The following is a 57,671-nucleotide window of genomic DNA, read 5'->3' on the forward strand; positions in this document are numbered from 1 at the left end:
TTAAGGGGGAACAATATGCTTAGCTATATAATAATTATTATAATTGCCTATCTTTTAGGAAATATATCAACGTCTTATATAGTTGCTAAAAGATTAACTGGGGTTGATATAAGAACTCAAGGATCTGGAAATGCAGGTTCTACAAATGTACTTAGAACCCTTGGTAAAAAGGCAGGAGCAATGACATTTTTAGGAGACGTATTAAAAGGTATCATGGCTGTAGTTATAGCTCAAATTATAGCTAAATTAGCAGGTATTGATGTAGTTACAGCTGGATATGTAGCTGTTGTAGGTGTAGTTTCTGGTCATAATTGGCCAGCATTTTTAGGCTTTAGAGGCGGTAAAGGTGTTGCAACTTCACTTGGAGCTATGATAGCAGTAAACCCTATAATTGCACTAATATGCTTTGGGATATTTTTACTGATAGTAGCAACTACAAAATACGTATCACTAGCATCTGTACTTGGTATATCTATATCTCCTATAATTATGATCTTTATTCAAAATAAAAAAGGTATATTCGTTACACTATTTTTAGCTATATCAGTTATATATACTCATAGAGAAAACTTAAAGAGATTAATAAAAGGTACAGAAAGAAAAATAGGTCAAAATAAACAATAAATTTTATAATGGTTAGGTGGTGTTTAAGATGGAAAAAATATGTGTACTAGGAGCTGGAAGCTGGGGAAGTGCGTTGGCACTGGTTCTAGCGAAAAAAGGCTATGAAGTAATCATGTGGACCTTAAATAAAGAGCAAGCCAATAAAATAAACAAAACTAAAGAAAATACAGATTATTTACCTGGAGTTTTATTTCCAAATAATATAACATTAACTACGGATTTGGAAAAAGCCGTATTAGATAGTAAAATAATAGTTTTAGCAGTTCCATCTCAGGCTATAAGAAGTGTGTCTAAGCAAATAAAACCTTTTGTAAAAGACAATCAGATACTTGTTGATGTAGCAAAAGGACTTGAAAAAGGAACTGGTCTTAGACTATCAGAGGTTTGTGAACAAGAGTTACCTAATAACCCATATGTAACATTATCTGGACCCTCTCATGCAGAAGAAGTTGCAAAAGATATACCAACAACAGTAGTAGTATCATCAAAAGATTTAGAAGTAGCTCAAACGGTACAAGATGTATTTATGAGTCCTAAATTTAGAGTTTATACTAATCCTGATATAGTTGGTGTAGAACTTGGAGGAGCTTTAAAAAATATTATAGCTTTCGGTGCTGGTATATGTGATGGACTAGGTTATGGAGACAATGCTAAAGCGGCACTAATGACTAGAGGAATTAGAGAAATCGGAAGACTTGGAAGTGCAATGGGAGCAAATGTTTCAACATTTGCAGGGCTTTCAGGTATTGGAGATTTAATAGTTACTTGTACTAGTATGCACAGTAGGAATAGACGAGCTGGGATACTTATAGGTCAAGGTAAAAGCTTAGATGAGACCCTTAAAGAAGTAAAAATGGTAGTTGAAGGTATAACTGCAACTGAAGTAGCATATGAAGTAGCAAAAGAGTTAAACATAGACATGCCTATAACTAATGCTATATATTCTGTATTACATAATGGATGTAGTACAAATGAAGTAGTAATAGAATTAATGATGAGAAATAAGACTCATGAAATGGAAGAAGTAGTAGATGATAAGCTAGGATTTTAATCCTAGCTTTTTTTATTATACAAAACAAAATTAAATTTTAGTAATAATAATTTAAAATCCTAAATATAATTTATTAAGAAACTATATGCAGGAGGGGAATTTAATGAACAACATATATGAAGACATAGCAAAAAGAACACAAGGTGATATATATATTGGTGTAGTAGGACCCGTGAGAACAGGTAAATCTACATTTATAAGAAAATTCATGGAAAAATTGGTATTACCAAACATAGAAAATGAATTTAAAAGAGAGAGAACACAAGATGAAATACCGCAAAGTGGATCAGGAAAAACAATAATGACAGTAGAACCAAAATTTGTTCCAGCTGATGGTGTAGAAATAAAAATAAGAGAAAATGTATCTCTAAAAGTTAGAATGGTTGATTGTGTAGGGTACATAGTAGATGGAGCTTTAGGCCATGAAGAGGAAGGCAAGCAAAGACTTGTTTCTACTCCTTGGTCACAAGAGGCTATGACATTTGAAAAAGCTGCAGAAATAGGAACTAAAAAGGTTATAAGAGACCACTCAACATTAGGAATAGTAGTTTTAACAGATGGATCTGTAACTGGAATAGATAGAAAAAATTATCTTTCAGCTGAAGAAAGAGTTATAAATGAATTAAAATCATTAAATAAACCATTTGCAATCGTATTAAATACATTAGATCCAGATAGCGAGCAAACAGAGATGTTAAGAGCTGAGTTAGAAGAAAAATATGACGCTCCTATAGTTCCGTTAAATGTTTTAGCTATGGACGAAGAAGATATTGAAAATGTGATGGAAACAGTGCTTTATGATTTCCCATTAAATGAAATAAGAATAAATTTACCACAATGGGTAGAAGGATTAGAAAGAAATCACTGGATAAAAAATAACATAATATCTACACTAAAACAAAGTGTAGAAGAAATAGGAAAAATAAGGGATATAGATAGCATTGTAGCAGGATTTTCTGAACTAGAATTTTTAGAAGATACAGAGGTAGATAATGTAGAACTTGGAGAAGGTGTTATAAGCATTGACTTAACTGCAAAACAAGGACTATTCTACAATGTATTAGAAGAAAAGAGTGGATTTAAAATAGAAGGAGATCATCAGTTACTAAATCTTGTTACTAAATTATCTAGAGTTAAAACTGAATATGATAAGGTAGAACTTGCTCTAGAAGAAGCTAAGGATAAAGGCTATGGTATGGTAGCTCCATCTTTAAATGATCTTACTTTAGAGATTCCTGAAATGACAAAACAAGGAAAACAATACGGTATAAAAATAAGAGCAAATGCTCCATCACTTCATATAATAAAGGCGGACATATCTACAGAAATTTGCCCTATAGCTGGAAATCAAAATCAAGGTGAAGAAATGCTTAAGTATTTACAAGATGAATTAGAACAAAACCCTAATGGTATATGGGAAGCAAATATGTTTGGAAAATCTTTACACGATTTAGTTAAAGAACAATTGCAAAGTAAACTATATACAATGCCAGAAGAAATAAGAGTTAAAATTCAAAAAACTCTACAAAAAATTATAAATGAAGGCAGCATGAATATAATAACAATTTTATTATAGAATAAAATAAGAAGAGTTAATTTTATACATTGTACAAAATTAACTCTTCTATTTTTTGAATTTAATATATTTAGAATATTCAGAAAATAAAAGAAGGATAATTAATTTTTTTGTTGAAATAATAGTTAATAGGTCTTAAATGTATTAAACATTTAACTCATATTTATTATTATATTATATTATATTTTATTTTTTATAGGAGGCGTTTTATGGAGGGAATTGTTAATTCAATTAATAATGTAATTTGGAGTAACTGGCTTATATACTTATGTTTAGGAGCCGGTATTTATTTTTCTTTTAGGACTCGTTTTTCTCAAGTTAGACACATAAAAGAAATGGTAACGTTACTCTTTAAGGGTGAAAAATCAGCAGAAGGAATATCTTCATTTCAAGCACTATGTACGGCATTAGCAGGTCGTATAGGTACAGGCAATATAGCAGGAGTTGCAACAGCAATAGCTATGGGAGGTCCAGGAGCGCTATTTTGGATGTGGGCAATAGCATTTTTAGGCGCAGGTTCAGCATTTGCAGAGTCTGCATTAGCTCAAATTTATAAAGAAGAACACGATGGACAATATCGTGGAGGACCAGCATATTATATTGAAAAAGGTCTAGGTAATACAAAATTTTCTAAATGGTATGGAATACTATTTGCAGTAGCTACAGTATTAGCAACAGGAGTATTCTTGCCTGGAGTTCAATCAAATTCTATAGCAGTAGCAGTAAATAATGCATTTGGAATAAGTCCTTCAATAATAGCAGCAGTTATAGTAGTATTATTATCTCTTATAATATTTGGAGGTATAAAGAGAATTGGTTCAGCTGCAGAATTAATAGTTCCGATTATGGGTGGAATATATATATTAATGTCAGTAGTAATAATAGTTGTTAATATACGTCATGTCCCAGATGTTTTAGCACTAATATTTAAATCAGCATTTGGAGCAGAACAAGCATTTGCAGGCATACTTGGTTCAACGATAGCATGGGGAGTAAAACGTGGAGTTTACTCAAATGAAGCAGGTCAAGGTACAGGACCACAAGCAGCAGCAGCGGCAGAAGTGAGTCATCCAGCTAAACAAGGTTTAGTTCAATCTTTTTCAGTATATGTAGATACATTATTTGTATGTTCAGCAACTGGATTTATGATATTGATGACAGACAGTTATAATGTAATGGGTAGTGGAGGGTCAATGATAGTTGAAAATCTACCAGGTGTAGAGATAGGACCTATTTATACTCAAACAGCAGTTAATAGTTTAATACCAGGCTTTGGAGCAGCATTTGTTGCAATAGCATTGTTCTTCTTTGCATTTACTACATTAATGGCATATTACTATATAGCTGAGGTAAATGTAACTTATATATGTAAAAAAATAAAGGGAAAGAACATAAATAAAATAGCTGTAAATTTATTAAGAATAGTTTTATTATTTATGACAGCATTTGGATGTATAAAAACGGCAGCCCTTGCATGGACACTAGGAGATATTGGAGTTGGGAGTATGGCATGGCTTAATATAGTTGCAATACTTCTTTTATCTAATACAGCAATAAAATGTTTTAAGGACTATGAAAGTCAATTAAAAGCAGGAATTCCAAGAGAACAAATTACGTTTGATCCTATTAAATTAGGAATAAAAAATGCTGATTTTTGGGTACAAAAAAATAAAAATAAGATCTAGTAAATGAAATGGCTCCTTTAGAGGAGTCATTTTTATTTATATTTTTAACGAAAACTTAACACATTAAAATTCTTAACTATAAATATAATCTATTAGGGGACTATATTCCAAGTACTTAGAGAATAATATTTATTGAATTAAGGAGTTAAAATCCTAAATAAATATGGGGGAGGAAAAGTTATGGAAAATGTAGTGAATGGCATTAACAGTGTAATATGGAGCAATTGGTTAATAATACTTTGCTTAGGAACAGGATTGTATTTTTCATTTAGAACAAGGTTTTTGCAGGTTAGGCATATTAAAGAAATGGTAGCTCTTTTAGTAAAAGGAAAGAAATCAGAACAAGGAATATCTTCATTTCAAGCATTATGTACAGCATTAGCAGGTCGTATAGGAACAGGAAACATAGCTGGGGTTGCAACTGCAATAGCTATGGGAGGACCGGGAGCATTATTTTGGATGTGGGCAATAGCATTTTTAGGAGCAGGTTCGGCGTTTGTGGAATCCACATTGGCTCAGATTTATAAAGAAGTAGATGATGGTCAATATCGTGGAGGACCAGCGTATTATATTGAGAAATGCATGGGATTAAAATGGTATGCATGTTTATTTGCAGTAGCAACAGTTTTAGCAACTGGTATATTTTTACCAGGAGTACAATCTAACTCAATAGCAATAGGAATAGAAAATGCATTTGGAGTAGATACTTGGATATCAGGGATATTTGTAGTGGCATTATTAGGACTAATAATATTTGGTGGTATAAAAAGAATAAGTTCTGCAGCAGAACTAATAGTTCCATTTATGGGAGCTGCGTATATAATAATGGCACTAGTAATAATAGCTTTTAATATAGAAAAATTACCAGATGTATTATCATTAATATTTAGATCAGCATTCGGTGGAGAACAGGCATTTGCAGGTATACTTGGTTCAACAATAGCATGGGGAGTAAAACGTGGGGTTTACTCAAATGAAGCAGGTCAAGGTACAGGACCACAAGCAGCAGCAGCGGCAGAAGTAAGTCATCCAGCTAAACAAGGATTTGTTCAGGCCTTTTCAGTATATGTAGATACACTATTTGTATGCTCAGCAACTGGATTTATGATATTAATAACAGGTAGTTATAATGTATTAGGTAATGGTGGCAAAATGATAGTAGAAAACTTACCAGGTGTAGAATTTGGTCCAGCATTTACTCAAACAGCAGTTGATACATTAGTTCCTGGATTTGGTTCATCATTTGTTGCAGTAGCATTATTCTTCTTTGCATTTACTACATTAATGGCATACTATTATATTGCTGAAGTTAACTTAGCATATTTATATAAAAAAATACTAAAAGGAAAAGAAGGGTCTAAAAAGTTTGTTATATTAGGATTAAAATGTGTATTATTAATGGCAACATATTATGGTTGTATAAAGACAGCAACATTAGCTTGGGCACTTGGTGATATAGGTGTAGGTCTTATGGCATGGTTAAATATAATAGCTATATTAATAATAGCAAAACCAGCGTTAATAGCATTGAAAGACTATGAAGAGCAACAGAAAAATAAAATACCAAGAGAAAATATTAAATTTGATCCTATTAAATTAGGAATAAAAAATGCTGATTTCTGGGTAGAAAAAAATAAAAAGCAAATTTGATGAATTAAATTAATAAAACAAAGAATGTGTCCCTATAAATTAATTAGGGACACATTCTTTATTTTAAACATAATTGATAAAAATATAATTGTATTATGAAAGATACTGTAAATACAAGGCATTTTGGGATAAAAATATAAAAAGTATGTATTGTTTTTGTAAAGTAGAATAAAAGGAAATAGAATACAATTTGCAGAAATAGTATATAGGAATATTTGCAGAAAGGAGATATAAAATTGAAAAAAATAAAACGCTCAAGAATTTTAATATTAGGAGTATTCGTATATATTGTATTTCAGGTCGGATCATTATTTATAAGTAAAAGTACAGAAACTTTAGCACTAGAATCAGAAGAGTTAAATGCTAAAATAAAAACTAAAGGTCTTTTTATAAGAGAAGAACACATTGTAAAATCAACTGAAAAAGGGGTTTTAGATACAATATATAAAGAAGGAGAAAAAGTAAAAAAAGCTGAAGACGTAGCGTATGTATATAAGGATGATAAGATTGAAAAAATAAATTTACAAATAAAAAGTTTAAGTGAAGAAATAAAAAAAAGTAAGGCAGAGTTAGAAAAAAAATCTAATGAGTTAAGTAAAGACTTAGCTAAGAATCAAATAAAAACAAAAAATGAACAAAAGAAAATACTAGAGGTAGAAAAAGAAAAAATAACATCTTGTTTAAAAACAGATATATCAGGAATTATTTCATATAAATTTGATGGAAATGAAGAAAAATACAATCTAGAAAATTTAGATAAAATAACTAAAGATGATATAGAAAATACAAGTAATAATTATGAGGATATGACTAAAGAAAATAACAATATAAAAGATGAAGAACCTATTGCAAAAATAATAAACAACTATGAATCGTACTTAGCGATATGTGTAGACAAAGAACAAGCTAAAAATTTCAAACTGGGAAATAACATTAAAATAAGTTCTAATAATCTACAACTGGATGCAAAAGTATATAAAATATATAAAAGTGAGTCAAATATTGTAATTATATTTAAAATAACTAACCAAAATATAGGAATTTACGATACAAGAGTAGAAGAATTTGATATAATATATAAGCAAATGGAAGGTTTAAAAATACCTAAAAGTTCTATAAAAAAAGTGGGAAATAAAAAGGGTGTATATTCAGTAAATGAACAAACACAAGATATAGAATTTATTGAATTGAAAGGAATAGGATATGAAAATGACGAATTTGTATTTATAGACTATTATACCAACAATATACAAGGGATAGAAACTGTTAGTTTATATGATGAAATTATTTTAAAACCTAATAATATAAATAAAAACATTAAAATAAAGTAGGTGAGAAAATGAATACTATTAAAGCAAATTTAAGTAGTATTAGGGACAATATAAAAAATTGTACAAAAAGGGTAAATAGAAGTGAAGAAGAAGTTACTTTATTAGCAGTTACCAAAACTGTAGATGTAGATGCAGTATTAGAAGCTATAGATAATGGAGTGACAGATGTAGGTGAAAATAAGCCACAAGAATTAGCTAGAAAATATGAAGTAATTGGAAATAAAGTAAAATGGCACTTAATAGGAAGTTTGCAAACGAATAAAGTGAAGTATATAATAGATAAGGTTTATATGATACATTCGCTAGATAGACAAGCTTTGTGTGAAGAAATACAAAAACGTGCAGAAAAAATAAATAAAAATATAAATTGCTTAATTCAAGTAAACATATCAAAAGAAGAAAGCAAGCATGGAATTTATGAAAGTGATGTTGTAGATTTTATCAAACATGTATCCGCTAACTATAAAAACATAAAAATCAAAGGTCTTATGACTATGGCTCCTTTTAGTGAAGATAAAGAAGAAGTAAGAGAAGTATTTAAAGGTCTTAAGCAATTATCTATAGAAATAGATAAAATGAATATAGATAATGTGTCTATGGAGTATTTATCTATGGGAATGAGTAATGACTATGAAATAGCAATAGAAGAAGGATCTAATATTGTTAGGGTTGGAACGTCGATATTTGGGAAAAGAGAATACAAATAATAAATTTTAAAATAAATATTAAGGAGGCTGTTAATAATGGGAGATGGATTATTATCTAAATTTAAAAATTGGATGGTTGAAGAAGAAGAGGAAGACTATATTGAAGAAGATGAAGAATTTGCTGTTGATGAAAGTGAAGTAGATGGTGAAATTGGAAATGCAATTAGAAATAGTAACATTGTTAAATTACATACTACATCTCAAATGAAGGTTGTAATAGTAGAGCCTAAGAAATACGATGAAGTTACAACTATAGCAGATCATTTAAAAAGTAAAAGAGCAGTTATAGTTAACTTAGAAAATTTAAATGATCCAATAGCTCGTAAATCAATATTTGATTTTATGAATGGAGCAGTATACGTGTTAGATGGGACTATACAAAAAGTATCAAAGGCTATATTTATATTAGCACCAAACAATGTGGATATAGATGCAAGTATAAAAAAAGAATTAGAAAACAGTAAAACGCTCTTCCCTTGGCAAAATAGCAAGTAATAAAATATAAATTAGTAAAGGGGTTTTTAGATGAGTACAAGTACTATAGGGTTTGCTTTGTACAAATTATTTGATGTATTGGTGTGGGTTATAATTATAAAGAGTTTTATGACTTGGTTTCCAAGTGTGATGTCAAGTGATGCAGGAAACAATATATATAATTTATTATGCAAAGTAACAGATCCGATAGAATCTCCTATAAGATCTATGATGTATAAATATAGCAGTGGTCCTGTTGATTTTTCTCCGATGATAGCAATATTAGTGTTGATGCTATTACAAAGAGTTGTATTAATGATATTTCAGTAGGTGCAAGTAAATGGAAAAATTAAGATTAACTAATCATATCAAAGATATAGATTTGAAAAATAAAATGTTTAAAATTATAGACAAGGCTAATAGTGTTATAAAAAATTACGATGTTAAAATAACTGATTTTCTTAATCCTTATGAAGTAAAAAATGCTATAGATATACTAAATTCAAATAGTGATATAAAATACACTGTTGATGGTGGATATAGTGATCCTGAAAGAAGTGCTATATTTATATATCCATATTATATGGAATATGAAGAAATAGAAAGTAATCTTAGATTTATAAAAATAGAAGGGAACTTTAAATTTAAAAGTATTTCTCATAAGGACTATCTAGGAGCAATTATGAACTTAGGAATAAAAAGAGAAAAAGTAGGAGATATTATTATACATGATAACTTCTGTCAAGTTATAGTAAGTAATGATATTTGTGATTTTATAAGCATGAATCTAAATAAAGTGTGTAAAAATAATGTAAGTATAACTGAAATTTCTAAAAGTGAAATTATATACAATCCTCCAAATTATAAAGATGTATCATTTACTATATCATCAGGTAGATTAGATTGTATAATAAGTGGTATATATAATATATCTAGACAAGAAAGCATAAAGTACATAAATGGAGAGAAAGTATTTGTAAATTATGAAAAAATAACTTCACCATCTAGGGAAATAAAAAGTGAATCTTTAATTTCTGTTAGAGGTAGAGGAAGATGCAGAGTTATTCAAATAGGAGATATTACAAAAAAGGGCAGAATAAAAGTTCAAGCTAAGCTAATAGTATAGGAGGAAAATATATGCTAACTCCAATTGAAATAGAAAACAAAGAATTTAAAAAAAGTTTAAGAGGATACAAAGAAGAAGAGGTAGATGAGTTTCTAGATGTAGTAAAAGAAGATTTTGAACATATATACAGAGAAAATCTAGAACTTAAAGAAAAGGTAAAGTTATATCAAGACCAAATAAATAAATATGAAAACATAGAAGAAACACTAAAAGCTACTTTAATAAGTGCCCAAAGTGCAGCAGAAGATACTTGTAGCGCAGCAAATAGAAAAGCTAAAATAATAGTAGAAGAAGCTGATTTAAAATCAAGACAAGTTATAGAGATAGCTAATAATCGTGTTATAGAAATAAGAAAAGAATACGATACAATGGTTAAGGAATTTAAGATATTTAGAAATAAGTTCAAATCATTATTAGAAGATGAAATAAGAAACATAGACGAAATATTTTATAATGTAGATGATGTTAACGTAAGTGATTTTGAAACTAAAACAATGTATAATTTACAAAAAGAATCAGAAGCTGCAGTTACAATAGATTAATATTATACAAAAATATATTGACTATTCTAATAATTTGTTATAAAATTTCATATTATAATTAAAAAATCAAAAAGCAATGATGGAGACAGTAAGCTTTAAATAATTTTACAGAGAATTGGGTAAGCTGAGAACCAATAAATTTATAAAGTCGAAGATCACTCCTAAGCTGCAAGCTGAAAGATAAATATCAATTAAGCTGAGCCGGTTAGTGCCGTTAAACTATACTATGGAGTGCTATATACTTTAATCAAATTTAAATTTGTGTATATAGAATTAGGGTGGTAACGCGATTAATACTCGTCCCTTTTTATTAGGGGGCGAGTTTTTTAATGTAAAAAATTATTTAGCTATTTAGTTGTAGCCTAAGTTAATTTAGATAAAAATCATAATATATAATTATATGAAAGGGTGGTATTATGGCTAAGTTTAAACAGTTAGTAGACAGTTCTGTTAAGCAAGCAGAAGCAGAAGTTTCAAAGTATTGGAATGAAATAGATATACTTAATAAAACTTTAGAAAAAGGTGAAAACGATCCAAATTTCGTATTCTTTGAAGGACCTCCAACAGCGAATGGAAATCCAGGAATACACCATGTTATAGCAAGAACTCTAAAAGATTCTGTTTGTAGATATCAAACTATGAATGGATACCAAGTAAAAAGAAAAGCTGGATGGGATACTCATGGATTACCAGTTGAAATACAAGTAGAAAAAGAGTTAGGATTATCAGATAAGCAACAAATAGAGGCTTATGGAATCGATAAATTTAATGAAAAATGTAGATCATCAGTATTCTCTTTTGAAAAGCAATGGAGAGAAATGACTGAAAGAATGGCTTATGAAATAGATTTAGATAACCCATATATAACATTAGACAATAACTATATAGAGTCAGTATGGTGGATATTAAATAAGTTTAATAAAGAAGGATATGTATACGAAGGTCATAAGATACTTCCATACTGCCCAAGATGTGGAACAGGTCTTGCATCACATGAGGTTGCTCAAGGATACAAGGAAGTAAAGACTAATACAGTAGTAGCTAAATTTAAAAGAGCTGATGCGAATGAATATTTCTTAGCATGGACAACTACTCCTTGGACATTACCTTCAAACGTTGCTTTAACAGTAGGACCAGAAGTAGACTATATAAAAGTTAAGCAAAATGATGAAGTTTACTATGTAGCTAAAGCATTAGCTAATAAAGTATTAGGTGAAGACTATGAAGTGTTAGATGAGATGAAAGGTAAAGATTTAGAACATATAAAATATGAACAATTAATGCCATTTGTAGAAACTGATGAAGAAGCATTCTTCATAACTTGTGGAGATTATGTAACAACTGAAGATGGTACAGGTATAGTACATACTGCACCAGCATTTGGTGAAGATGACTACAATTTAGGTAGAAAATACAACTTACCAGTATTACAACCAGTTGATGAAAGTGGTAAATTTACTACTACTCCTTGGGAAGGTAAATTTGTTATGGAGGATGGACTAGACGTTGAAATAATCAAATGGTTACATTCTGAAAATAAATTACACAGCAAAGAAAAAGTAGCTCATAACTATCCACATTGCTGGAGATGTCAAACTCCACTTGTATACTATGCTAAGCCAAGTTGGTATATAGAAATGACGAAGTTAAAGGATCAATTAATAGCAAATAATAAAACTGTTGAATGGTACCCAGCTTTCGTAGGTGAAGGTAGATTTGGTAACTGGTTAGAAAACTTAAATGACTGGGCAGTATCAAGAAGTAGATACTGGGGAACTCCTTTAAATATATGGAGATGTGAATGTGGTCATAAAGATTCTGTAGGTTCAAGAGCTGAACTTGCTGAGAAAGCTATAGAAGATGTAAATCCAGAAACTGTAGAATTACACAGACCGTATGTTGATAATATACATTTAAAATGTGAGTGTTGTGGAAAGCCAATGACAAGAGTAACTGATGTTATAGACTGTTGGTTTGATAGTGGTTCAATGCCATTTGCTCAACATCATTACCCATTTGAAAATAAAGAAAACTTTGAAGAATTATTCCCAGCAGATTATATCTGTGAAGGTATAGATCAAACTAGAGGGTGGTTCTATTCATTACTTGCAATATCTACATTTGTTATGGGCAAAGCTCCATACAAAAAGGTTTTAGTTAATGACCTTGTGTTAGATAAAGAAGGTAAGAAAATGAGTAAATCAAGAGGAAATACTGTAAACCCATTTGAATTATTTGACCAACACGGAGCAGATGCACTAAGATGGTACTTATTATACGTATCTCCACCATGGACTCCAACTAGATTTGACGTTGATGGATTAAAAGAAGTTCAAAGTAAGTTCTTAGGAACTATCAAAAATGTATATAACTTCTTTACATTATACGCAAATATGGATGAAGTAAATCCATCAGATTTCTTTGTAGAATACAAAGATAGACCAGAATTAGATAGATGGATATTATCAAAGTTTAATAACTTAAAGAAAGATGTTGAAGAAAACTTAGCTATATTTGAATTAAATAAAACAGTAAGAACTATACAAGACTTTATAAATGAAGATTTATCTAACTGGTATATAAGACGTTCAAGAAGAAGATTCTGGGCAACTGAATTAACAGAAGATAAAAAATCAGTTTATAACACAACTTATGAAATATTAACAGAGCTTTGTAAGTTAATAGCTCCATTTACTCCTCATATAGCAGAAGAGATATACAGAAACTTAACTGATGAAGTATCAGTTCACTTAAGTTCTTATCCAAAAGCTAATTTAGAGTTAATAGATGCTGAATTAGAAGAGAAGATGGATTTAGTTAAAAACTTAGTTACTTTAGGTAGAGCATCAAGAGAAGCTACTAGAATAAAAGTACGTCAACCAATACAAAAAGTATTAGTAGATGGTAAATTTGAAACTATTATAAGTGATGTAGTTGATTTAATAAAAGAAGAGCTTAACGTTAAAGAAGTAGTATTTGCTAAAGATTTAGGCGAGTATATGAACTTTAGCTTAAAGCCAAACTTTAAGGTTTTAGGACCAATATTAGGTGCTAAGATGAAATTCTTTGCTGGAGCATTAAATAAATTAAACTCAAGTGAAGTTGTACCTAAATTAGAAAATGGAGAGAGCTTAACTGTTTTAATAGATGGAGAAGACTTTGAATTTAATAAAGAACATGTATTAGTTAACATAGCTGCTAAAGATGGATTTAATGTATCTATGGAAAATAACTTATTTGTTATATTAGACACTACATTATCTAATGAATTAATAGAAGAAGGATATGTGAGAGAATTTATATCTAAAATACAACAAATAAGAAAAGCAAGTGATTTTGAAGTATTAGATAACATAGATATAGAGTTCTGTGCTGATGATGAAATAGCAAAAGCAGTAGAAAATTATAATGACTATATAAAAACTGAGACTTTAGCTTTAGAAATAAATAGAGTTGAAGATGAAAGTTTAGAAAAACATAATTTAAATGATCATATGACTGGAATAAAAGTTACAAGAAAATAAATAAAATAAACCACCTATTATACATTTTTAGTATGATAGGTGGTTATTTTTATGCATTGGTATTATCAGCAGTTGCTATAATAGGGTCTTTAGCTGGAATTTTAATAGGACTGGGAGCATCATTTTTTATATAATATAAATTTAAAAATACGATAAAATTATTTTATATGAACTTATAGTATTTTAAAATGTAGAAAAAGGTAGAAAAATAGCTTAAATTGAATTTTCTGTAAACGTAAGAAAACCTTTACAAGACATATATAAGAATATATACTTAAAGAGTAAGAGGTAAATAATAATTACATATAGGGGTATGTAATATATTGGGAAAAATAGTTTGAGGTTTCGATACAATCAGCATATAAATATATATGCAAAATCGGGGGATAAGATTGTTGCGGAAGTTATATTTTTATAAAAATTAAATAATTATGCATTTAAAAATAGAGTATATGTAGATTAAATATAAATCTGCTATACTCTATTTTTATAGAATGTAGAAAATTATACAAAGCTTAAGAATAAAATTTTGTTATCAAAAATATATTAAAATGAAATTCTAATTTTGTATATACAATATATGAAATATGCAATATATGAAATGAAAAAAAGTAGAAAAATGACGCAAAACGTATAATTGAATTTTGAAAAGAAAAAAATGTAATAAAATAAAATATATTGTATAAAACTAAATTTTCTGCAAAATGACTTAATCATTTACAAAATATGTAAAAATAATGTAATATTATAAATGAAAAGGGACAAAAAAGTAGATTGTTGCATAATAGGAGGATAAATATGTTAGGGATAAATAATTTTAGATTTCATCATAATCCACATATAAATGGATGTTGTGGAAGTGGGGGAGAAAATTGTTGCGGAAGTCATGATCATGAAGATCATGTACATGCACATACACATGACCACGGACATGAACATGATCATACAAATGGTCAAGGACATGACCACAACCATGAAGATGGATTCACAGGAACTCATAGTCATGACCACGGACACACACATGAACATGGACATGCTCATACAAATGACCATGACCACACTCATGCATAAGAATTAAATAATAAAAATAATTTAATTAAGAAATTAAATTAAAACCATGAAGGTTTATATTTTAAGAGGTATATTTATTGTGCTCTTATATAACTTCATGGTTTTATTTTGTATAAATATAATTAATTTGAAAATTTTAGGGGGAAGATATTATGGTAAAAAGTAAAAGTTTAAAAAGATTTTTAGTAGTATTAGGTATAGCAGGGTTAACTTTAAATGTTGTAGGATGTTCATCTAAAAACAAAGAAAATGGTGATAAGGCACAAACTAAGGTTGAAGCAAGTAACTTCAAACCAGTAGAGTTTGTATACTCAGATGCAGCAAAAGATTATAATGTTAAAGTTGAAACTCCACGCCAAAAGGCAGTTACATTATCACAATTTATGACTGAAATGTTACTTGCACTTGATTTAGGGGATAGAATAACTGGAACTGCACTTTTAGATAATCCAATATTGCCAGAATTTAAAGAAAAATACGATAAGATACCTCAACTTGAAATAGGAGAAAATCATTCTGTATCAAAGGAAGGATTTATGGCTACAGGTGCAGACTTTGTTAGTGGATGGGACTCTTCTATAAGTGCTGAAACTACAGGTGCACCTGATGAACTTATAAAAAAAGATATAACTCCATTTATGGCAAAATCTTACGCACCAGATGCAAAATTAGAAACAGTTTATGAAGATTTTGAGTTATTAGGAAAGATATTTGGAGTTGAGAACAAAGCTAAAGAAGTTATAGATAAAATGAAAAGTGATATAAAAGTTGTAACTGATAAAGTTGGAGATATTAAAGAAGAAGATAGAGCAAAGATGATGGTTTACGACTCAGGTGAAAAAGATGCTATGGTAGTTGGATCAGGATTGGCTAATGACTTGATAAATCATGCAGGAGGGAACAATGTATTTGGTAAAGATGCTAAAAAACCTTATATAAATGTTTCTTGGGAAAGTATAGTAGCTCAAAATCCAGAGGTTATCTTAGTGACTGATTTTATGGCAGGAGAACCAGTTCAAGATAAAATAAACTTTTTAAAGAGTCATCCAGCTCTTAAAAATGTGGATGCTATAAAAAATAATAAAATATATGTTGTAGGGTTAGCAGATTTATCTCCAGGTATTAGAAATGCTAATCTTGTAGAAAAAATGCATGGATATTTCTTTGGAGAGAATAAGTAATGGAAGCAGTAGCACAAAACACTAAGAGCCTTTCTAAAAAGAAAGGTTTCTTCTTTTGGACTTTAGCACTTAGCATTGTTTTACTAGCTGCAATAATATGTGCAATAGCTGTAGGTAGTACATATATAGAACCTGGAGTAGTTTACAAGGTATTACTTAATAAGCTGTCAAATGGAAGTATATTTGAAATAAATTGGAATGTTATGTTTGAAAATATAATATGGGAAATTAGATTTCCTAGGGTTCTCTTAGGAGCAATATGTGGAGCAGGACTTGCTATTTGTGGTGTACTTATGCAATGTGTAACAAAAAACCCAATAGCAGAACCTTATATATTAGGTATATCTTCTGGTGCATCTTGTGGAGCTGTTGGAGTTATAGTCCTTGGTGGAATATCAACACTTGGAATAAATAGTATAACTACTGGGGCATTTGTTGGATCTATGATATCTGGAGCTTTAGTATTTGCAATAGGTACTCAAATGGGTAAATCAACGTCTACAACAAGACTGGTACTCTCTGGAATGGCTATATCAACAATATTTTCTGCACTTACTAACTTACTTATATATTCAGCCGATAATTCTAATCAAGCAAAAAACGCATTGTTTTGGACGATAGGTAGTTTAGGAGGCGCAAAGTGGGATGTATTATTGCTTCCATTTATTGTTTTAGTTATAGTTATGATAATAGCATTTGTAATGTCTAAATCTCTAGATATATTGCTTCTTGGAGATGACAATGCGATAATACTTGGTATAAATGTAAAACTTGTAAAATCAATAATATTAATACTAGCTACATTCCTTACATCAACATTAGTTGCAATAACTGGTGCGATAGGATTTATAGGTCTTGTAGTTCCACATATATGTAGAACTATAGGAGGAAGCGATCATAAAAAACTTATAATACTTTCATCTTTAGTAGGGTCAATATTCTTAATACTATCAGATGTTGTGGCGAGGGCGCTTTTCCCTCCAATAGAAATACCGATAGGAATAATAACTTCATTAGTTGGTGGACCATTCTTCTTATATCTAATTTCTAAGAAAAATTATGAATTCGGAGGAAAGGACTAATGAAAAAATTACAAGTTGAAAATCTAAGATTTAGTATAGATAAAAAAGAAATATTAAAAGGCATATCTTTTGATGTTCCTAAAGGATCGTTTATAGGAGTTATAGGACCAAATGGCTGTGGAAAATCTACCTTACTTAAAAATATATATAGACTTCACAAACCGTCTAGCGGGAGTATTATATTAGATGATAAGGAATTATCTAAAATGAAAGATAAAGAATGTGCAAAGGAAATTGCAGTATTAGCTCAAGAAGGAAGCTCTCAATTTGATTTTACTGTTGAACAAATAGTAAAAATGGGACGCTATCCGTATAAATCTATGTTTGAAGACTATTCTAAAAATGATTTGAAAATGGTTAAAGATATGCTAAAAAAGGTAGGACTAGATGATTACAGTGGTAGAAGTTTTTCAAAGTTATCGGGTGGAGAAAAACAGCGAACATTAATAGCGAGAGCGTTGGTTCAAAACACAGATTTTTTAATACTAGATGAACCAACAAATCATTTAGATATAGGGTATCAAATACAACTTATGGATTTAGTTAAAAGTCTTAATATAACAACTTTGTCAGCTATACATGATATGAATATAGCATCTATGTATTGTGACTATATAGTAGTAATGAAAAAGGGACAAGTGATAAAATTTGGAACTGTAGAAGAAGTAATAACATCAGAAATGTTAAAAGAGGTATTTGGAGTTAACGCTTATGTTGGAATAAATCCTATAAATAAAAAACTACAAGTTTCATTCATGCATACTCATGAACACATTAATGGGGTAGGACATGATCATATTCATGAAGATGGATTTAGTGGTGAACATGTACATTACCATGAACATGCATTGCAATAAGATAAAAAAGGAGATATATTATGGGTCAAGTAGAATTTTTCGACTCTATAGCAAAAGAATGGGATACTATTATAGAAGTGAATGAAGAAAAAATAAACATTCTTTTATCTAAAATAAACATAAAAGATAATACTAGTATATTAGATGTAGGTACTGGAACGGGAGTTTTAATTCCATTCTTGAAAAAGATAAATCCTAACGGGGGGATAAAAGGAATAGATATTTCACAGGGAATGCTTGATATTGCTAATGAAAAATTCAAAAATATAGATAATGTAACTTTTGAACTGGTAGATATTGAAACATCTACGATTAATGAAAGTTATGATAAAATAATTCTTTATTCTATGTTTCCACATTTAAAAGACAAAACATCTACAATTAAGTTTTTAGTTGAAAAGAACTTAAAAGAAAATGGAAAACTAATAATAGCTCATTCTAATAGCAGATTTTTCTTAAATAATATGCATAAAGAAAAAGATGAAAGAGTTAGCAAAGATATTCTTATTCCAGTTATTGAGCAAAAGCTGTTATTTGAAGAAGTAGGATTGAACGTAGTAGATGCTTTTGAAAATGATGAAATTTACTACTTAGTTATAAGTAAAAGTTAGAATACATAATTTAGGGGGATTGGATTATGAGAAATAAGAAAATAGTTTTGTCAGGGTTGTTTATAGCATTTGGTATAATAGTTCCTATGATATTTCATACAGTTAATTTAGCAGGATCAATATTTTTACCAATGCATATACCGGTTTTAATAGCTGGATTTTTATTAGGACCATTATATGGTGGAATAGTTGGAGCACTTACTCCTATATTAAGTAGTTTTATGACAGGAATGCCACCGTTAGTTCCTGTTATGCCTATAATGGTTTTTGAACTTTGTGCGTATGGAATTATAACAGGATTTTTATTTGGCAAAACAAAGAACACATATATATCTTTAGTAGGTGCTATGATAGGTGGAAGGTTATTTGCTGTAGTTGGTGCATTTTTAGTATCACTTACTATAGCTCCTCAAGTTAGTCCTTTGATGTTTGTATTTGGAAGTTTAGCTAAAGCTATACCTGGAATGATAGTGCAGATAGTTTTTATACCTATATTGGTTAAATTTATGACTAAGAACACAGAAATATCTAAGGCATTGGCTTAGTAAATACTTTATATAATGAATATTTACTATACTATATAGTTGACAAATTTTAATGCAAAGCATATTATAAAATAAGAAATTAATAATTAAATCCTAAGAAAAGGATTAGTAACTAAAAAAACTTTAATACAGAGAGTTAAGGATGTTGAGAACTTAGCATAAAGAATTTAGCGAATGGACCTTGGAGGAATAAAGTGAAATACATTTGTAGAGTAGCTTATATCGTGACTGCACGTTACAGCAGATATTAAGTGATATGTGCTTTAAGCATATATAATTTAGGTGGTACCACGGAAATATATCCGTCCTATAGTTTAATATAGGGCGGATTTTTTAATATTTGAAAACATAGGAGGTTCTCATGAACAGAATAGGTATAATCGGAGCAATGGATGAAGAAGTAGATATATTAGTACAACTAATGGAAGTTAGGGAAACTGTAGAAAAGGCTAGTTTGAAATTTTACAAAGGAATATTAGAAGGAAAAGAAATAGTTTTAGTAAGATGTGGAATAGGTAAAGTAAATTCAGCATTATGTACACAAATATTAATAAGTGAATTTGATGTAGATGCAATAGTTAATACAGGTGTTGCAGGGGCATTGCATGCTGATTTAGGTGTATATGATATAGTTATATCAACAGATGCAATACAACACGATTTTGATACAACTGTATTTGGAGATAAAAAAGGTGTAATACCAAGAATGGAGAGTTCAACTTTCGTAGCAGATGAAAGACTTGTAAAAGCAGCTTATGAGTCTTCAGTAGCAGAAACTAAAACTCATAAAGTAGTTAAAGGAAGAGTTGTATCAGGAGATATATTCATAAGCTCTAAAGAATTAAAAGATGAATTAGTAAATGAATTTGATGCATATTGTGGAGAAATGGAAGGGGCTGCTATTGCTCATGTATGTTCGTTAAATGCTACACCATTTGTAATAATAAGAGCGATGTCTGACAAAGCTGATGGAACTGCTGATATAACATATGATGAATTTGTTCAAGATGCAGCTCATAATTCTAAAGATATAGTAGTTAACATGTTAAAATCGATATAGGGGTGATATAAATGAGTGAAAAGAAAATAATATTCAGTGGTGCTCAACCATCTGGAAAAATGACTTTAGGAAACTACCTAGGGGCTATACAAAACTGGACTAAGCTTCAAGATGAGTATGATTGTTTTTACAGTGTAGTTGATTTACATGCTATAACAGTACCTCAAGAAGCTAAAGATTTAAGAGCTAATACTATGCAATTACTTGCTCAATATTTAGCGTGTGGATTAGATCCAGAAAAAAATACTATATTTATACAATCTCATGTAAGTGCACATACTGAGCTTATGTGGATATTAAGCACAATGACTTATATGGGTGAGTTAAGTAGAATGACTCAATTTAAGGATAAATCACAAAAAAGTGAAGCTAACTTAAATTCAGGATTATTCACATACCCAGTACTTATGGCAGCGGATATACTTTTATATCAAACTGATTTAGTTCCAGTTGGAGAAGACCAAAAACAACATTTAGAACTAGCTCGTGATTTAGGAGCTAGATTTAATAATAGATATTCTGAAACATTTAAGATACCAGATCCATATATACCAAAAGAGGTAGGAAGAGTAATGAGTTTACAAGAGCCTACTAAAAAAATGAGTAAGTCAGATTCTAATGAAAATTCATTTATACTTTTAGCTGATGATACAGATACAATAAGAAGAAAAGTAAAAAGAAGTGTAACTGATTCACTAGGTATAGTAAATTATACAGATGAACAACCAGGAATAAAGAACTTATTAGACATTTATTCTCAACTAGACAATAAGTCGATAGAAGAATTATTATCTATGTATGAAGGTAAGGGATATGGAGTATTTAAAGAAGATGTAGCTGAAGTGATTGTAGAAACTTTAAGACCTATTAGAGAAAAATACAATGACCTTTTAAATAATAAAGATTATTTAGAAAATGTATACGCACTAGGTGCAAATAAAGCTGAAAAACAAGCTAGAAAAACATTAAGAAAAGTATACAAAAAAGTAGGATTAATAGAACGTAAATTTTTATAGATTAAACAAAAAAAGGAGTTGAAATTAACTCCTTTTTTGTTTTTTATTTAAAATCTTTTTCAAACTCATCTAAACACTCACTTAAAAGAGTAGACGTGTAAGCCATAGAAGGACCACCACCAAAAGCTACAGAAACCATAGCAGATTCTAGTATTTCTTCTCTAGTAGCGCCTGATTCTAAAGCCTTATAACAGTGATAAACGATACAATATTCACAACGACTATAAACCCCAATAGCAACACTCATTAATTCTTTTGTTTTAGTGTCTAAAGCCCCTGGCTTATAAGTTGAACTTAAAAGTCTACTAAATGCAGCTACATTTTGTTTATTAGTTTCTGTTAATTTCTCTAAACCTTGTGAAAATGAATTTAACATTTCTCGTACATTATACATGTAAAATACCCCCTTGAAATATGTATATTGCATAGCTAATAATTAGCTATGCAACTATTTAAAATAATTATAACAAAACTCTATAATAACATCAACTATTATTATAGAGTTTTACTATTTTTTAGTATTTTATTAAACACATTTTTAAATATAATCAAGTCATTTTCATCTATGTCTTTTATAATATTTTTAGAAAAATTTATTGAAATAGGTAGTATCTCATTGTATGTAGATTTACCTTTAGATGTTAAGCAAAGCATTGTTATTCTCCTATCATTAGGATCTTTTTTTCTTTCAACTAAGTTTTCTTTTTCCATTCTATCTATTAATCTAACTATAGTAGATTCTTTAGAATCTATAAGATTAGAAAGTTGTTTTTGGGTTATACTTTCATTTTTTTGTATATAATAAATAGCAATCCATTGAGGTCTTGTAATATTATATGGCAATAAACTATTGTTAAAAGCTTCTATTATTTCTTTATTACATTTGTTGCTTATAAAGCAAACACAATCTTCTAAATTAAACATCAAAAAACCTCCTTACTTTTTTACATTATAGCACATACAACGATTAATTTCTTCACATACTATTTTTGTATTAGCTTTTCACAAAAGGAAGTGATGCATATTAAATATAAAGAAGAAAATAACCTAAATAATCAAAATCCTGTGAATATGAAAGATCTTGATCGTGCTATGAATGAGTTAAATTTATGTGAAAAAACGTCAGAAGATTTAGGCTTAATGAGAAGATATTTAGAAAGACTTTTACTAACTATAGAAAGAAGCAGAATAAGGGATTATATGATGTTAACGGATAGCAAAAGAAGGTTATTTTTAATAAATTTCGTAGCAGGACTAGGGAAAGGATTTGGTCAAGCTATAGGCTTTACTTTTTTAGCAGGTTTATTATTTTATATGATGAGTAGTTGGGTTGATTTACCTGTAATAGGAGAGTATATAGCTAAATTAATGAATATTGTAGATGAATATAGAAAGGGTAGATAAATATGGACGCTAATAAATACAAAAAACAATTGTTAGAAGAAAAACAAAAATTAAGTAAGTTGATTTCTGAAATGAAGGATAATACAGTCTTTGGAGATACGACAGATCATACTAGTGAAAAATATACATCAGGTGAATTATCAAGCTATGATAATCATCCAGCTGATATAGGTACAGAAGTTTATATGCAAGATATGCAAAATAGTTTAACTGTTCATGAAGCAGGGAAACTTGATAACATAGAAAATGCACTATCTAAAATAGAAAACGGAAACTATGGTATATGTGAAGAGTGTCAAAAACAAATAGATGAAGAAAGACTAGATATACTCCCAGAAACTAATTTATGTAGCGATTGTGCAAAACATCAGCCAAAAAAGCATATAACAAGTAGAGAGTTCAATCAAAATCTTATAAATAAGGGCTCTGGATTTTACGATGAAGTATTACTAGAACTTCAAGAAATGAATAAAATGCCTAATGATGAATCTGAATTAGATTGATAAAGAAAAGAGGTATTAAATGTGAAAAACTCATTAAATATATCACTTATAGTGTTATTTTTAGCAATAGGAGTATATTCATATAATAATAAAGAAAACTTAAGTGATAATGAAGTTATGAATACAAAGGAAGATATAATAAGTGACTATGAAGATATAATAATAAAAAAGGGCAATGATGATGAAAAGATAATTGCTCTAACTTTTGATGATGGACCAGATGCAGACTTTACACCACAAGTACTGGATATATTAAAAAAATACGATGTTAAAGCAACTTTTTTTGTTGTTGGAGAAAAAGTGAAATGGAATCCCAAACTTTTGAAAAGAGAAAATGAAGAAGGTCACGAAATAGGAAATCATACATTTACTCATATAAATGTATCCAAAAGAAATTATGGAGAAATAGAAAAAGAAATAAGTGATACTCAAAAGGCAATAAAAGAGGTTATAGGAAGAGAACCGAATTTATTTAGACCTCCATATAGAGCTATAAGTAGAGATATGTGTAGTATTGCTAAAAATAAAAATATGAACATAATTTTGTGGTCTAACCTAGACCCTAGAGATTGGTCAAATCCAGGCGTTTATTATATAGTTGATACTATAACTTCAAAAGTTAAAAATGGTAATATAGTCCTTTTGCATGATTATAATAATTTAAGAAACAAAAAGTCTCAAACTATACAAGCATTAGATATTATAATACCTAAATTAAAAGAGATGGGATATGAATTTGTAACAGTATCTCAGCTTATGGAAAAAATAGATAAAGACCAACCTACTCAAAAATAAAAAATTAAAATTATATAAATAATAACAGGCTTCCAATTAGGAAGCTTTTTTTTGTATAATAGTATTATATAATAAATTGGGAGGAAAAAATATTGTTATACGAATTGATAATAGTTTTATTAATAGGAATAGATCAAGCTTCTAAAATATGGGCATTAAATTCGTTAAAAGAAATGGAAAGTATACCTATAATTGAAAATGTGTTTCATCTTACATATGTAGAAAATAGAGGTGCAGCATTTGGAATGTTGCAAAATAATCAAAGTATATTTATAATAGTTGCATTAACTGCTTCAGTATTTGGATTATACTATTTACATACTAAAAAAGTAAACTTCTTAGGAAAAGTCAGCATCATACTTATAATAGCAGGTGCAATAGGAAATCTTATAGATAGAATAAGAATTGGATTTGTAGTAGATTATTTTGATTTTAGATTTATTTGGGAATATGTATTTAATATAGCAGATATTTTTGTAGTAGTAGGAACGATAATGCTGTGTGCATATATAATATTTTTTGAGGAAGAAAAGCAGGTGAAGTAATGGACGAGATAAGAGAATTTTTAGTTATTGATGAAGAAGAAGGAGATAGATTAGATGTATATTTATCATCTCAACTTGGAGATATGTCAAGAAGCTACATTCAAAAGATAATAAAAGAGAAAAAAGTAAAAGTAAATAATAAAGAACAAAAAGGAAAATATTTAGTAAAAGAAGATGATAAGGTAGTAATAGAAATACCAGCGCCTAAATTATTAGAAGTTACACCTCAAGACATACCAATAGATATTGTTTATGAGGATAGTGATTTGCTTATAGTAAATAAGCAACAGGACGTGGTAGTTCATCCAGCTCCAGGAAATTATGAAAATACATTAGTTAATGCAATACTATATCACTGCAAAGACAATTTATCATCTATAAATGGAATTATAAGACCTGGAATAGTGCATAGAATAGATAAAGATACATCAGGGTTATTAATGATAGCTAAAAATAACAACGCTCATAATAGCTTAGCAGAACAGTTAAAGGACCATTCTATAACTAGAGAGTATGAGTTTATATGTCACGGTGTCGTGAAAGAAGATAAAATAACTGTAGACAGACCAATAGGAAGAAATCCTAAAGATAGACTTAAAATGGCAATAGTAAAAGATGGTAGAAATGCAGTTACTCATTTTGAAGTTGTAAAAAGATATGAAAACTTTACACATATGAGAGCTAGACTTGAAACAGGTAGAACTCATCAAATAAGAGTGCATGCGTTATCTATAAATCATCCGCTTTTAGGAGACAATGTTTATGGACCTAAAAATAATAAATTTAAAACTAATGGTCAAACATTACATGCTAAGAAATTAGGATTTATACACCCAAGCAGTAAAGAATATGTAGAATTTGATTCACAATTGCCTACTTATTTTCAAGATATAATCAACAAACTTAAATAAGCATTGCAAAAACTAGCATAAAAGTATATAATGTTTCTAACAACTAAATAAAATACCTTTAAGTGATACAGCGATATCATAAGGCAAAAGCATAAATTAACTTGCCATAAGTATTATTACTTATAAAGTGAGTTTTAAATTTTAGTACATACAAGCTTCTTGTCTTATGATAAGGAGCTTTTTAGATTAATAAACTTAATATATATTAGGAGGTTGCCCATGAGAGAAAAAGCCCAATTAATGGATGAAAAAGCAATATCAAGAGCAATAACAAGGGTTAGTCATGAAATAATAGAAAAAAATAAAGGTATAGAAGATATAGTTTTAGTAGGTATAAAGACTAGAGGAGTACCTATTGCAAATAGAATATCTAAAAAAATTGAGCAAATAGAAGGTAGTAAAATTGATACAGGTGAAGTTGATATAACTTTATATAGAGATGATTTAAAAAAAATAGATATAGATCCAGTACTTAATGGGTCAAATATAGATTTTAATATAAATGATAAAATAGTTATTTTAGTAGACGATGTATTGTATACAGGTAGAACTGTAAGAGCGTCACTAGATGCTATAGTTGATATAGGAAGACCTAAATCAATACAACTTGCAGTATTAGTAGACAGAGGTCACAGAGAGTTACCTGTAAGAGCAGATTACGTAGGTAAAAATGTTCCAACATCTAAACATGAAATTATATCAGTTAAATTATTAGAAACAGATGGCGAAGATTCAGTAACAATAAAAGAGTAGTAACGTACACTATATAAGATATATAGCACCTTTTAATCCAGTGCAGAGATGCTGGGAAAGGGAGAATTATTTCTCCCTAAAAAATCAAGGGAGGTTTTTTTATGAAAAAAACAATAATGTCATTACAACATTTACTAGCGATGTTTGGAGCTACAGTATTAGTTCCAATATTAACAGGGTTTGATCCATTAGTAGCAATATTTTGTTCTGGTCTTGGAACTTTAATATTCCACTTTTGTACAGAAGGAAAGGTACCAGTATTTTTAGGATCAAGTTTTGCATTTATTCCAGTTATATTAGCGGCTAAAGAGGCATTCAATGGAGACTTAGCATATGCTCAAGGTGGAATTATGGTAGCTGGCTTACTATATGTAGCTATGTCGTTTACAGTTAAAATAGTAGGAGTAGATAAAATCAAAATATACTTCCCATCTCAAGTAACAGGAGCAATGATAGGTGTTATAGGATTAAACTTATTACCAACTGCATTTGATATGGCATCATCAAATATATTAATATCAATAATAACTTTAGCAATAGCAATTACTATAAATAAGTTCGGTAAAGGATTTATAAAGCAATTAGGAATATTGATAGCCGTATTTTCTGGATATGCAATATGCTTATCAATGGGATTAGTAGATATTAGTACAATAACAAAAGCTAGTTTCTTTCAAATACCAAACTTCACACTTCCTAAGTTTAGCTTAGAAGCAATAGTGTTAATAGCACCGGTAGTAATAGCAGTATTTATGGAACATATAGGTGATATGACTACTAACGGAGCGGTTGTAGGAAAGAATTTCATAGAAAACCCAGGATTAAACAAAACTTTACTTGGAGATGGATTAGCTACGATAGCAGCAGGATTTTTAGGAGGACCAGCAAATACTACTTATGGAGAAAACACAGCAGTACTTGCAATAACTAAAAATTATGACCCATCATTATTAAGACGTACAGCAGTGCTAGCGATAGGGCTTGCATGTATAGGTAAGTTTGGTGGATTTTTACAAAGTATACCAGTAGCGGTTATGGGAGGAATAAGTATATTATTATTCTCTATGATAACTTTTGTAGGATTTAAAACTATAAAAGACAGTGAGTGTGTACAAAATAAAAATAATATAATTATCATAGTTACTATAATGATTATTGGATTAGGAACAACATACTTAAGTAACAAAGGAATTGTAATAGGAATACCTGTGACGCAAAGTGTAACAATAACAGGACTTAGTTTAGCAGCGATAGTGGGTATTTTATTAAATAGAGTTTTAAACAATAAGGAGTTTAAATTAGAAAAAGAAAAAAAATCAATAACTCCACAAACTACAACAGTATAATTAAAAAGAAATTAGAACCCTTTATTAGATTGAAAGTATAAATCTAATAAAGGGATTTTTATGTTGTTTTATATACAAAAACTATAGACATGTATATGGAAATCTTGTACAATAAAAAATTGTCGTCAAGAAATAAAAAGTTAATGTAATGACATTTTAGGAGGAACGAATGAAGTTAAAAAAATTAATATCAATAGCAGTGTCAGCAGTATTATGTTTATCAGTATTAACAGGGTGTTCATCAGATAAAAGTAGTGAAAAAGAACCTATGTCTATAGGTATAGTTTTAGGAGAAGGTAGTATAAATGATCAGTCATTTAATCAATCTACATGGGAAGGTCTAAAAAAAGCAGAAAAAGATTTTGGTATAAGTGTAAAATACTTTGAGTCAAAACAAGAATCAGATTACATACAAAATATAGAAACATTAGTAGACGAAGAAACCGATTTAATAATAGGGGTAGGGTATCAATTAAAAGATTCTATAGAAGAATCAGCAAAAGATTATCCAAACCAAAAATTTGCATTAATGGATGAAACATATGATAAAATACCAGAAAATGTAGTACCAGTAGTATTTAAAGAAGAAGAGGCAGCATACTTAACAGGAATTTTAGCAGCTAAAATGACTAAAACTAATACAGTTGGATTTATAGGTGGATTACCAGCACCATCTGTAGTTAAATATCAAAATGGATATAAGTATGGAGTAGAATCTACAAATAAAGAAATTAATGTATTAGAGCAATTCGCTAACTCATTTAGTGATCAAGCTAAAGGAAAATCAATAGCTAAACAAATGTATTCATCAAATGCAGATTTAATATTATCTGCAGCAGGAGATGTAGGAACAGGTGCTATAGAAGCAGCAAGAGAAAATGATAAATTTGCAATAGGTGTAGATAGAGATCAAAGCTATTTAGCAAAAGATAATGTAATAACATCAGCTTTAAAGAAGTTAAACGTGGCATCTTATGACTTAGCTAAAGAATTAGTTGAAGGAAACTATAAGGGTGGAGTAGAAAAGGTATATGGCTTAAAAGAAGGCGCAGTAGGTATATCAGAAAACACTAATAACCACGTACCTAAAGAGATAATAGATTATGTTAATAAAGAAGCTGAAAAAGTAATAAGTGGCGAGATAAAAGTTCCAAAGAATGAAAAAGAATACAAAGAATTATCAAAATAAATAAAATGCTGTAGAGAAATTGTTTTATATAAGTTCTCTACAGCATTTTTGTCTCTATTCTTTGATTTTTAATTTAGCAACTAATTCTTCATTTGGATCTACATAAACTGTACTGTTAGTATCATAAATTACCATACCTGGTTTTGATCCGTTAGGTTTTTTTATGTTTTTCTTATTAGTATAATCAACAGGAACCTTAGATGATAACTTACCTTTACTAAAGTAAGCAGCAAGCATACCGCCTTCAAATATAGTTTGATCAGGAACTTCTTTTCCTTCGCATTTTATAATAACATGAGAGCCTGGAATATTCTTAGTATGCATCCATATATCGTTATTTTCTGCAATCTTTAAAGTAAGGAAATCATTTTGTTTATTATTTTTACCAACTAAAATTTTAAACCCATCAGAACTTATAAATTCGTGTGGTTTTGTAGTAAGTTTACTTGGTTTTGCAGCTAATTTAACTTCTTTTTTATTCTTATTTTTAATTTTTATATATCCAAATTTGCCCAATTCTTCTCTTATATCAAGAAGTTCAGCTAGGTTTTCGCAGTTTTCTATACTTAAAATAATGTTTTCTAAATAATCTATTTCTTCTTCACTTATTTGAATCTGATGAGTTAATTCTACTTTAGCAGTTTTCATTTTAGAATATCTTTTAAAGTATTTTTGTGCATTTTCAGAAGGTGTAAGATTTTTATTTAAAGCTATAGTTATATTTTTATATTCTGGGTCATAGAAATTAGAAACTTCGATATTTTCCATTCCTTTTTCAACCATATATATATATGATGTAAGTAATTCACCTTTAATTTTATATTTATCGGCACTATTAGAAACTGCAAGTTCTTCTTGTTGTTTTTTTAATTTGTTATAGAGTCTATCTAACTTTATAGATATACTTTTTCTAAGATCAGAAGAACGCTGATGAATCCTATCTTTTATATCTTTAGTTTTATAATAATCTTCTAGTATTTTAGACATACTATCATTATTTATGAATGATAAACCACTAAATAAGCTTAAATTAACACAACTGAAATCTACAACTTTATCTATATTTTCATCAATAACTATGGATGGTGAATAGTTATTAGATTTAATGTCGTCAAATAAAGTAGAAAAAGCATTGTATAAGCATTTAAAATCATCATCTGACATATCTTTTATATTACTTTTTTCATCAACATTAGCCCTAAAACAAATTTCCTTGGAAATAATTGGACTTATGCCGAGAAATTTAGAATAAATAGCTTTAGAAATATTTCCATCAAAAGTATTTAAAGTGCTTATAAATTCGTTTATAGATATATTTTCAAGTGGATTTATTTTATCTTGTTCAGGAGGTAATGTGTAGCTCATTCCCGGTAGTATTTGACGAACCCTACTTATACTAGGTGGGATTCTTTTAGCAGAGTCTATTATTTTATCATCAGATGTATGAGTAAGAATTATATTACTGTGTCTTCCCATAATTTCTATAATAATGTCTTTTGTAGTTTTCTCTTTTAGTTCATCAAAAGACTCAACACTAATTTTTATAATTCTTTCAAAATCAACTTGGCAAATACCTACTATATTACCACCTTGAATATGCTTTCTAAATAACATACAAAACATTGGTGCATTGATAGGATTTTCCTTTTTAGAGTTGTTTGCTATATAAACTCTTGGATTTGAAGCACTAGCACTTAAAATTAACTTAAAATTTTCTTGATTGTTACGTATATGTAAAACCATTTCATCATTTTCAGGTTGATGAACTTTATCTATTTTACCACCTAAAAGCTTTGAATTTAATTCATCAACTATAGAATGTATAACTAAACCATCTAACGCCATAATAATTACTCCTTTCTTTTACATAAAAATGTAAGTAAATTAATTATTACATATAATATATATAATGTGAATAGGTAGCTTAACTTAATCAAGTTTTTATAAAAAAAAATAAAAAAAATATTATATAATTTCCTTTTCTAACTAATATATTGTATAATATTAAGTTAGGGATTTAAATTTAAAATGGCGATATTATGAAAATTTAGAAGTCGCCTATGTAAGTAAGAATAATATCTTTTAAGTATTATCTAATTATATAGATTAAAATAGAAAAAAATGTAAATATAGCATCATAAGATGGATGTGTAAAAATAGATATAGACGGTTTTATTTATGATAGGACTAGCTATAAAAATATATGAAGAAACTTTGGAGGTATAATATGGCTATAAGTATGACAGGTTTTGGAAGAGGAGAGTATAAAGACGATAAGTATTCTTTTTTAATAGAATGTAAAACTATAAATCATAAGTACGCAGATATAAATATTCGTCTACCAAGAAAAATATCATTTTTAGAAGATAAAGCAAGAAATTTAATAAAAGATTATGTAAAAAGAGGAAGAGTAGATTTATACATAAAGCTTGACGTATTAGGTGATGAGGATGTAAACTTAAAGTTTGATGAGGCCTTAGCTAGTCAATATGTAGATATATTAAAGCAAATAAGAGATAAATTTGATTTAGTAGATGATATAAGTGTTATGAATATAGCTAAGTTTCCTGATGTCGTGAAAAGTGAAGAAAAAGAAGAAGATGAAGATGTTTTATGGTCTATGCTTAAAAAAGCTTTAGAAGAAGCTCTATGTAAGTTAAAAGAGATGAGATCTGAAGAAGGTGAAAAATTAGCACAAGATGTTATAAAGAGATGTGATCTTCTTAAAAATTATATTGAAGAAATAGAAAAGTACTCTTATAATGTTGTTATTGATTATAAAGAAAAGCTAAACAATAGGATAGGTGAGATACTAGAAAACCCAAGTTTAGTAGATGAAAATAGATTAGCTCAAGAAGTAGCAATGTATGCTGATAAAAGTAGCATAACTGAAGAAATAGTTAGATTTGAAAGTCATATACAACAACTTAAAAAAACTATTGTAAAAAATGAATCTATAGGAAGAAAAATAGATTTCTTAATTCAAGAAATGAACAGAGAGACAAATACAATTGGATCAAAATCTTCAGACTTAAACATAACTAATTTAGTAGTAGAAGTTAAATCTGAGTTAGAAAAAATAAGAGAACAAATTCAAAATATAGAATAGAAAATATAACATAAGTTTAAGTGAAATAATAAACATTTTTATAATTGGAAAGGAAGATAATAATGCTTAAGAGAAAAGGGCTGTTATTAGTTGTATCAGGACCATCTGGTGCTGGAAAAGGTACAATATGCAAAGAACTATTAAAACAAAATGACCAAATAAAATTATCTGTGTCAGCCACTACTAGAAAACCTAGAAATGGTGAAGTTGAAGGAGTTAATTATTTCTTCTTAGAGAAAGAAAAGTTTCAAGATATGATAAGTAAAGGTGAGTTTTTAGAATATGCTCAAATTTACGATAATTTTTATGGAACTCCTAAGGCAGCTATAATAGAGTGCTTAGAAAATGGGCAAGATGTTATACTAGAGATAGAAATGCAAGGTGCAGTGCAAATAAAAGAAGTATATCCAGAAGGTGTATTTATATTCGTACTACCTCCATCTTTACAAGAATTAAAAAATAGGATAGTTGGAAGAGGGACTGAAACTAAAGAAGAAATAGAAAAAAGATTCAGTTGTGCATTTAAAGAAATAAACCAGATAGTAAACTATGATTATTTTGTAGTTAATGGTGATGTAGCTAAATCAGCTAAAGAAGTAGAAAGTATAATATTATCTGAAAAGAACAAAGTCACTAGATACAAAAATAATATAATAGATAAATTCAAGGAGGAATTATAATATGTTAAAACCATCAATAAATGAAGTACTAGACAAAATAGACAACAGATACTACTTAGTTGGGACTGTTTCAAAGAGAGCAAGAGAATTAATAGATGGTGCTGAAACTTATGTTGCAAATTCAAACAAAGAAACTAAGCCAGTTAATTTAGCAACTCAAGAAGTTGTTGACGGAGAAATAAGCTATAGATTATTAACTGAAGAGGAAATAGAAATAGCAGAAGCTAGACATCATGCAGAGCAACAAAAAACTATAGAGCAGGAGTAATTTTATATGTTTAAAGATAAAACTGTTGTAATTGGCGTAAGCGGTGGTATAGCAGTATATAAAACCTTAGATGTTATAAGTCGATTAAAAAAACTAGGAGTAAATGTTAATGTTATAATGACAAAATCTGCTACAGAGTTTGTTACTCCATTATCATTTCAATCTTTAAGCCAAAATTATGTAGTTTGTGATATGTTCGAAGACCCTAAGACTTGGGATGTAGAACATATATCTTTAGCAAAAAAAGCAGCTGTATTTTTAATAGCACCTGCAACTGCTAATGTTATAGGTAAAATGGCTAATGGTATAGCAGATGATATGCTTACAACGACAGTCATGGCTACAAAAGCTAAGGTTTTAATAGCACCAGCTATGAATACTAATATGTATGAAAATCCTGTAGTTCAAAGGAATATAAATACATTAAAAGAACTTGGATATAATTTTGTTGAACCTGAAAGCGGAAGACTTGCTTGCGGAGATATAGGTAGAGGTAAATTAGCTACTCCAGAGACTATAGTTGATGAAGTTGTTAAGTTACTTAGTACTAAACAAGATTTAAAAGGAAAAAGCATAATAATAACAGCTGGGCCTACAATGGAAAGTATAGACCCTGTAAGATTTATAAGCAATAGATCAAGTGGAAAAATGGGTTATGCAATAGCTTCTCAAGCTATAAATAGAGGTGCAGACGTAACTTTAATATCTGGACCTACAAACTTAACACCACCACAAAATCTTAAAAAACTTGTTAGGATAGAAAGTGCTAAAGATATGTATGATGCAGTTATAGAAAACTTTGATGAAAATCAAGTTATAATAAAAAGTGCAGCAGTAGCAGATTATAAGCCTAAAGATTATTCTGATAAAAAAATAAAAAAATCTAATGATGATTTATCTATAGAGTTAGATAGAAATAAAGATATTGCTTATGAAATTGGAAAAATAAAAAAAGATAAAATATTAGTTGGCTTTGCAGCTGAAACTAATGATCTTATAGAAAATGCAAAAGGTAAAGTTCAAAAGAAAAATTTAGACTTTATAGTAGCAAATGATTTAACTAAAGAAGGCGCAGGATTTGGCGTTGATACTAATATAGTTAAAATCATAGATAAACAAGGAAATATTACAGAATATCCTAAAATGAAAAAAGAAGAGGTAGCAAATGTTATTTTAGATAAAATAACAATGCTACTTAAAAGATAAGCATCTATTAAATATAGATGCTTTATTTTTGAATTGAAGGATATCAAATTAAAAATCCACTGAGTAAAATAACTTGTAAAAACAGAGGTTATATATATGGAGAAATATGCAAAATTAGTAGTAAGAAGTAACACTATATACACAGATAATTTATTTACATACAAAGTACCTGACTTTTTAATAAATGAATTGAGTATAGGGCACAGAGTATTAGTTCCTTTTGGAAGAGGAAATAAGCCAACAGAAGCTTTTGTATTTGAAATTATAGATAACTTAGATGAAGATATAAAAACAAAAGAAATAGTTGATGTGCTAGATGAAAAACCAATATTTAGAGTTGAAGATTTAGAATTAGTAAATTGGATGAAAAATAGGTATCTATGCACATATATAGATTGTATAAATTTAATTTATCCAAAAGGATATAAATTAAATAATTATAAAGTAGTAACATTAAATGAAAGTATTGATAATTTAAGTGAGCATAAATTTAAAGAATTTTTATTAACATTAAATGAGAATCAAACTAAAGTAATAGAACTTATAATAAGCAATAAAGGAAAAATAAAAGTTGAAAAAATAAAAGATATTCAAAATGTTAATAGTTTGTTAGATAGAATGGCTAAAAAACAAATTATAAACTTATATTGGGAATATAAAGACCACAAAAATGAGAAAAAAATATGTTATATATCATTAACAATGGATAGCGATGAACTTGATGATTATATAAAAGATAATAAAATAAATTTAGGAAGTAAACAAAAAGAAATAGTTAAATTTCTAAAAAATAATAACAATATAGAAATAAATGATTTAATGGAATTGTTAAATGCTTCTAAAAAAAGTATTACATCATTATATGATAAAAATTTAATTACTTTGAAACTAGAAGATTATTATAGAAACCCCAATAGCATTTATAAATCTTCATACAAAGATATAATTTTAAATAATGAACAGCAGTATGCAATAAATAAAATAACATCACAAATGTTTGAGGAAAATAAAAAGCCGTATATGCTGCATGGAATAACTGGTAGTGGGAAAACAGAAGTTTACATGGAAGTTATTGACTATGCCCTAAAGCAAGGCTTAGATAGTATAGTGTTGGTTCCTGAAATTGCACTTACTCCACAAACTATATCTAGATTTAAAAATAGATTTGGAGATATCGTAGGAGTATTTCATAGTCAATTATCAGAAGGTCAAAAACATGATGTATATAAGGCTATAAAAGCAGGTAAAATTAGAATTTTAGTAGGAGCGAGATCAGCATTATTTGCACCATTTAATAGTTTAGGTGTTATAATAATAGATGAATTTCATGAAACTTCATATAAATCAGAAAAAAACCCTAAATTTAGTGCAATAGAAATAGCTAAATATATGTCCATTAAAAATGATATATCTTTAATATTGGGTTCAGCAACTCCTCCAATAGATGAATATTATAAAGTTAAAAATAATGAATATGAACTTATAGAGATAAAAAACAGAGCCAACAACAAACCACTTCCTAAAATAAAAGTTATAGATATGAAAGGACAATTGAACAATGGAAACAAAAGTATATTTAGTATCCCTTTACAAAATGAAATACAAGAAGCTATTAAAAATAAAAGTCAGGTAATACTATTTTTAAATAGAAGAGGATATGCAAGCTTTGTATCTTGTAGAGCATGTGGATATGTTTTTCAATGCGAAAATTGTGATATATCATTAACTTATCACAAAGGCAAAAATATAGGGAGATGCCATTATTGTGGATATGAAAAAGAAATACCAAAAGAATGTCCAGACTGTGGCAGTAAGTATATAAAGCCGTTTGGAGTTGGGACTCAAAAAATTGAAGAAGAACTAAAAACTATATTTCCAGATGCTAAAATTCTTAGGATGGACAAGGACACTACATCTAAAAAAGGATCTTTAGAGGAAATATTAAATAAGTTTAAAAATGAAGAAGCAGATATATTAATAGGAACACAAATGCTTAGTAAAGGATTGGATTTTGAAAATGTTACTTTAGTAGGTATCTTATCAGCAGATATGATGTTGAATTTTCCTGATTTTAAAAGCTTTGAAAATACTTTCCAATTAATAACGCAAGTTTCTGGTCGTGCAGGGAGAAGTGATAAAGAAGGAAAAGTAATACTTCAAACTTATGATACAGACCATTATGCAATAAGAAGAGCTATAAATTATGATTATGAAGGCTTCTATAGCGATGAAATAAAAATTAGGAAAGCTTTTGGATATTCTCCATTTAATAATATGATAAGTGTAGTTATAAGTGGAGAAAATGAAAAAGTTGTAAAACAAAACAGTGAAAATATGTATAATTCTATTATTTACTTATTAAAAAATAGAGGAATAAATGATTTTGAATTTATATTAGGACCAAATCCTTGTTCAATAGCTAAAATAAACCAAAATTATAGATGGCAAATATTATTTAAAGATGATAATATTGAAATAAATTTATTAAAGGGTATAATAAAATATATATGTATAACAAAGAGAGATGTTGTATTTAATAAAGACGTTAATGTATCAATAGATATTAACCCAAACAGCGTATTATAAAAGTAGGAGGAATTTAAAATGGCATTAAGAGAAGTAGTTCAAATAGGAGAACCGGTACTAAGAAAAAAATCAAAGAAGGTAGAAAAAGTTGATGAAAAAATAATACAATTATTAGAAGATATGGCTGATACAATGTATCACTTCGATGGAGTAGGACTTGCAGCACCTCAAGTTGGAATACTTAAAAGGATAGCTGTGATAGATATAGGTGATGGAATAATAGAACTTATAAACCCAGAAATAATACAAACATCTGGAGAACAAATAGATGACGAAGGATGTTTAAGTGTTGTAGGTGAAGCTGGAGAAGTTAAAAGACCTTACAAAGTAAAAGTAAGAGCGTTTAATAGAAAAGGTCAATTATTTGAAATAGAGGGCGAAGAACTTTTAGCAAGAGCATTTTGCCATGAAATAGATCACTTAGATGGAGTATTGTTTGTAGATAAAATACAAAAGTAATAGGAGTTGAAAATATGAAAATAGTATTTATGGGAACTCCAGAAATTGCAACTGGATGTTTACAAAAGATAATAGATGAAAAACATGAAGTTATAGGTGTTGTAACTCAACCTGATAAACCTCAAAATAGAGGTAAAAAATTAGGGATGCCACCTGTAAAGGAACTTGCACTAAAATATGATATATCAGTATATCAACCACTAAAAGCTAGAGAAGAAAGCTTTATAGAAACTATAAAAGAGCTTAATCCAGATGTTATAGTGGTAGTAGCATTTGGCCAAATTCTTCCAAAGGCTATACTTGACATTCCTAAGTTAGGATGTATAAATGTTCATGTTTCATTATTACCAAAGTACAGAGGAGCAGCTCCTATAAATTGGGTTATAATAAATGGAGAAGATAAAACTGGCGTAACTACTATGTACATGGATGAAGGTTTAGACACTGGAGATATGATATTAAAAACAGAATTTAAACTTGATGATGAAATAAATGCAGGTCAACTTCATGATAAAATGATGGAAATAGGAGCACAAACACTAAAAGAAACTCTAGATTTAATAGAAAAAGGGTGTGCACCTAGAGAAAAACAAAATCATGAAGAATTCACTTATGCACCGATGATGAATAAAGCCTTAGGAAATATAAATTGGAACAAAAGTGCCAAAGAAATACATAATCTTGTAAGAGGTGTAAATCCATGGCCAAGTGCATATACAACATATGACGATAAAACTATTAAAGTGTGGAAAACTAAAGTGTTAAGTGAAACTAGTGATAAACCTTGTGGAACTGTGCTTAAAGTAGATAAAGAAGGAATGAGAGTAAGCACTAAAGAGAATATTATCTTAATAGAAGAATTACAAATGCCAGGGAAGAAAAGAGTACTAGTATCAGAATATATAAAAGGAAATAGTATAGAATCTGGAAAAATACTAGGCTAGGTGAAATATATGATAGATTCAAAAAAATATATGACAACAATATGCATACTTTTAGGAATATTAATAGTAAGTGTAGTAACTATTAATATTTTTATATCTAGTTTAACAGGTATATTTACTATATTTATAGATATGATAGCAGCAATTATTTCATTATCAATAATATTTTCTATATTAATTACTAACAAAGTTATTAAAGATAAAAAGGTTAATGTTTTAGGTATGAAAATTAACTTTAAAATAGTTAGCTTATTATTTCCTATGATAACTTTTGTAGCTGATTCAGTAGGAATATCAAAAAATGAAATAAGAAAAGTATATGTAAAGCTAAATAACAAATATATATATAGTAATAAATATAATATTAAAAATGAAGAGATACTTATACTTATACCACACTGTGTTCAAAAGAATAGTTGTAAATTGAAGGTAACAACTAATATAGAAACTTGTGCTAAATGTGGTTTATGCAATATAGGTGATTTAGTTAAACTAAAAGAAAAAACAAATGTAAATATTTTTGTAGCTACAGGAGGAACTTTGGCTAGAAAAATTATTATTGATAACAAGCCTAAAGCCATTATAGCAGTAGCTTGTGAAAGAGATTTAACGGCTGGGGTACAAGATGTAAGAAAGATACCAGTTTTAGGTGTATTTAACAAAAGGCCCAATGGACCTTGCGTAGATACAAGCATAGATGTTAAAGAAATAGAAGAAGCAATAAAATTCTTTACATCTAATTAAATTTGTATAGGAGAGTGTTTTATATGTATCCATATTTTATGTGGGATCCTACCATGATAATATTACTGCCAGCAATATTATTTACAATGTATGCTCAGTTTAAAGTAACTTCTACAACAAGTAGATACTTAAGAGTAAATTCAGCTAGAGGATATAGTGGAGAAGCAGTAGCTAGGAAAATATTAGATTCTAATGGTTTATACAATGTATCAATAGAAATGGTTAAAGGTCGTTTAAGTGATCATTATGACCCTAGAAGTAACGTTGTGAGACTGTCGCAGGATGTATACTATGGAACTTCTATAACATCAATATCAGTTGCAGCGCATGAATGTGGTCATGCAATTCAACATGCTAAAGGTTATGCACCACTTCAATTAAGAAGTACTTTAGTTCCTGTTGTAAATTTTGCATCAAATATATCTTGGTTTTTAATAGCACTAGGATTTTTTATGAGTAGAGGACCTCTTTTAGAGATAGGAATATTACTATTTTCATTATCTGTAATCTTCCAAATAATAACTTTACCAGTAGAGTTTAATGCATCAAATAGAGCAGTAGCTCAACTTTCTAACTTAGGAATTGTAGAAGGTAAAGAGGCTAGCCAAAGTAGAAAAGTACTTACAGCAGCAGCATTAACATATGTAGCAGCAGCTCTTACATCAGTTCTTCAATTGTTAAGATTATTAGCAATAGCAAATAGAGATAATGATTAACAGAGATTGTCCTAGTGTTTCTAGGACTTTTTCTACGCAAATCTAAATAGAATATAGACATTCGAGGAGAAAATTATATGAACGCAAGAGAAATAGCATTTAAAGTACTAAGCGATATAGAAAAGAATAAAAATTATTCTAATATGTCAATAAACAAACATTTTAAAGAATTAGAAATAAAAGATCAAGATAGAGGATTCACAACTGAGCTTATATATGGAGTTATAGAAAATAGAAACTACTTAGATTATGTTATGAATAAACTTTCAAAAATGAAAGCAGAAAAAATGCAAATGCACGTAAGGATATTTTTAGAAATGGGAATTTATCAAATTCTGTTTTTAGATAGTGTTTCAGATTATGCAGCAGTAAATGAAACTGTAAATTTAGTTAATGGATTTGACAAAAAATCATCAGGATTTGTAAATGCAATTCTTAGAAATGTAATAAGACAAAAAGAAACTATAGCAAAAGTAGATATCACTGATAATATAATGTATTTATCTACAAAGTATTCATATAAACCATGGATGATAAAAAATTGGGTTGAAAAATTTGGACAAGAATTTACAGAAGACTTATTAGATGCAAATAATGAAAAACCTAGTATTTACATAAGAGTAAATACTTTAAAAACTACTAGAGAAGAACTTATGAGTAAGTTATCAGATATGAATATAAAATGCTTTAAGATATCTACATTAGAAGAAGCAATAAGAGTAGAAAACCTTAAAAATATAGAAAACAATAAATTATTCAAAGATGGATTATTTACGGTACAAGATATAAGTTCTATGATTGTAGGGAAAATAGTTAACCCTAAAGAAAATTCACGTGTATTAGATATATGTAGTGCTCCAGGTGGAAAGACTACTCACTTAGCAACTATTATGAACAATACTGGACATATAGTATCTAGAGATATATTTGAACATAAAATAAAGCTTATAAACGCGACTGCAAATAGACTAGGCCTTACAAACATAGAAGCTCAGTGTTTTGATGCATCTGTATTAGACAATGATAATATAGATAAATTTGATTATGTATTAGCTGATGTTCCTTGTTCAGGTCTTGGTATAATAAGAAGAAAGCCAGAAATAAAATATAAAGAAAAAGCAGACCTTAAAGAATTACCATCTATACAAAGTAAAATATTAAAAAATGCTTCAAAATATGTTAAAATAGATGGAGTTTTAGTATATAGTACTTGTACTATTCAAGATGTTGAAAATATAGATATAATCAATGCTTTCCTTAAGGAAAATGATAATTTCAAGCTAGTTCCAATAGATGCAGTAAATGTAGATGTAGACAATCAAGATAAAGGATATTTAAAAATATATCCACATATACATGGCATGGATGGTTTCTTTATAGCTAAATTAATAAGAGTAAGGTAGTGATAATATGAATCAAAACAAAGTAGCATTAAAAAACTTTACAGAAGATGAAATGAAAGAATTCATGAAAACTATAGGTGAAAAAGCTTTTAGAGGTACTCAAATTTTTTCATGGATATATAAAGGAGCTAAAAGCTTTGACGATATGAAAAATATACCAAAGTCAATAAGAGAAAAACTTGAAAAAGTTTCTTACATTGGTAATATTGAAATTGAATTAAAGTTAGAATCTAAAGTTGACAGAACTAAAAAGTATTTGTTTTTATTAAATGATGGTAATATAATAGAAACTGTAATGATGGACTATGAAGATAGGGTTACGGTTTGTATTTCTAATCAAGTAGGATGCAGAATGGGATGTGTATTTTGTGCATCTACAATAGATGGATTATTAAGAAATTTAGAGCCTTGGGAAATACTAGACCAGATTCTAAAAATACAAGAGGATACTGGAAAAAGAGTATCTAATCTTGTTTTAATGGGAAGCGGAGAACCATTAGATAATTTTGAAAATACTAAGCAGTTCTTAAAGATTGTTAATGATGAAAATGGTCTTAATATTGGATATAGACACATAACATTATCAACTTGCGGAATAGCCCCAAAGATGAGGGAATTGGCAGACTTAGGACTACCTATAAATTTAGCTCTTTCACTACACTCACCATATGATGAGAAAAGAATAGAAATTATGCCAGTTGCAAAAGCATACTCAGTAAAAGATATAATAGATGCATGTAATTATTATATACAAAAGACGAATAGAAGAGTAACTTTTGAATATTCGCTTATAAAAGGTGTTAATGACTCACAACAAGAAGCTTTAGACATTGCAAAGTTATTAAAAGGAATGCTATGCCATGTTAACTTAATACCGATAAATGCGGTAGAAGAAAGAAGTTTCGAAAGACCGGATAAAGCTTATATCTACAAGTTTAGAGATGTTTTGGAAAAAAATAAAATTCCAGCTACAGTAAGAATATCTATGGGTTCTGATATTGGTGGAGCTTGTGGACAATTAAGAAGAAAACATAAGTAGCTGTAAGGGGGAAGTCGTATGATTTATAGTTGTGCCTCCGATATAGGAAAGGTTAGAAAAAATAACGAAGACTATTGTAAGGGGGAGATTATAGATACAGATTTTGGATCTATAGGAATATTTGCTTTAGCTGATGGAATGGGTGGCCATAAAAAGGGAGAAGTTGCGAGTGAGCTAGCTGTAGAAAATATTATATCATTTTTAAAAGAAAATTTATTACAAAGTCATAACATAAAAATAGATTATGTTGATGATATAATTAAACAAGCTTATAATAGTGTGAATAGTATTATCTATGAAAAATCTAAAAATGACATTGACTGTGAAGGCATGGGAACTACTTTAACGACAGCTATACTATATAAGGATAATTTATATGTAGCAAATGTTGGAGATAGTAGATGTTATCTATTAGATAAAAATGGATTTGCTAAGATTACTATAGATCACTCGATAGTAGAGGAACTTGTCAGAGCCAAAGTTATTACTGAAGAGGAAGCAAAAAATCACCCAAGAAGAAATCATATAACTAGAGCTATGGGCACTGATGAAATGGTAATAGTAGACATATTTAAGCATAAAATAGAAAGAGGCGATAAAATACTATTAGCCAGTGACGGGCTAACAGGATTTGTTGAATATGAAAATATAAAAGAAATAATAATGGAAAAAGAGCCTGTGGTAGATTTAACTAAGAAATTAATAAATAAAGCTAATGAAATAGCTGGAAAAGACAATATTTCAGTTATATTAATAGAAGATAAGTAGGACGGTGATAAAGTGGGAGAAACTGTTTTAGGCAATAGATATGAAATCATCAGAAAAGTTGGTGATGGAGGAATGGCTTTTGTATATGAAGCCAAAGATAGATTGTTAAATAGAACTGTAGCTGTTAAGGTTCTTAGGCCAGAGTTTGTAGATGATGAAGAGTTTTTAGGGAAGTTTAAGAGAGAAGCAGAAGCCGTAGCGAGCCTTTCTCATCCCAACATAGTAAATGTATATGATGTAGGTGAAGATGGTAAAGTTCACTATATCGTTATGGAGTTTATAGATGGACAAAATTTAAAAGAGATAATAAAAAATGAAGGAACTTTAGACGAATATACAGCACTTGATATAACTAAGCAAATAGCTATGGCTCTTAGCTCAGCTCATAAAAAAGGAATTGTACATAGAGACATAAAGCCTCATAATATACTTATATCTAACGAAGGCAGAATAGTTAAAGTTGCAGATTTTGGTATAGCTAAAGCTGTATCAAATTCAACTATGACAAATATAGGTAGTATAATAGGTTCTGTACATTATTTTTCTCCAGAACAAGCAAAAGGAAAATTTGTAACAAGTAATGCTGACCTTTATTCATTAGGAATAGTTTTATATGAAATGCTAATAGGAAAAGTTCCATTTAGAGGTGACAGCCCTATATCTATAGCTCTTCAACATATAAATGATGAGATAGAGTTTACACCCGAGGAAAAAATAAGTATACCTCAAAGTGTAAGGACTATAATAAAAAAATTAACTGAAAAATCTAGTGTTAACAGATATCAAACTGCAGAAGAATTAATAGAAGATATCGAATATATAGAAAAAAATATAGATTTAGATTTTATAAAAGAATATGATAATTATGCTACACAAAAAATAGATGAAAAAGAATTAAATAAATCTATGAAACAATCTCCTATTGTTCCTAATATGGAACACGAAGATGATGATGATTTCGAAGAAGAAAAACCTAAGAAAAAGAGAAAAAATAAGAAAAAGAAAAAAAAGTCTAAAGAAGATAGCCCTAAAATGAAAAAAGTATTGACAGTAGCTGCAGTGTTGTTAGTGGTTATTCTTGTGACACAAATGGCTTTAGCATTTAAATTCTTTGGCAACAGTAGTGATAATGTAGAATCTGTTACTACACCAGATGTGAAAAGTGCTTATTTAGACGATGCTCAAAAAGAACTTGAAAAATTAGGATTGAAAGTAGCAATATCAAGTGAAGAGTTCAGTAAGGATGTAAAGGAAAATTATATAATATCTCAGACACCAGCTGCGGGTACGGAGCTTAAAGCAGGAGATACTGTAAACATAGTACTAAGTAAAGGTGCACAACAATCTGAAATACCTAATATAGTTGGAATAAGCTTACAAGAAGCTGAAAACATTTTAAAAGAAAATAAAATGAAGCTAGGCAATATAAGCTATGAGTTTAGTGATTCCTTTAATAACGGAGTAGTTCTAAGCCAAGACCCTAAATCAGGACCAGATAGCCTTAATCAAGACTCTAAAGTGAATGTAGTAGTAAGTAAAGGAGCTGAAGTTGTAAGGCCTCCTAAGCAAGAACAAGAGATAGATGTTAATGCAGAAAAAGAAAAACAAAAACAAGAAGAAGAAAAACAAAAACAAGAAGAAGAAAAACGAAAACAAGAAGAAAAACAAAAACAAGAAGAAGAAAAACGAAAACAAGAAGAAGAGAAACAAAAACAAGAAGAAGAGAAACAAAAACCAGAAAAACCAGAACAACCAACAACGAATCCGGATGACTCTAATAGTCAACCACCAGCAACAGAAAATACGCAATCTCAACAATAATAAAAAAGTCCTACTTAATTAAATTAGGTGGGCTTTTTTGTATAATAAAAATAAATTAGATTAATTATAAAGCTATTATGATATTATATAAAAATAAGATACTAATATTATATTAGTTAAAATTTAGAGGAGGTAATAAATGTTAAATGGACAAATTATAAAAGGAATAGGGGGATTTTACTACGTAGATACAGATAATGGACTTTATGAGTGTAGAGCTAGAGGAATATTTAGGAAACAAAAAGTAACTCCTTTAGTTGGAGATAGAGTTAGTATAAGTGTAGTTGATGAAGAAACTAAAAAAGGTGTTGTTGAGGATATTAAAAAGAGAGATACAGAGCTTGTAAGACCGCCTATAGCGAATGTTGATAAGGTACTTATAGTATTTGCTATAAAAAATCCAAAGCCTAATTTATCTCTATTAGATAGATTTATAGTATTAGCAGAAAAAGAGAATCTAGAGATAGTTGTAGTTCTTACTAAAGTAGATTTAGATGACGATGATAAATTAAATGAATTAAAAACAATATATGAACTGAGTGGATATAAGGTAATTCCTGTAAGTAATGAAACAAAATTAAATGTAGATAAGATAAAAGATGAACTGAGAGACAATGTAGTAGTCTTTGCAGGACCATCAGGAGTAGGTAAGTCAAGTTTATTAAATGAAATAGATAAAAATTTCAAGCTACAAACAGGTGAAGTAAGTGATAAAATAAAAAGAGGTAAACATACTACTCGTCATGCTGAACTTTTAAAGCTAGAATGCGGAGGTATGGTAGCAGATACACCAGGATTTAGTTCTTTAACACTTGATGACATAGGAGAAACTGAACTTAAAGGATACTTTATAGAATTTGATGAGTTTGATGATTGTAAATTTGGATCAAGATGCATACATGAAAATGAACCTAGTTGTGCTGTAAAAGAAGCTGTAGAAAATGGAGAAATATCTAAGCAAAGATATAAAAGTTATATACAGCTATTAAATGAAATGAGACAAGGGAAAAGGAGATACTAAAATGATTAAGTTAGCACCATCAATATTAGCAGCAGATTTCGCAAGATTATTAGAGGATGTAAAAAAAGTAGAAAATGCAGGATGTGAATATTTACACATAGATGTAATGGATGGACATTTTGTTCCTAATATAACTTTAGGACCTGCAATTGTAAAATCATTAAGAAAAGATGTAGATATGGTATTTGATGCACATCTTATGATAGAAAATCCAGACCAATATGTAAAAGACTTTGTAGATGCAGGATGTGACTTAATAGTAGTACATCAAGAAGCATGTAGACATTTACATAGAACTATACAAAATGTAAAGTCTCATGGAATAAAAGTTGGAGTAGCATTAAATCCTGCAACACCTATAGAAACTATAAAACATGTATTACAAGATATTGATATGGTACTTATAATGACTGTAAATCCAGGATTTGGAGGACAATCATTTATAGAAAGTATGATACCTAAAATACAAGAGTTAAAGGGTCTTATAGACAGCCAAAATCTTAATGTAGACATACAAGTTGATGGAGGGATAAAACCTGAAAATGTAGCTAAAGTTGTTAAAGCAGGAGCAAACATAATAGTAGCAGGTTCAGCAATATTTAATAGCGATGATATAAAATCTACAGTAGATTTATTTAGAAAAAAATCATCTTTATAGGAAATGAAAATGAAGGTTTGTATTGTATTAAATGGAGAAATAAAAGAATATAAAAAAGTAAAAGACTCTTTGATAAAAGAAGAATATGACTACATAATATGTGCTGATGGAGGAGCAAACCATACGTACAATATGCATATTATTCCTGATTATATAGTAGGGGATTTAGATTCTGTTAAGAGTGAAATAATTGATTATTATAAAAATCGTAAAGTTAAATTTGAAAAATTTCCAACTAAGAAAAATGAGACAGACACTGAGTTATGTATTTATTTAGCAGATAAACTAAAGGCAAAAGAAATTCACTTTATAGGGGCTTTAGGTGGAAGAATTGACCATACTATTGCCAATATAAACTTGTTATATTATGTAAGACTAAAAAATATAATTCCTAGAATTATCTCTGAAAAAGAACAACTATATATAGCTATAAACGAAGAGATAATAATAAATGGAGATAAAGGTGATACAATTTCTGTTATACCTACAAATGGAAATGCAAAAGGAGTAACACTTACAAATTTAGAATATCCTTTGAATAATTATGAGATGAAATTTTATTTGCCATTAGGCATATCTAACGTTATGTTAAATAAAGAATGTAAAATAAAAGTAGATGATGGAAGTCTTATTATAATAAGAAATACTTAAAGTAAAAAAAGATGGCTATAAGCCATCTTTTTTATTTAAATAAAACAAAATATAAAAGGAAAATCAATGTATTAGTCATATAGATATATATATAAGACTTAATTAAGGGGGTATTTTATGAATAAAAAAACAGTTGTTATATATAAATCAAAATATGGTAGTACTAAACGCTATGCAGGGTGGATAGCACTAAAGTTAGATGCGGATTTATACGAGGTAAGAGATATAAGGGTTAGAGACCTAGATGATTATGATACGATAATATATGGGGGAGGTTTGTATATAGGCAAAATAAATGGAATAAAATTTTTAATCGATAATTATGAAAAAATTAAAAATAAAAAAATAATAGTATTTGCCGTTGGAATGGAATCAAATAACATAGATATAAATAAAAAAACCTTAGATATGAATTTTGATGAAGATATGATAAATAATATAAATCTATTTAATTTTATAGGAGCGTTTGATTATAGTAAATTAAACTTAATAGACAAAGTATTAATGAAGGGGTTAAAAAGTAGAATCTCTAAAAAAAATATTACGGATATGACAGATGAGGATAAAATAGTATTAGAAGGTTTTGATAAATTAATAGATTTATGTGATAAAAAATCTATACATATCTTAGTAAAAAATATATAGTTTAAGTATGATGTATCTATGATACATCTTTTTTTTTAAAAAAAAAGTAGGACAGGTCTAAATATATCTTATTTTGCATAAATTTAAAGTATAGAAAGTAACGAATAGATTAATAAAAGCACACAGGGAGGTGTTTTTAATGAAAAACAATAAAGGCTTATTGGGTGTTTTATGCTTAGCTACAGGGTCAGCTGTAATTTTATCAATGATATTGCCTGGATGGATATGGACAACAGCTACAGCTTTAGTTCTTATTGGATGTGGGGTATTATTTTTCTTATATTAAAATTAATATAAAGTAAAAGCTATTATAATTAAATATTAGTTTAAATACTAACAAATGAGGATAAATTTTTTACCATAGAAAAATATATTTTATAAGTAGAATTAAAATAAATTTATAGGGGGAGTATATTATGAAAATGGTAACAATAAAATTACCGAAATGGATGTCTAATATAGTTTTACGTTTTATGAAAAAATAATAAATAAAGAACAAAAATAAAGCCTACTTATAAAGTAGGCTTTTAAAAAAGCAATTAAGCTCTTTCTATTTTACCAGAACGTAAACATCTAGTACAAACTTTTACTCTCTTAGGAGTACCATCTATTATAGCTCTAACGCTTCTTAAGTTTGCAGACCACGTTCTTCTGCTATGTCTATTTGAGTGTGATACTTGGTTTCCAGAAACCTTACCTTTACCACATACGCTACATATCTTTGCCATTTACGCACACCTCCTTAAAATGATAACTAAAATTAAAGACTAAAAACATATTTATATTAACATAAATATTAAAAACGTGCAATAGAAATATATATTTGCATTACATATGTTGAAGTATTTCTTGTTATCATATAAAATTATATATATAATTTTGTATAAAGTAAATATTAAAAAAAGAAATACTAATAGTTTCTTTTCTTAAATTATCCAAATTTAACAAAATATTTACTGAAACAAATTTGGGTAGGTTTAAATTATATCATATTTATAGTATTATAGGATATATAAATTTCTATAAATAAATAAAATCTTATTTTAAAGGCTTTTCAAATGATAAATTTGTTCTATTGTTACTTTAGGTGTTATTATTCATAAAGGTGTAATTTACAATTTATTGGCATTATAAAAAATAGAAAAATTTAAAGTTTTTTGAGTTAAGTAAATTATTAAGAAAAGTAAACTATAATAAAAAATGAACTTAAGGGGGTAAACCATGAGTGCGAAAGTAAATAATCAATATGGAAGTATAGAAATAGATAAACAAGTTATATCACAAATAGCATACAGAGCAGCTATGGAAAGTTATGGATTAGTAGGTTTAGCATATAAATCTAAGGGTATAGTAGAAATATTAAAGGGTGAGAACGCATTTAAAGGTGTTTTAGTAGAAGAACTTGAAGATAATACTATAGCTATAGAATTATACGTTATATTACAATATGGAACTAATATATCTACAGTTGCAAACAATATGATTGATAGAGTAAAATATACAGTTGAGAATATGACATCAATAAAAATAAGTAAAATAGATATTAATGTACAAGGAATTAGAGTTAAGTAACTAGGAGGAAAAAAATGATTCAATATATAGAGGCAAAACAATTAAGGGAGATGTTTGTATCAGGTGCAAATAATCTTCAAAATCACAAAGATTTAGTTGACAAGCTAAATGTATTCCCAGTTCCAGATGGAGATACAGGGACAAATATGTCATTAACTATATCTTATGCAATGAAAGAACTATCTAAGTCACAAGATAGTAGCATAACGGATATAGGTAAAGCATTGTCAAAAGGATCTTTGATGGGGGCAAGAGGAAATTCAGGAGTTATATTATCACAAATAATAAGAGGATTTGCAAAGTCTATAGAAGGAAAAGATAAGATATATACACAAGACCTAGCTAAAGCATTTAAAAATGGTTCTGACACAGCATATAAGGCTGTTATAAAGCCTGTAGAGGGTACAATCCTTACAGTTGTTAGAGAAAGTGGAGAATATGCTGTACAAGCTTATAAGAAAGAACGTGACTTAGTTAAGTTCTTAGAAATGGTAATACAAGAAGCTAATGAATCTTTAAATAGAACACCACAACTTCTAAAAGCATTAAAAGAAGCGGGTGTAGTTGATTCAGGAGCAAAAGGTTTAGTTTTAATCTATGAAGGAATGCATGCTGCTCTAAAGGGCAATCCAATAGATATAAAAGACTACAGCCCAGTTGATTTATCTAGTGTAGAAGTTTCATCTAATCCAATAAATACAGATGATATAAAATTTAGTTACTGTACAGAATTTATATTAGAAAGTAAAACTATTGATGATCTTCAAATAAGAGATATGATGATGAAATATGGAGATAGCTTAGCTGTAGTAGGAGATGAGGGTGTAATAAAAGTACATGTTCATACTAATGACCCAGGCTTAGTATTACAAGATGCTTTAAAATATGGACATCTAGTAACAATAAAAATAGAAAATATGAAAGTTCAGCATGAGAACATAGTATTAGAATCTCAAGATGAAGTTTCTTCTTCAGCTGAAGAAAAAGAATTTGGATTTATAGCTACATCTATGGGTGAGGGGCTTGCAAAAATATTTAAAGATTTTGGAGTTGATCACATAATAGAAGGTGGTCAAACTATGAATCCAAGCACAGAAGACTTTATGAAGGCTATAGAACATATAAGTGCTAAAAATATATTTATATTCCCAAATAACAGCAATATAATAATGGCTGCAAACCAAGCAAAAGAATTAAGTGATAAAAATATAATTGTTATACCTACAAAAAATACTCCTCAAGGATTTACTGCTTTAGTAAACTTTAATGGAGATGCTAGCATAGAAGAAAATGAAGAAGCTATGATGGAGTCTCTAGGATTAGTTAAATCAGGTCAAGTAACTTTTGCTGTTAGAGATACAGTTATGAATGATGTTGAGGTTAAAGAAGGTAATATAATAGGAATAGCAGAAGGAAAATTATCAGGTGCAGGAGATACAGTTGATGAAATAACTTCTAGCCTTATAGAGAAATTAGTAGATGAAGATAGTGCTATAATAACTTTATTCTACGGAGAAGATGTAAATGAAGAAGAAGCAAATAAACTTCGTGATGAATTAGAAGAGAAGTTTGAAGATATAGATGTAGAGTTATACTATGGAGGTCAACCTCTTTATTATTACTTAGTTTCAGTTGAATAATAAATTTGTAACTTAGTAAAAACATAACTAAACCAAAGTGAATTTTAAAAGTCTTGTGTAATTTTACTACTTTTTAGGGGTAATTATGCAGGACTTTTATTTAATAGGTGATAAAAATGATAGATTTAAATAAAGATATACAGTATGTAAAAGGTATAGGACCTAAAAAATCTCAAAAACTTAATAAATTAAATATATTTACATTGAAAGATTTATTATATTATTTTCCAAGACAATTTGAAGATAGAAATAATTTAAAAAAGATAATTCAATTAGGAAATAATGAAAAAGCTACAATAAAAGTTGTAATAGCGGGTGTAAGTACATCTAGTCCTAGAAAAGGTATGGATATAACTAAAGTAGATGTAAGAGATGAAACTGGATATGCAAAATTAGTGTTTTTTAATCAGCCATATATAAAAAACACATTTAAGTGTGGAGATACGATATTAGTCTTTGGAAAAATAAAGAAAGAATTTAAGAATGTTGAACTTAGCTGTTGTGAAGTAGAACATTTGACTAATTTTCCTAAAAATACTTGTAAAGTTATGCCTATATATCCTCTTACATATGGAGTAAGCAATAAAGAAATTATAAGCATAATAAAAAATGTTCTTAGTGATAAGGAACTTAAAATACAAGAGTACCTTCCTCAAAGGATAATAGAAAAATATAAATTGTGCAGTATTGACTATGCAGTAAGAAATATTCACTCACCTAGTAGCAAAGAAGCATTAAAGATTGCTTTGTATAGAATTGTATTTGAAGAATTTTTAATATTACAATTAGGATTATTCATGTTTAAAAATGGAGCTAATGAAGCAGAGGGTATAAAATTTGAAGAAAGCAAAAAACTAAATAGTATATTAAAGTCATTGCCCTTTAAATTAACAGGTGCCCAAGATAGAGCTTTAAGTGAGATTATAGATGACATGCAATGTGAAAAGGCGATGAATAGATTGGTTCAAGGAGATGTAGGTTCTGGTAAAACTGTTGTAGCACTGTTAGCACTTGCAAATTGCGCTTTAAATGGGTATCAAGGGGCTTTAATGGCTCCAACTGAAATACTTGCAGAACAACATTATATTTCTCTTACAGAGACATTAGAGAGCTTTGGAATAAAGGTAGAATTATTAGTTGGTAGTCTAACTAAAAAACAAAAAGAAAAAGTATTAGAAAAAGTTAAAAACAACGAAGTAGATATATTGATAGGTACTCATGCTTTGATTGAAGATAAAGTGGAATTTGATAATTTAGGATTAGTAATAACAGATGAACAACATAGATTTGGAGTTAGACAACGAAGCAAACTATCGGAAAAAGGAGAAAATCCACATATATTAGTAATGACAGCAACGCCAATACCTAGAACTTTAGCGCTTATACTTTATGGTGATTTAGATATTTCTATAATAGACGAATTGCCTCCAGGAAGACAGCCAATAGAAACAATAGCAGTAGATAAAAGTAAAAGAGATAGAGCATATAATTCATTAGTAAGAAAAGAAGTAGAAAAAGGCAGACAAGTATATATAGTATGCCCATTAGTGGAAGAAAGTGAAGCTATAGAAGCAAAGGCTGCTGTAGAATTAGTAGAGGAATTAAGGCTTGAATATTTTACTGACCTTAGGGTTGGGCTTTTACATGGAAAAATGAAAGGTAGCGAAAAAGATGCTATAATGAAAAGCTTTAAAAATAAAGAAATTGATATATTAGTATCTACAACAGTTATAGAAGTAGGTGTAAATGTTCCTAACGCAACTCTTATGATAATAGAAAATGCAGAACGATTTGGTTTAGCACAACTTCACCAGTTAAGAGGAAGAGTAGGAAGAGGTAAACATAAGTCTTATTGTATATTAATATATGCATCTAAGTCTGAAGTTTGTACACAAAGAATGTCGATAATGCAAGAAACTAATGATGGATTTAAAATATCGGAAAAAGATTTAGAAATAAGAGGTCCAGGAGAATTTTTTGGAACAAGGCAGCATGGTCTACCTGAACTAAAAGTAGCTAATATATTTAAGCATATGAAGATATTAAAGTTAGCACAGCAAGAAGCTAGATATATAGTGTGCGAAGACCATAAACTGCAAAATTTAGAGAATAAAATATTAAAAAAAGAAATTATAGAGAAATTTGAACATTCAGTAAAAGAAATTTCGTTAAATTAATTTAAAATTATGTTAAAATATACAATGAGGTGAAGATACGTTGAGAGTAATATCAGGAAAAGTAAGAGGATTAAAATTAAATACACCTAAAAATGAAGATGTGAGACCTACAACTGACAGAGTAAAAGAATCTTTATTTAATATGATAAGCCCATATATAATGGACAGTAATGTTTTAGATTTATTTGCAGGGACAGGTTCTTTAGGTATAGAATGTTTATCTAGAGGAGCACAAAGATGTGTTTTTGTAGATGTAAGTAAAGAAAGTGTATCAATAATAAACTCAAATATAAAAAAAGCTAGAGTTGAAAATGAAAGTATGGTTTTAAATTTAGACTTTAAAGATGCTATAAGCAAACTAAAAGTTCAACAAAATAAATTTGATGTTATCTTTATGGACCCACCATATTATAAAAATATGTTTATAGATGCTTTAGAAAAAATAGATAATGCAGATTTATTAGAAGAAGAAGGAATAATAGTAATAGAGCATGACAGTAAGGAAAATTTCCCTGAAAAAATAGAAAGATTAGAAAAGCATAAGGTTAAAAAATATGGAAATACAACTTTAACATTCTATAAATTATAGGTTGTAAAATGTTAATTTTAAAAGACAAGGTAATTGGCTATATAGATTAAGTCGCATCTCTATTAGAGAAGTGAAATTTTATAAAGTGGAGGCCATAAAACAACATGGAAAAGAAAATAAGAAAAGCTATGTTTGCAGGTAGCTTTGACCCAATAACAAATGGACATTTAGATATAATTTGTAGATCATCGAAAATATTTGATGAACTTCAAATAGGGGTACTTTATAATCCAAATAAAAGTGGGATGTTTAATTTTGAAGAGAGAGCAGAACTTATAGAAAAATGTACTAGCCATTTAGATAATATAAAAGTAGTAAGTTTTAATGGTCTATTAGTAAATTATTGCGAAGAAAATGGAATTGATACTTTAGTTAGAGGGATAAGAAGTGGAGCAGATGTTGAATATGAACTACAAATGGCTCATATGAACAAAGAGTTAAATCCAAATATAGAAACTATTATACTGCCAACAGCAACTAAGTACTCATTTATAAGTTCATCTTTAATTAAGGAAGTATTAAATTTTGATGCAAATATAAAAAATCTAGTACCAAAAGTTGTTTTAGAAGAACTAAAAAGAAAAGCTAATAGGGGGAACTAAAAATGTATGTAGACTTAGAAATGATTGAGTTATTTGAAGAATTAGAAAGTGTAGTAAATAATGCTTCTTCAATACCTTTTTCACAAAAATCTGGTATAGATAAAAGTGAAGTATTGGGAATTATAGGAGAGATAAAAGCATTAATTCCAGAAGAAGTTAAACAAGCTACTTGGATAAATAAAGAGAGACATAAAATAATAAATGATGCAAAACAAGAGGCATCAGAATTGGTAGCACAAGCTAATAAAGAAGCCGAAAGAGTAAGAAAAGAATATAATAGTAATATAGAAGAATTAAAGAAAAACTCTGAAGATGTTGTAAAAGCATATGTAGAAGCAAGTGAACCAGTAATTCAAGCAGAGGAACAAGCAAAAATTATAATAGATAGAGCTGAAAGAGTAGCAAATGAGATAAGATTAGGTTCTATAGAATATGCAGATAATATATTATCAAGTGTTGAATATAATTTAAAAGGTGTTTTAGAAGAAGTTGCAAGGGATAAAGCAGAATTAAATCCAGAAAGATAAAAAAGAAAGCATTAGCTTTCTTTTTTTCTTTTATAACTAGTTTTTTCTATAAATATTAAAGACAATAATACATAGATTATTATAAAAATGGGAAGTAATATTTTGTAGTTTGAAATATAATAGTTCCAGATTAGATTATTGTAAAACACATCATATAAGCTAGAAAAATTAGAAACTAAGGCCGTAGATTTAGATAGTGGATATAATAAGAATGTGAATAATCCTGATAAAACACCATGTAAAAACTTACTAAATATGTATAAACTAACATTAATATCTGTTTTAGCTAAAAAATTACAACATTGAGCTAATATAGATAAACCACTAAAGCCTATTAAAAAGCTTGCTAAGACCGTTTTTAGAACTTGTGGTGCAGACGTAACACCTGCTATTTTATTACACCCTATAGTCATTTCGAAGAGCCCACTAATAAAAGCATAGCAAAGTTCTTTTGTAACACCAAATAAAGATAATGGAATGTATAATATAGATGACATCAAAGATATAATGTTAAATAAAGAGAGTATTTTAAAAATAACTGAAAAAACAATTACAAACCCACCTACCATTAATAATGTATTTACACCATTAAAAACAGCATTCCCAAATAAAACAAAGAATCCTTGGTTATTGTAATATCTAGTATTTATTACATTCTTGATATTTGATTTCAAAGAATTAGATGGTCTAGCAATAAGCTCTTTTCCATAATTTCTGAAAAACAAACCAACAGATATAGCAGCTAAGTAATGACAAATAATCATTAAATAGCCTAATGAAGCATTTTCAAACATTCCATTAGCGACTGCTCCGATTATAAATAGTGGACCAGATGTGGAGCAAAATGATACCAATCTTTGAGCTTCGTACTTAGAAATTTGAGAACTGCTTCTAAGTTCTGAAGCAAGCTTTGCACCTACTGGATAACCAGAAACAGTTGAAATTGCAAAAACTAAAGCACTTTTGCCTGACACATTAAAAATAAATCTTGTAATAGGGTTTATTATAAAACCGATTATATCTACTATTTTCAAATCTACAATTAAGTTAGCACCAATTACAAAGGGCAAAAGAGATGGAATTAATACACTAGTCCAAATATTTAGACCTTCTTTTGCAGCTATTATAGATTCATTAGGAAAAATTATTATTCCTAAGATTAAAAATAAAACAATGAATACAGGCATAAAAAAAATTACTAATTTACTTTTCTTCATAATTACCACCTAATAAACTTATAGTATAAGATAATTATATTAAATTAATAAAATATATATGAATGAAAAGTTTAAAGCGCTATAATATAGATAGACATCTAAGGTTTTATTAAGGGGGAATAAAATGTTTAACAGTATTTCTAGTAAAAAAGTTTATGAGCAAGTGATTGAACAAATACAACAAAGGATATTAAACGGCGAACTCAAAAAAGGGGACAAGTTACCATCAGAACGAGAATTATCAGAACAGATGGATGTCAGTAGAACCTCCATAAGAGAAGGTATTAGAGTATTAGAAACTATGGGAGTAATTGATAGCAAGCAAGGTGAAGGTAATTTTATATGTAGCAATATAGATAAATCATTAATAGAGCCATTGTCTATGATATTTAAGCTAAATGATGGTACTTGGAAAGATATCTTAGAATTAAGAGAAGTATTTGAGTTACAAATAGTTAAGCTTGCAGCTTTAAGAGCTACAGAAAAAGATTGTATGGAGCTAAAGTCTATAATAGATGAAATGAGAAAAGAAACGGAAATTCCTTATAATAAAAAAATAGTGGTTTTATTAGATCAAAAGTTTCACAATAAATTAGTATCAATAAGTAAAAATTATCTTATTGAAAGTTTCTTTCTTATGTCATCAAAGTTATTTGAAAATTTCATAGAAGATGCAAGAGATAAAATAATAAGTAAATATTGGAGCAAAGAAATTTTATTTGAAAAACATAACGCAATATATGAAGCTATTAGAGATAAAAATCCAGATTTGGCTTATGAAAAAATGAAAGAGCATATGGAAATTATAGGTAAAAGCTATATGGAAGCTACATTGTTTGAAGATTGTTAATTTTCAAACAATAGTTGCGCTATAGAATACTGTAGAATACTATTAAGATAAAAGTGGTAATACCACTTACCATCATTCAAGTGACCATCATAAAACAATAAAAAAGGGGAGGAAGCTTGATGAATGAATATCTATTATTCGCAATAGCGATTATTCCTATTGCATGGTTAATAGTATCTTTAGGTATTTTAAAATTTCCAGCACATAAGACGTGCATTTTTACTGCTATTTTTACATTTATAATAGCTCTTGTATTTTGGAAAATATCATTTTTAAATGCAGTCACAGCATCTATAGAAGGTATTTTAGTGGCCCTATGGCCAATACTTTTAGTTATAGTTGCAGCGTTATTTACTTATAATTTAGCTGTAGAAACAAAGAGTATGGATACTATGAAAAAAATGTTATCTAGTATAACCACAGATCAAAGAATACAAGTGCTTATATTAGCTTGGGGATTTGGAGGATTTTTAGAAGCTGTTGCAGGTTATGGAACTGCTGTTGCAATTCCAGCGAGTATACTAGCTTCAATTGGCTTTAATCCCATATTTGCAGCAATAATATGCCTTATAGCAAATACTGTACCTACAGCGTTTGGAGCAATAGGAATACCTGTTACT

Annotated in this window: 59 protein-coding genes and 2 other annotated features (1 of these 61 cut by a window edge); of the genes, 54 read left to right on the plus strand and 5 right to left on the minus strand. The window is 28.8% G+C overall.

Annotation, left to right across the window (positions count from 1 at the left end):
- Nucleotides 1-15: 15 nt before the first annotated feature.
- From plsY to trpS, 20 genes are all read left to right on the plus strand, one after another.
- Nucleotides 16-624 (plus strand): glycerol-3-phosphate 1-O-acyltransferase PlsY, encoded by a 609-nt coding sequence (gene plsY / locus QOZ84_RS05960; RefSeq protein ID WP_284132050.1) that lies wholly within the window; start codon nt 16-18, stop codon nt 622-624.
- Nucleotides 625-652: 28 nt separating this feature from the next.
- Entirely contained in the window at nt 653-1,675 is a 1,023-nt protein-coding gene (locus QOZ84_RS05965) for an NAD(P)H-dependent glycerol-3-phosphate dehydrogenase (protein WP_284132051.1), read from the plus strand.
- Between the two features lie 103 nt (nt 1,676-1,778).
- Nucleotides 1,779-3,251: a stage IV sporulation protein A gene (gene spoIVA / locus QOZ84_RS05970; RefSeq protein ID WP_284132052.1), complete on the plus strand. Its 1,473-nt coding sequence runs from the start codon at nt 1,779-1,781 to the stop codon at nt 3,249-3,251.
- Nucleotides 3,252-3,460: 209 nt separating this feature from the next.
- Nucleotides 3,461-4,936 (plus strand): alanine/glycine:cation symporter family protein, encoded by a 1,476-nt coding sequence (locus tag QOZ84_RS05975; protein WP_284132053.1) that lies wholly within the window; start codon nt 3,461-3,463, stop codon nt 4,934-4,936.
- Nucleotides 4,937-5,116: 180 nt separating this feature from the next.
- Nucleotides 5,117-6,586: an alanine/glycine:cation symporter family protein gene (locus QOZ84_RS05980; protein WP_284132054.1), complete on the plus strand. Its 1,470-nt coding sequence runs from the start codon at nt 5,117-5,119 to the stop codon at nt 6,584-6,586.
- A 236-nt stretch (nt 6,587-6,822) separates the two neighbouring features.
- Entirely contained in the window at nt 6,823-7,917 is a 1,095-nt protein-coding gene (locus QOZ84_RS05985; protein ID WP_284132055.1) for a biotin/lipoyl attachment domain-containing protein, read from the plus strand.
- 8 nt (nt 7,918-7,925) lie between these two features.
- Nucleotides 7,926-8,624 (plus strand): YggS family pyridoxal phosphate-dependent enzyme, encoded by a 699-nt coding sequence (locus QOZ84_RS05990; protein ID WP_284132056.1) that lies wholly within the window; start codon nt 7,926-7,928, stop codon nt 8,622-8,624.
- 36 nt (nt 8,625-8,660) lie between these two features.
- Entirely contained in the window at nt 8,661-9,119 is a 459-nt protein-coding gene (locus QOZ84_RS05995; RefSeq protein WP_284132057.1) for a cell division protein SepF, read from the plus strand.
- Between the two features lie 30 nt (nt 9,120-9,149).
- Nucleotides 9,150-9,428, plus strand: a complete 279-nt coding sequence (locus QOZ84_RS06000; protein WP_284132058.1) for a YggT family protein — start codon at nt 9,150-9,152, stop codon at nt 9,426-9,428.
- Between the two features lie 10 nt (nt 9,429-9,438).
- Nucleotides 9,439-10,224: a YlmH family RNA-binding protein gene (locus tag QOZ84_RS06005; protein WP_284132059.1), complete on the plus strand. Its 786-nt coding sequence runs from the start codon at nt 9,439-9,441 to the stop codon at nt 10,222-10,224.
- An 11-nt stretch (nt 10,225-10,235) separates the two neighbouring features.
- On the plus strand, nt 10,236-10,766 hold the full coding sequence (locus tag QOZ84_RS06010; RefSeq protein ID WP_026900379.1) for a DivIVA domain-containing protein: 531 nt from the start codon (nt 10,236-10,238) through the stop codon (nt 10,764-10,766).
- Nucleotides 10,767-10,833: 67 nt separating this feature from the next.
- Nucleotides 10,834-11,074, plus strand: a binding site (T-box leader).
- A 108-nt stretch (nt 11,075-11,182) separates the two neighbouring features.
- Nucleotides 11,183-14,290: an isoleucine--tRNA ligase gene (ileS, locus tag QOZ84_RS06015; RefSeq protein ID WP_284132060.1), complete on the plus strand. Its 3,108-nt coding sequence runs from the start codon at nt 11,183-11,185 to the stop codon at nt 14,288-14,290.
- A gap of 798 nt (nt 14,291-15,088) precedes the next feature.
- A complete protein-coding gene (locus QOZ84_RS06020; protein ID WP_284132061.1) occupies nt 15,089-15,361 on the plus strand; it encodes a hypothetical protein in 273 nt (90 codons plus the stop codon).
- Between the two features lie 152 nt (nt 15,362-15,513).
- Nucleotides 15,514-16,542, plus strand: a complete 1,029-nt coding sequence (locus QOZ84_RS06025; protein WP_284132062.1) for an ABC transporter substrate-binding protein — start codon at nt 15,514-15,516, stop codon at nt 16,540-16,542.
- On the plus strand, nt 16,542-17,624 hold the full coding sequence (locus QOZ84_RS06030) for a FecCD family ABC transporter permease (protein WP_284132063.1): 1,083 nt from the start codon (nt 16,542-16,544) through the stop codon (nt 17,622-17,624). Before QOZ84_RS06025 ends, QOZ84_RS06030 begins: the two co-directional genes overlap by 1 nt.
- On the plus strand, nt 17,624-18,481 hold the full coding sequence (locus QOZ84_RS06035) for an ABC transporter ATP-binding protein (protein ID WP_284132064.1): 858 nt from the start codon (nt 17,624-17,626) through the stop codon (nt 18,479-18,481). Before QOZ84_RS06030 ends, QOZ84_RS06035 begins: the two co-directional genes overlap by 1 nt.
- Nucleotides 18,482-18,501: 20 nt before the next feature.
- Entirely contained in the window at nt 18,502-19,092 is a 591-nt protein-coding gene (locus QOZ84_RS06040) for a class I SAM-dependent methyltransferase (protein WP_284132065.1), read from the plus strand.
- Between the two features lie 26 nt (nt 19,093-19,118).
- A complete protein-coding gene (locus tag QOZ84_RS06045; protein WP_284132066.1) occupies nt 19,119-19,637 on the plus strand; it encodes an ECF transporter S component in 519 nt (172 codons plus the stop codon).
- An 86-nt stretch (nt 19,638-19,723) separates the two neighbouring features.
- Nucleotides 19,724-19,950, plus strand: a binding site (T-box leader).
- A gap of 48 nt (nt 19,951-19,998) precedes the next feature.
- On the plus strand, nt 19,999-20,697 hold the full coding sequence (locus QOZ84_RS06050; protein ID WP_284132067.1) for a 5'-methylthioadenosine/adenosylhomocysteine nucleosidase: 699 nt from the start codon (nt 19,999-20,001) through the stop codon (nt 20,695-20,697).
- 11 nt (nt 20,698-20,708) lie between these two features.
- Complete coding sequence (gene trpS, locus QOZ84_RS06055) at nt 20,709-21,713, plus strand: tryptophan--tRNA ligase (protein WP_284132068.1); 1,005 nt, start codon at nt 20,709-20,711, stop codon at nt 21,711-21,713.
- A 43-nt stretch (nt 21,714-21,756) separates the two neighbouring features.
- On the opposite strand, the gene QOZ84_RS06060 is transcribed toward trpS, so the two are convergent.
- Nucleotides 21,757-22,107: a carboxymuconolactone decarboxylase family protein gene (locus tag QOZ84_RS06060; protein ID WP_284132069.1), complete on the minus strand. Its 351-nt coding sequence runs from the start codon at nt 22,105-22,107 to the stop codon at nt 21,757-21,759.
- A 101-nt stretch (nt 22,108-22,208) separates the two neighbouring features.
- A complete protein-coding gene (locus QOZ84_RS06065) occupies nt 22,209-22,637 on the minus strand; it encodes a MarR family winged helix-turn-helix transcriptional regulator (RefSeq protein ID WP_284132070.1) in 429 nt (142 codons plus the stop codon).
- 93 nt (nt 22,638-22,730) lie between these two features.
- Between QOZ84_RS06065 and QOZ84_RS06070 the strand changes: the two genes are divergently transcribed.
- The 8 genes from QOZ84_RS06070 (at nt 22,731) to QOZ84_RS06105 (ending at nt 29,159) form a co-directional block, all read left to right on the plus strand.
- Nucleotides 22,731-23,117 carry a DUF5665 domain-containing protein gene (locus QOZ84_RS06070; RefSeq protein ID WP_284132071.1) on the plus strand — a complete coding sequence of 129 codons (387 nt, stop codon included), beginning with the start codon at nt 22,731-22,733 and terminating at the stop codon, nt 23,115-23,117.
- 2 nt (nt 23,118-23,119) lie between these two features.
- Complete coding sequence (locus QOZ84_RS06075; RefSeq protein WP_284132072.1) at nt 23,120-23,620, plus strand: TraR/DksA C4-type zinc finger protein; 501 nt, start codon at nt 23,120-23,122, stop codon at nt 23,618-23,620.
- A 21-nt stretch (nt 23,621-23,641) separates the two neighbouring features.
- Nucleotides 23,642-24,415: a polysaccharide deacetylase family protein gene (locus QOZ84_RS06080; protein ID WP_284132073.1), complete on the plus strand. Its 774-nt coding sequence runs from the start codon at nt 23,642-23,644 to the stop codon at nt 24,413-24,415.
- A 92-nt stretch (nt 24,416-24,507) separates the two neighbouring features.
- Nucleotides 24,508-24,960 (plus strand): signal peptidase II, encoded by a 453-nt coding sequence (gene lspA / locus QOZ84_RS06085; RefSeq protein WP_284132074.1) that lies wholly within the window; start codon nt 24,508-24,510, stop codon nt 24,958-24,960.
- Nucleotides 24,960-25,871, plus strand: a complete 912-nt coding sequence (locus QOZ84_RS06090; protein ID WP_284132075.1) for an RluA family pseudouridine synthase — start codon at nt 24,960-24,962, stop codon at nt 25,869-25,871. Before lspA ends, QOZ84_RS06090 begins: the two co-directional genes overlap by 1 nt.
- A gap of 219 nt (nt 25,872-26,090) precedes the next feature.
- Nucleotides 26,091-26,624: a bifunctional pyr operon transcriptional regulator/uracil phosphoribosyltransferase PyrR gene (gene pyrR, locus QOZ84_RS06095; protein WP_284132076.1), complete on the plus strand. Its 534-nt coding sequence runs from the start codon at nt 26,091-26,093 to the stop codon at nt 26,622-26,624.
- Between the two features lie 101 nt (nt 26,625-26,725).
- Nucleotides 26,726-27,970 (plus strand): uracil-xanthine permease family protein, encoded by a 1,245-nt coding sequence (locus QOZ84_RS06100; RefSeq protein WP_284132077.1) that lies wholly within the window; start codon nt 26,726-26,728, stop codon nt 27,968-27,970.
- Between the two features lie 169 nt (nt 27,971-28,139).
- Nucleotides 28,140-29,159, plus strand: coding sequence for a BMP family lipoprotein (locus QOZ84_RS06105; RefSeq protein WP_284132078.1), 1,020 nt, complete (start codon nt 28,140-28,142; stop codon nt 29,157-29,159).
- Between the two features lie 54 nt (nt 29,160-29,213).
- Here QOZ84_RS06105 and QOZ84_RS06110 read toward each other — a convergent pair whose 3' ends face one another.
- Nucleotides 29,214-31,004, minus strand: coding sequence for an Rqc2 family fibronectin-binding protein (locus tag QOZ84_RS06110; RefSeq protein ID WP_284132079.1), 1,791 nt, complete (start codon nt 31,002-31,004; stop codon nt 29,214-29,216).
- A 382-nt stretch (nt 31,005-31,386) separates the two neighbouring features.
- Between QOZ84_RS06110 and QOZ84_RS06115 the strand changes: the two genes are divergently transcribed.
- The 18 genes from QOZ84_RS06115 to QOZ84_RS06200 all read left to right on the plus strand — a co-directional run bounded on the left by QOZ84_RS06115 (nt 31,387) and on the right by QOZ84_RS06200 (nt 48,163).
- Entirely contained in the window at nt 31,387-32,268 is an 882-nt protein-coding gene (locus tag QOZ84_RS06115; RefSeq protein ID WP_284132080.1) for a YicC/YloC family endoribonuclease, read from the plus strand.
- 62 nt (nt 32,269-32,330) lie between these two features.
- Nucleotides 32,331-32,948 (plus strand): guanylate kinase, encoded by a 618-nt coding sequence (gene gmk, locus QOZ84_RS06120; RefSeq protein ID WP_284132081.1) that lies wholly within the window; start codon nt 32,331-32,333, stop codon nt 32,946-32,948.
- 1 nt (nt 32,949) lies between these two features.
- Nucleotides 32,950-33,216 (plus strand): DNA-directed RNA polymerase subunit omega, encoded by a 267-nt coding sequence (gene rpoZ / locus QOZ84_RS06125; protein ID WP_284132082.1) that lies wholly within the window; start codon nt 32,950-32,952, stop codon nt 33,214-33,216.
- Nucleotides 33,217-33,222: 6 nt separating this feature from the next.
- The gene (gene coaBC, locus QOZ84_RS06130; RefSeq protein ID WP_284132083.1) at nt 33,223-34,422 is read left to right on the plus strand and encodes a bifunctional phosphopantothenoylcysteine decarboxylase/phosphopantothenate--cysteine ligase CoaBC; all 1,200 of its coding nucleotides are present in this window, start codon (nt 33,223-33,225) and stop codon (nt 34,420-34,422) included.
- Nucleotides 34,423-34,518: 96 nt separating this feature from the next.
- Nucleotides 34,519-37,008: a primosomal protein N' gene (gene priA, locus QOZ84_RS06135; protein WP_284132084.1), complete on the plus strand. Its 2,490-nt coding sequence runs from the start codon at nt 34,519-34,521 to the stop codon at nt 37,006-37,008.
- A gap of 18 nt (nt 37,009-37,026) precedes the next feature.
- Nucleotides 37,027-37,467 (plus strand): peptide deformylase, encoded by a 441-nt coding sequence (def, locus tag QOZ84_RS06140; RefSeq protein ID WP_026900401.1) that lies wholly within the window; start codon nt 37,027-37,029, stop codon nt 37,465-37,467.
- Between the two features lie 14 nt (nt 37,468-37,481).
- Nucleotides 37,482-38,411, plus strand: coding sequence for a methionyl-tRNA formyltransferase (gene fmt / locus QOZ84_RS06145; protein ID WP_284132085.1), 930 nt, complete (start codon nt 37,482-37,484; stop codon nt 38,409-38,411).
- A gap of 9 nt (nt 38,412-38,420) precedes the next feature.
- Nucleotides 38,421-39,155 carry a DUF116 domain-containing protein gene (locus QOZ84_RS06150; protein WP_284132086.1) on the plus strand — a complete coding sequence of 245 codons (735 nt, stop codon included), beginning with the start codon at nt 38,421-38,423 and terminating at the stop codon, nt 39,153-39,155.
- Nucleotides 39,156-39,178: 23 nt separating this feature from the next.
- A complete protein-coding gene (locus QOZ84_RS06155; protein ID WP_284132087.1) occupies nt 39,179-39,871 on the plus strand; it encodes a zinc metallopeptidase in 693 nt (230 codons plus the stop codon).
- Nucleotides 39,872-39,948: 77 nt separating this feature from the next.
- Complete coding sequence (gene rsmB / locus QOZ84_RS06160; protein WP_284132088.1) at nt 39,949-41,274, plus strand: 16S rRNA (cytosine(967)-C(5))-methyltransferase RsmB; 1,326 nt, start codon at nt 39,949-39,951, stop codon at nt 41,272-41,274.
- Between the two features lie 7 nt (nt 41,275-41,281).
- Nucleotides 41,282-42,313, plus strand: a complete 1,032-nt coding sequence (gene rlmN, locus QOZ84_RS06165; RefSeq protein WP_284132089.1) for a dual-specificity RNA methyltransferase RlmN — start codon at nt 41,282-41,284, stop codon at nt 42,311-42,313.
- Nucleotides 42,314-42,331: 18 nt separating this feature from the next.
- Nucleotides 42,332-43,081, plus strand: coding sequence for a Stp1/IreP family PP2C-type Ser/Thr phosphatase (locus QOZ84_RS06170; protein WP_284132090.1), 750 nt, complete (start codon nt 42,332-42,334; stop codon nt 43,079-43,081).
- A 12-nt stretch (nt 43,082-43,093) separates the two neighbouring features.
- Entirely contained in the window at nt 43,094-44,902 is a 1,809-nt protein-coding gene (pknB, locus tag QOZ84_RS06175; protein ID WP_284132091.1) for a Stk1 family PASTA domain-containing Ser/Thr kinase, read from the plus strand.
- A gap of 139 nt (nt 44,903-45,041) precedes the next feature.
- Nucleotides 45,042-45,923, plus strand: a complete 882-nt coding sequence (gene rsgA / locus QOZ84_RS06180) for a ribosome small subunit-dependent GTPase A (protein WP_026900408.1) — start codon at nt 45,042-45,044, stop codon at nt 45,921-45,923.
- 1 nt (nt 45,924) lies between these two features.
- Complete coding sequence (rpe, locus tag QOZ84_RS06185; protein WP_284132092.1) at nt 45,925-46,581, plus strand: ribulose-phosphate 3-epimerase; 657 nt, start codon at nt 45,925-45,927, stop codon at nt 46,579-46,581.
- Between the two features lie 9 nt (nt 46,582-46,590).
- Nucleotides 46,591-47,232: a thiamine diphosphokinase gene (locus QOZ84_RS06190; RefSeq protein ID WP_284132093.1), complete on the plus strand. Its 642-nt coding sequence runs from the start codon at nt 46,591-46,593 to the stop codon at nt 47,230-47,232.
- Nucleotides 47,233-47,349: 117 nt separating this feature from the next.
- Nucleotides 47,350-47,877 (plus strand): flavodoxin domain-containing protein, encoded by a 528-nt coding sequence (locus tag QOZ84_RS06195; protein ID WP_284132094.1) that lies wholly within the window; start codon nt 47,350-47,352, stop codon nt 47,875-47,877.
- Between the two features lie 139 nt (nt 47,878-48,016).
- Nucleotides 48,017-48,163 (plus strand): 2-oxoglutarate translocator, encoded by a 147-nt coding sequence (locus QOZ84_RS06200; protein WP_284132095.1) that lies wholly within the window; start codon nt 48,017-48,019, stop codon nt 48,161-48,163.
- A gap of 253 nt (nt 48,164-48,416) precedes the next feature.
- Here the strand turns inward: QOZ84_RS06200 and rpmB are convergent, their stop codons facing one another.
- Nucleotides 48,417-48,605, minus strand: a complete 189-nt coding sequence (rpmB, locus tag QOZ84_RS06205; RefSeq protein ID WP_026900413.1) for a 50S ribosomal protein L28 — start codon at nt 48,603-48,605, stop codon at nt 48,417-48,419.
- 493 nt (nt 48,606-49,098) lie between these two features.
- Here rpmB and QOZ84_RS06210 point away from each other — a divergent pair, with 493 nt between their 5' ends.
- From QOZ84_RS06210 to QOZ84_RS06235, 6 genes are all read left to right on the plus strand, one after another.
- Nucleotides 49,099-49,449 (plus strand): Asp23/Gls24 family envelope stress response protein, encoded by a 351-nt coding sequence (locus QOZ84_RS06210; protein WP_284132096.1) that lies wholly within the window; start codon nt 49,099-49,101, stop codon nt 49,447-49,449.
- A gap of 14 nt (nt 49,450-49,463) precedes the next feature.
- Entirely contained in the window at nt 49,464-51,089 is a 1,626-nt protein-coding gene (locus QOZ84_RS06215) for a DAK2 domain-containing protein (RefSeq protein WP_284132097.1), read from the plus strand.
- A gap of 116 nt (nt 51,090-51,205) precedes the next feature.
- Complete coding sequence (gene recG, locus QOZ84_RS06220) at nt 51,206-53,266, plus strand: ATP-dependent DNA helicase RecG (RefSeq protein WP_284132098.1); 2,061 nt, start codon at nt 51,206-51,208, stop codon at nt 53,264-53,266.
- Nucleotides 53,267-53,306: 40 nt separating this feature from the next.
- Nucleotides 53,307-53,855 (plus strand): 16S rRNA (guanine(966)-N(2))-methyltransferase RsmD, encoded by a 549-nt coding sequence (gene rsmD / locus QOZ84_RS06225; RefSeq protein WP_284132099.1) that lies wholly within the window; start codon nt 53,307-53,309, stop codon nt 53,853-53,855.
- 104 nt (nt 53,856-53,959) lie between these two features.
- Nucleotides 53,960-54,457 carry a pantetheine-phosphate adenylyltransferase gene (gene coaD / locus QOZ84_RS06230; RefSeq protein WP_284132100.1) on the plus strand — a complete coding sequence of 166 codons (498 nt, stop codon included), beginning with the start codon at nt 53,960-53,962 and terminating at the stop codon, nt 54,455-54,457.
- A gap of 2 nt (nt 54,458-54,459) precedes the next feature.
- Nucleotides 54,460-54,984 (plus strand): hypothetical protein, encoded by a 525-nt coding sequence (locus QOZ84_RS06235; RefSeq protein ID WP_284132101.1) that lies wholly within the window; start codon nt 54,460-54,462, stop codon nt 54,982-54,984.
- Between the two features lie 11 nt (nt 54,985-54,995).
- On the opposite strand, the gene QOZ84_RS06240 is transcribed toward QOZ84_RS06235, so the two are convergent.
- The gene (locus tag QOZ84_RS06240) at nt 54,996-56,201 is read right to left on the minus strand and encodes a sporulation integral membrane protein YlbJ (protein ID WP_284132102.1); all 1,206 of its coding nucleotides are present in this window, start codon (nt 56,199-56,201) and stop codon (nt 54,996-54,998) included.
- A gap of 124 nt (nt 56,202-56,325) precedes the next feature.
- Between QOZ84_RS06240 and QOZ84_RS06245 the strand changes: the two genes are divergently transcribed.
- Nucleotides 56,326-57,051, plus strand: coding sequence for a FadR/GntR family transcriptional regulator (locus tag QOZ84_RS06245; RefSeq protein WP_284132103.1), 726 nt, complete (start codon nt 56,326-56,328; stop codon nt 57,049-57,051).
- Between the two features lie 119 nt (nt 57,052-57,170).
- Nucleotides 57,171-57,671: the 5' end (the start) of an L-lactate permease gene (locus QOZ84_RS06250; RefSeq protein ID WP_284132104.1), read on the plus strand. The gene runs 1,062 nt beyond the window's last position; the window shows 501 of its 1,563 coding nt (coding positions 1-501); it begins with the start codon at nt 57,171-57,173; its stop codon lies beyond the right edge, outside the window.

Source organism: Romboutsia sedimentorum, from assembly GCF_030131845.1.
Lineage (GTDB): Bacteria > Bacillota > Clostridia > Peptostreptococcales > Peptostreptococcaceae > Romboutsia_D > Romboutsia_D sedimentorum.

Excerpts from the sequence above, each read along its gene's own strand:
- plsY (WP_284132050.1), top strand. The coding sequence starts at position 16 with ATGCTTAGCTATATAATAATTATTATAATTGCCTATCTTTTAGGAAAT.
- QOZ84_RS05965 (WP_284132051.1), top strand. The coding sequence starts at position 653 with ATGGAAAAAATATGTGTACTAGGAGCTGGAAGCTGGGGAAGTGCGTTG.
- spoIVA (WP_284132052.1), top strand. The coding sequence starts at position 1,779 with ATGAACAACATATATGAAGACATAGCAAAAAGAACACAAGGTGATATA.
- QOZ84_RS05975 (WP_284132053.1), top strand. The coding sequence starts at position 3,461 with ATGGAGGGAATTGTTAATTCAATTAATAATGTAATTTGGAGTAACTGG.
- QOZ84_RS05980 (WP_284132054.1), top strand. The coding sequence starts at position 5,117 with ATGGAAAATGTAGTGAATGGCATTAACAGTGTAATATGGAGCAATTGG.
- QOZ84_RS05990 (WP_284132056.1), top strand. The coding sequence starts at position 7,926 with ATGAATACTATTAAAGCAAATTTAAGTAGTATTAGGGACAATATAAAA.
- QOZ84_RS05995 (WP_284132057.1), top strand. The coding sequence starts at position 8,661 with ATGGGAGATGGATTATTATCTAAATTTAAAAATTGGATGGTTGAAGAA.
- QOZ84_RS06000 (WP_284132058.1), top strand. The coding sequence starts at position 9,150 with ATGAGTACAAGTACTATAGGGTTTGCTTTGTACAAATTATTTGATGTA.
- QOZ84_RS06005 (WP_284132059.1), top strand. The coding sequence starts at position 9,439 with ATGGAAAAATTAAGATTAACTAATCATATCAAAGATATAGATTTGAAA.
- QOZ84_RS06010 (WP_026900379.1), top strand. The coding sequence starts at position 10,236 with ATGCTAACTCCAATTGAAATAGAAAACAAAGAATTTAAAAAAAGTTTA.
- ileS (WP_284132060.1), top strand. The coding sequence starts at position 11,183 with ATGGCTAAGTTTAAACAGTTAGTAGACAGTTCTGTTAAGCAAGCAGAA.
- QOZ84_RS06020 (WP_284132061.1), top strand. The coding sequence starts at position 15,089 with ATGTTAGGGATAAATAATTTTAGATTTCATCATAATCCACATATAAAT.
- QOZ84_RS06025 (WP_284132062.1), top strand. The coding sequence starts at position 15,514 with ATGGTAAAAAGTAAAAGTTTAAAAAGATTTTTAGTAGTATTAGGTATA.
- QOZ84_RS06030 (WP_284132063.1), top strand. The coding sequence starts at position 16,542 with ATGGAAGCAGTAGCACAAAACACTAAGAGCCTTTCTAAAAAGAAAGGT.
- QOZ84_RS06035 (WP_284132064.1), top strand. The coding sequence starts at position 17,624 with ATGAAAAAATTACAAGTTGAAAATCTAAGATTTAGTATAGATAAAAAA.
- QOZ84_RS06040 (WP_284132065.1), top strand. The coding sequence starts at position 18,502 with ATGGGTCAAGTAGAATTTTTCGACTCTATAGCAAAAGAATGGGATACT.
- QOZ84_RS06045 (WP_284132066.1), top strand. The coding sequence starts at position 19,119 with ATGAGAAATAAGAAAATAGTTTTGTCAGGGTTGTTTATAGCATTTGGT.
- QOZ84_RS06050 (WP_284132067.1), top strand. The coding sequence starts at position 19,999 with ATGAACAGAATAGGTATAATCGGAGCAATGGATGAAGAAGTAGATATA.
- trpS (WP_284132068.1), top strand. The coding sequence starts at position 20,709 with ATGAGTGAAAAGAAAATAATATTCAGTGGTGCTCAACCATCTGGAAAA.
- QOZ84_RS06060 (WP_284132069.1), bottom strand. The coding sequence starts at position 22,107 with ATGTATAATGTACGAGAAATGTTAAATTCATTTTCACAAGGTTTAGAG.
- QOZ84_RS06065 (WP_284132070.1), bottom strand. The coding sequence starts at position 22,637 with ATGTTTAATTTAGAAGATTGTGTTTGCTTTATAAGCAACAAATGTAAT.
- QOZ84_RS06070 (WP_284132071.1), top strand. The coding sequence starts at position 22,731 with ATGCATATTAAATATAAAGAAGAAAATAACCTAAATAATCAAAATCCT.
- QOZ84_RS06075 (WP_284132072.1), top strand. The coding sequence starts at position 23,120 with ATGGACGCTAATAAATACAAAAAACAATTGTTAGAAGAAAAACAAAAA.
- QOZ84_RS06090 (WP_284132075.1), top strand. The coding sequence starts at position 24,960 with ATGGACGAGATAAGAGAATTTTTAGTTATTGATGAAGAAGAAGGAGAT.
- pyrR (WP_284132076.1), top strand. The coding sequence starts at position 26,091 with ATGAGAGAAAAAGCCCAATTAATGGATGAAAAAGCAATATCAAGAGCA.
- QOZ84_RS06100 (WP_284132077.1), top strand. The coding sequence starts at position 26,726 with ATGAAAAAAACAATAATGTCATTACAACATTTACTAGCGATGTTTGGA.
- QOZ84_RS06105 (WP_284132078.1), top strand. The coding sequence starts at position 28,140 with ATGAAGTTAAAAAAATTAATATCAATAGCAGTGTCAGCAGTATTATGT.
- QOZ84_RS06110 (WP_284132079.1), bottom strand. The coding sequence starts at position 31,004 with ATGGCGTTAGATGGTTTAGTTATACATTCTATAGTTGATGAATTAAAT.
- QOZ84_RS06115 (WP_284132080.1), top strand. The coding sequence starts at position 31,387 with ATGGCTATAAGTATGACAGGTTTTGGAAGAGGAGAGTATAAAGACGAT.
- gmk (WP_284132081.1), top strand. The coding sequence starts at position 32,331 with ATGCTTAAGAGAAAAGGGCTGTTATTAGTTGTATCAGGACCATCTGGT.
- rpoZ (WP_284132082.1), top strand. The coding sequence starts at position 32,950 with ATGTTAAAACCATCAATAAATGAAGTACTAGACAAAATAGACAACAGA.
- coaBC (WP_284132083.1), top strand. The coding sequence starts at position 33,223 with ATGTTTAAAGATAAAACTGTTGTAATTGGCGTAAGCGGTGGTATAGCA.
- priA (WP_284132084.1), top strand. The coding sequence starts at position 34,519 with ATGGAGAAATATGCAAAATTAGTAGTAAGAAGTAACACTATATACACA.
- def (WP_026900401.1), top strand. The coding sequence starts at position 37,027 with ATGGCATTAAGAGAAGTAGTTCAAATAGGAGAACCGGTACTAAGAAAA.
- fmt (WP_284132085.1), top strand. The coding sequence starts at position 37,482 with ATGAAAATAGTATTTATGGGAACTCCAGAAATTGCAACTGGATGTTTA.
- QOZ84_RS06150 (WP_284132086.1), top strand. The coding sequence starts at position 38,421 with ATGATAGATTCAAAAAAATATATGACAACAATATGCATACTTTTAGGA.
- QOZ84_RS06155 (WP_284132087.1), top strand. The coding sequence starts at position 39,179 with ATGTATCCATATTTTATGTGGGATCCTACCATGATAATATTACTGCCA.
- rsmB (WP_284132088.1), top strand. The coding sequence starts at position 39,949 with ATGAACGCAAGAGAAATAGCATTTAAAGTACTAAGCGATATAGAAAAG.
- rlmN (WP_284132089.1), top strand. The coding sequence starts at position 41,282 with ATGAATCAAAACAAAGTAGCATTAAAAAACTTTACAGAAGATGAAATG.
- QOZ84_RS06170 (WP_284132090.1), top strand. The coding sequence starts at position 42,332 with ATGATTTATAGTTGTGCCTCCGATATAGGAAAGGTTAGAAAAAATAAC.
- rsgA (WP_026900408.1), top strand. The coding sequence starts at position 45,042 with ATGTTAAATGGACAAATTATAAAAGGAATAGGGGGATTTTACTACGTA.
- rpe (WP_284132092.1), top strand. The coding sequence starts at position 45,925 with ATGATTAAGTTAGCACCATCAATATTAGCAGCAGATTTCGCAAGATTA.
- QOZ84_RS06190 (WP_284132093.1), top strand. The coding sequence starts at position 46,591 with ATGAAGGTTTGTATTGTATTAAATGGAGAAATAAAAGAATATAAAAAA.
- QOZ84_RS06195 (WP_284132094.1), top strand. The coding sequence starts at position 47,350 with ATGAATAAAAAAACAGTTGTTATATATAAATCAAAATATGGTAGTACT.
- QOZ84_RS06200 (WP_284132095.1), top strand. The coding sequence starts at position 48,017 with ATGAAAAACAATAAAGGCTTATTGGGTGTTTTATGCTTAGCTACAGGG.
- rpmB (WP_026900413.1), bottom strand. The coding sequence starts at position 48,605 with ATGGCAAAGATATGTAGCGTATGTGGTAAAGGTAAGGTTTCTGGAAAC.
- QOZ84_RS06210 (WP_284132096.1), top strand. The coding sequence starts at position 49,099 with ATGAGTGCGAAAGTAAATAATCAATATGGAAGTATAGAAATAGATAAA.
- QOZ84_RS06215 (WP_284132097.1), top strand. The coding sequence starts at position 49,464 with ATGATTCAATATATAGAGGCAAAACAATTAAGGGAGATGTTTGTATCA.
- recG (WP_284132098.1), top strand. The coding sequence starts at position 51,206 with ATGATAGATTTAAATAAAGATATACAGTATGTAAAAGGTATAGGACCT.
- coaD (WP_284132100.1), top strand. The coding sequence starts at position 53,960 with ATGGAAAAGAAAATAAGAAAAGCTATGTTTGCAGGTAGCTTTGACCCA.
- QOZ84_RS06235 (WP_284132101.1), top strand. The coding sequence starts at position 54,460 with ATGTATGTAGACTTAGAAATGATTGAGTTATTTGAAGAATTAGAAAGT.
- QOZ84_RS06240 (WP_284132102.1), bottom strand. The coding sequence starts at position 56,201 with ATGAAGAAAAGTAAATTAGTAATTTTTTTTATGCCTGTATTCATTGTT.
- QOZ84_RS06245 (WP_284132103.1), top strand. The coding sequence starts at position 56,326 with ATGTTTAACAGTATTTCTAGTAAAAAAGTTTATGAGCAAGTGATTGAA.